56 protein-coding genes and 2 pseudogenes (1 of these 58 only partly in view) are annotated in these 54,759 nt (G+C 69.4%); 42 read left to right on the plus strand and 16 right to left on the minus strand.

All coding sequences use genetic code 11. The annotated features are described in order from the left end of the window. Nucleotides 1-636: 636 nt before the first annotated feature. Nucleotides 637-840: a hypothetical protein gene (locus ACI2L1_RS00005; protein ID WP_404737005.1), complete on the minus strand. Its 204-nt coding sequence runs from the start codon at nt 838-840 to the stop codon at nt 637-639. A 154-nt stretch (nt 841-994) separates the two neighbouring features. Here ACI2L1_RS00005 and ACI2L1_RS00010 point away from each other — a divergent pair, with 154 nt between their 5' ends. The 3 genes from ACI2L1_RS00010 (at nt 995) to ACI2L1_RS00020 (ending at nt 2,846) form a co-directional block, all read left to right on the plus strand. Beyond that, the gene (locus tag ACI2L1_RS00010) at nt 995-1,792 is read left to right on the plus strand and encodes a hypothetical protein (protein ID WP_404737006.1); all 798 of its coding nucleotides are present in this window, start codon (nt 995-997) and stop codon (nt 1,790-1,792) included. 380 nt (nt 1,793-2,172) lie between these two features. Next, complete coding sequence (locus tag ACI2L1_RS00015) at nt 2,173-2,436, plus strand: CopG family transcriptional regulator (protein WP_404737007.1); 264 nt, start codon at nt 2,173-2,175, stop codon at nt 2,434-2,436. After that, nucleotides 2,433-2,846: a type II toxin-antitoxin system VapC family toxin gene (locus ACI2L1_RS00020; protein WP_404737008.1), complete on the plus strand. Its 414-nt coding sequence runs from the start codon at nt 2,433-2,435 to the stop codon at nt 2,844-2,846. The genes ACI2L1_RS00015 and ACI2L1_RS00020 overlap by 4 nt, the downstream gene beginning before the upstream one ends. A gap of 67 nt (nt 2,847-2,913) precedes the next feature. Here the strand turns inward: ACI2L1_RS00020 and ACI2L1_RS00025 are convergent, their stop codons facing one another. Both ACI2L1_RS00025 and ACI2L1_RS00030 read right to left on the minus strand, forming a co-directional pair. Next, nucleotides 2,914-3,342, minus strand: a complete 429-nt coding sequence (locus ACI2L1_RS00025) for a hypothetical protein (RefSeq protein ID WP_404737009.1) — start codon at nt 3,340-3,342, stop codon at nt 2,914-2,916. A 64-nt stretch (nt 3,343-3,406) separates the two neighbouring features. Then, complete coding sequence (locus tag ACI2L1_RS00030; protein WP_404737010.1) at nt 3,407-4,375, minus strand: tyrosine-type recombinase/integrase; 969 nt, start codon at nt 4,373-4,375, stop codon at nt 3,407-3,409. Between the two features lie 102 nt (nt 4,376-4,477). On the opposite strand from ACI2L1_RS00030, the gene ACI2L1_RS00035 reads away from it, so the two are divergent. From ACI2L1_RS00035 to ACI2L1_RS00045, 3 genes and pseudogenes are all read left to right on the plus strand, one after another. After that, nucleotides 4,478-4,621 carry a hypothetical protein gene (locus tag ACI2L1_RS00035; protein ID WP_404737011.1) on the plus strand — a complete coding sequence of 48 codons (144 nt, stop codon included), beginning with the start codon at nt 4,478-4,480 and terminating at the stop codon, nt 4,619-4,621. 386 nt (nt 4,622-5,007) lie between these two features. Continuing rightward, nucleotides 5,008-5,421 (plus strand): hypothetical protein, encoded by a 414-nt coding sequence (locus ACI2L1_RS00040; RefSeq protein WP_404737012.1) that lies wholly within the window; start codon nt 5,008-5,010, stop codon nt 5,419-5,421. 1,455 nt (nt 5,422-6,876) lie between these two features. Next, nucleotides 6,877-7,887, plus strand: a pseudogene (locus tag ACI2L1_RS00045) (IS1380 family transposase); the annotation flags it as partial. 99 nt (nt 7,888-7,986) lie between these two features. Here ACI2L1_RS00045 and ACI2L1_RS00050 read toward each other — a convergent pair. The 4 genes from ACI2L1_RS00050 to ACI2L1_RS00065 all read right to left on the minus strand — a co-directional run bounded on the left by ACI2L1_RS00050 (nt 7,987) and on the right by ACI2L1_RS00065 (nt 11,320). Beyond that, nucleotides 7,987-8,886, minus strand: a complete 900-nt coding sequence (locus ACI2L1_RS00050; RefSeq protein WP_404737013.1) for a S1 family peptidase — start codon at nt 8,884-8,886, stop codon at nt 7,987-7,989. 561 nt (nt 8,887-9,447) lie between these two features. Next, complete coding sequence (locus tag ACI2L1_RS00055) at nt 9,448-9,549, minus strand: hypothetical protein (protein WP_404737014.1); 102 nt, start codon at nt 9,547-9,549, stop codon at nt 9,448-9,450. 12 nt (nt 9,550-9,561) lie between these two features. Then, nucleotides 9,562-10,176, minus strand: coding sequence for a hypothetical protein (locus ACI2L1_RS00060; RefSeq protein WP_404737015.1), 615 nt, complete (start codon nt 10,174-10,176; stop codon nt 9,562-9,564). A gap of 709 nt (nt 10,177-10,885) precedes the next feature. After that, nucleotides 10,886-11,320, minus strand: coding sequence for a DUF5959 family protein (locus ACI2L1_RS00065; protein WP_404737016.1), 435 nt, complete (start codon nt 11,318-11,320; stop codon nt 10,886-10,888). Between the two features lie 243 nt (nt 11,321-11,563). Here ACI2L1_RS00065 and ACI2L1_RS00070 point away from each other — a divergent pair, with 243 nt between their 5' ends. Beyond that, nucleotides 11,564-12,169, plus strand: a complete 606-nt coding sequence (locus ACI2L1_RS00070) for a dihydrofolate reductase family protein (RefSeq protein ID WP_404737017.1) — start codon at nt 11,564-11,566, stop codon at nt 12,167-12,169. An 815-nt stretch (nt 12,170-12,984) separates the two neighbouring features. After that, entirely contained in the window at nt 12,985-13,341 is a 357-nt protein-coding gene (locus ACI2L1_RS00075; RefSeq protein ID WP_404737018.1) for a hypothetical protein, read from the plus strand. Between the two features lie 146 nt (nt 13,342-13,487). Here the strand turns inward: ACI2L1_RS00075 and ACI2L1_RS00080 are convergent, their stop codons facing one another. Continuing rightward, on the minus strand, nt 13,488-13,796 hold the full coding sequence (locus tag ACI2L1_RS00080; protein ID WP_404737019.1) for a hypothetical protein: 309 nt from the start codon (nt 13,794-13,796) through the stop codon (nt 13,488-13,490). Between the two features lie 84 nt (nt 13,797-13,880). Between ACI2L1_RS00080 and ACI2L1_RS00085 the strand changes: the two are divergent. Continuing rightward, nucleotides 13,881-13,982 (plus strand): annotated as a pseudogene (locus ACI2L1_RS00085) (glyoxalase); the annotation flags it as partial. A 689-nt stretch (nt 13,983-14,671) separates the two neighbouring features. Here ACI2L1_RS00085 and ACI2L1_RS00090 read toward each other — a convergent pair. After that, on the minus strand, nt 14,672-15,445 hold the full coding sequence (locus ACI2L1_RS00090) for a VOC family protein (protein ID WP_404737020.1): 774 nt from the start codon (nt 15,443-15,445) through the stop codon (nt 14,672-14,674). A 300-nt stretch (nt 15,446-15,745) separates the two neighbouring features. Here ACI2L1_RS00090 and ACI2L1_RS00095 point away from each other — a divergent pair, with 300 nt between their 5' ends. Both ACI2L1_RS00095 and ACI2L1_RS00100 read left to right on the plus strand, forming a co-directional pair. Beyond that, nucleotides 15,746-16,588, plus strand: coding sequence for a hypothetical protein (locus tag ACI2L1_RS00095; protein WP_404737021.1), 843 nt, complete (start codon nt 15,746-15,748; stop codon nt 16,586-16,588). 225 nt (nt 16,589-16,813) lie between these two features. Continuing rightward, nucleotides 16,814-17,239 carry a hypothetical protein gene (locus ACI2L1_RS00100; protein WP_404737022.1) on the plus strand — a complete coding sequence of 142 codons (426 nt, stop codon included), beginning with the start codon at nt 16,814-16,816 and terminating at the stop codon, nt 17,237-17,239. A gap of 2 nt (nt 17,240-17,241) precedes the next feature. Here the strand turns inward: ACI2L1_RS00100 and ACI2L1_RS00105 are convergent, their stop codons facing one another. Then, nucleotides 17,242-17,922 carry a type III effector protein gene (locus ACI2L1_RS00105; protein WP_404737023.1) on the minus strand — a complete coding sequence of 227 codons (681 nt, stop codon included), beginning with the start codon at nt 17,920-17,922 and terminating at the stop codon, nt 17,242-17,244. Nucleotides 17,923-18,065: 143 nt separating this feature from the next. Here ACI2L1_RS00105 and ACI2L1_RS00110 point away from each other — a divergent pair, with 143 nt between their 5' ends. The 3 genes from ACI2L1_RS00110 to ACI2L1_RS00120 all read left to right on the plus strand — a co-directional run bounded on the left by ACI2L1_RS00110 (nt 18,066) and on the right by ACI2L1_RS00120 (nt 19,507). Beyond that, on the plus strand, nt 18,066-18,500 hold the full coding sequence (locus ACI2L1_RS00110; RefSeq protein WP_404737024.1) for an Hsp20/alpha crystallin family protein: 435 nt from the start codon (nt 18,066-18,068) through the stop codon (nt 18,498-18,500). A 91-nt stretch (nt 18,501-18,591) separates the two neighbouring features. Continuing rightward, the gene (locus ACI2L1_RS00115) at nt 18,592-19,026 is read left to right on the plus strand and encodes a DUF2267 domain-containing protein (RefSeq protein ID WP_404737025.1); all 435 of its coding nucleotides are present in this window, start codon (nt 18,592-18,594) and stop codon (nt 19,024-19,026) included. An 85-nt stretch (nt 19,027-19,111) separates the two neighbouring features. After that, nucleotides 19,112-19,507, plus strand: coding sequence for a DUF2267 domain-containing protein (locus ACI2L1_RS00120; protein WP_404737026.1), 396 nt, complete (start codon nt 19,112-19,114; stop codon nt 19,505-19,507). 81 nt (nt 19,508-19,588) lie between these two features. Here ACI2L1_RS00120 and ACI2L1_RS00125 read toward each other — a convergent pair whose 3' ends face one another. Further along, a complete protein-coding gene (locus tag ACI2L1_RS00125) occupies nt 19,589-21,367 on the minus strand; it encodes a PucR family transcriptional regulator (protein WP_404737027.1) in 1,779 nt (592 codons plus the stop codon). Between the two features lie 227 nt (nt 21,368-21,594). Here ACI2L1_RS00125 and ACI2L1_RS00130 point away from each other — a divergent pair, with 227 nt between their 5' ends. The 16 genes from ACI2L1_RS00130 to ACI2L1_RS00205 all read left to right on the plus strand — a co-directional run bounded on the left by ACI2L1_RS00130 (nt 21,595) and on the right by ACI2L1_RS00205 (nt 38,046). Further along, on the plus strand, nt 21,595-22,122 hold the full coding sequence (locus ACI2L1_RS00130; RefSeq protein WP_404737028.1) for a general stress protein: 528 nt from the start codon (nt 21,595-21,597) through the stop codon (nt 22,120-22,122). An 84-nt stretch (nt 22,123-22,206) separates the two neighbouring features. After that, nucleotides 22,207-24,123: a molecular chaperone DnaK gene (gene dnaK / locus ACI2L1_RS00135; protein WP_404737029.1), complete on the plus strand. Its 1,917-nt coding sequence runs from the start codon at nt 22,207-22,209 to the stop codon at nt 24,121-24,123. Nucleotides 24,124-24,133: 10 nt separating this feature from the next. Beyond that, a complete protein-coding gene (gene grpE / locus ACI2L1_RS00140; RefSeq protein ID WP_404737030.1) occupies nt 24,134-24,712 on the plus strand; it encodes a nucleotide exchange factor GrpE in 579 nt (192 codons plus the stop codon). Between the two features lie 6 nt (nt 24,713-24,718). Beyond that, nucleotides 24,719-25,672, plus strand: a complete 954-nt coding sequence (locus ACI2L1_RS00145) for a DnaJ C-terminal domain-containing protein (protein ID WP_404737031.1) — start codon at nt 24,719-24,721, stop codon at nt 25,670-25,672. Continuing rightward, entirely contained in the window at nt 25,669-26,043 is a 375-nt protein-coding gene (locus ACI2L1_RS00150; RefSeq protein ID WP_404737032.1) for a chaperone modulator CbpM, read from the plus strand. Before ACI2L1_RS00145 ends, ACI2L1_RS00150 begins: the two co-directional genes overlap by 4 nt. Continuing rightward, a complete protein-coding gene (clpB, locus tag ACI2L1_RS00155) occupies nt 26,034-28,673 on the plus strand; it encodes an ATP-dependent chaperone ClpB (RefSeq protein ID WP_404737033.1) in 2,640 nt (879 codons plus the stop codon). The genes ACI2L1_RS00150 and clpB overlap by 10 nt, the downstream gene beginning before the upstream one ends. Continuing rightward, a complete protein-coding gene (gene trxA / locus ACI2L1_RS00160) occupies nt 28,670-29,128 on the plus strand; it encodes a thioredoxin (RefSeq protein ID WP_404737034.1) in 459 nt (152 codons plus the stop codon). Before clpB ends, trxA begins: the two co-directional genes overlap by 4 nt. A 5-nt stretch (nt 29,129-29,133) precedes the next feature. Next, nucleotides 29,134-29,397, plus strand: coding sequence for a UBP-type zinc finger domain-containing protein (locus tag ACI2L1_RS00165; RefSeq protein WP_404737035.1), 264 nt, complete (start codon nt 29,134-29,136; stop codon nt 29,395-29,397). Further along, nucleotides 29,397-31,178: an FAD-dependent oxidoreductase gene (locus ACI2L1_RS00170; protein WP_404737036.1), complete on the plus strand. Its 1,782-nt coding sequence runs from the start codon at nt 29,397-29,399 to the stop codon at nt 31,176-31,178. Before ACI2L1_RS00165 ends, ACI2L1_RS00170 begins: the two co-directional genes overlap by 1 nt. A 46-nt stretch (nt 31,179-31,224) precedes the next feature. After that, entirely contained in the window at nt 31,225-31,713 is a 489-nt protein-coding gene (locus tag ACI2L1_RS00175) for an Hsp20/alpha crystallin family protein (RefSeq protein WP_404737037.1), read from the plus strand. A 413-nt stretch (nt 31,714-32,126) separates the two neighbouring features. Then, nucleotides 32,127-32,519, plus strand: a complete 393-nt coding sequence (locus ACI2L1_RS00180; protein ID WP_404737038.1) for a DUF2267 domain-containing protein — start codon at nt 32,127-32,129, stop codon at nt 32,517-32,519. Between the two features lie 718 nt (nt 32,520-33,237). Continuing rightward, on the plus strand, nt 33,238-34,419 hold the full coding sequence (locus ACI2L1_RS00185) for an acetate/propionate family kinase (protein ID WP_404737039.1): 1,182 nt from the start codon (nt 33,238-33,240) through the stop codon (nt 34,417-34,419). A 424-nt stretch (nt 34,420-34,843) separates the two neighbouring features. Further along, entirely contained in the window at nt 34,844-35,932 is a 1,089-nt protein-coding gene (locus ACI2L1_RS00190; RefSeq protein WP_404737040.1) for a hypothetical protein, read from the plus strand. Between the two features lie 304 nt (nt 35,933-36,236). Next, entirely contained in the window at nt 36,237-36,362 is a 126-nt protein-coding gene (locus tag ACI2L1_RS00195) for a hypothetical protein (protein WP_404737041.1), read from the plus strand. A gap of 61 nt (nt 36,363-36,423) precedes the next feature. Then, nucleotides 36,424-37,503: an acyltransferase family protein gene (locus tag ACI2L1_RS00200; protein ID WP_404737042.1), complete on the plus strand. Its 1,080-nt coding sequence runs from the start codon at nt 36,424-36,426 to the stop codon at nt 37,501-37,503. A 42-nt stretch (nt 37,504-37,545) separates the two neighbouring features. Continuing rightward, a complete protein-coding gene (locus tag ACI2L1_RS00205) occupies nt 37,546-38,046 on the plus strand; it encodes a peptidylprolyl isomerase (RefSeq protein ID WP_404737043.1) in 501 nt (166 codons plus the stop codon). A 63-nt stretch (nt 38,047-38,109) separates the two neighbouring features. Here ACI2L1_RS00205 and ACI2L1_RS00210 read toward each other — a convergent pair whose 3' ends face one another. Beyond that, nucleotides 38,110-39,141: a Ku protein gene (locus tag ACI2L1_RS00210; RefSeq protein ID WP_404737044.1), complete on the minus strand. Its 1,032-nt coding sequence runs from the start codon at nt 39,139-39,141 to the stop codon at nt 38,110-38,112. A 53-nt stretch (nt 39,142-39,194) separates the two neighbouring features. Here ACI2L1_RS00210 and ligD point away from each other — a divergent pair, with 53 nt between their 5' ends. Beyond that, nucleotides 39,195-40,076: a non-homologous end-joining DNA ligase gene (ligD, locus tag ACI2L1_RS00215; protein WP_404737045.1), complete on the plus strand. Its 882-nt coding sequence runs from the start codon at nt 39,195-39,197 to the stop codon at nt 40,074-40,076. Nucleotides 40,077-40,447: 371 nt separating this feature from the next. On the opposite strand, the gene ACI2L1_RS00220 is transcribed toward ligD, so the two are convergent. After that, entirely contained in the window at nt 40,448-41,251 is an 804-nt protein-coding gene (locus tag ACI2L1_RS00220) for a nuclease-related domain-containing protein (protein ID WP_404737046.1), read from the minus strand. Between the two features lie 110 nt (nt 41,252-41,361). Between ACI2L1_RS00220 and ACI2L1_RS00225 the strand changes: the two genes are divergently transcribed. The 7 genes from ACI2L1_RS00225 to ACI2L1_RS00255 all read left to right on the plus strand — a co-directional run bounded on the left by ACI2L1_RS00225 (nt 41,362) and on the right by ACI2L1_RS00255 (nt 48,128). Then, a complete protein-coding gene (locus tag ACI2L1_RS00225) occupies nt 41,362-41,868 on the plus strand; it encodes a dual specificity protein phosphatase family protein (RefSeq protein ID WP_404737047.1) in 507 nt (168 codons plus the stop codon). A 95-nt stretch (nt 41,869-41,963) separates the two neighbouring features. Continuing rightward, nucleotides 41,964-42,677, plus strand: coding sequence for a hypothetical protein (locus tag ACI2L1_RS00230; protein ID WP_404737048.1), 714 nt, complete (start codon nt 41,964-41,966; stop codon nt 42,675-42,677). Beyond that, nucleotides 42,674-43,909: an ATP-binding protein gene (locus ACI2L1_RS00235; RefSeq protein WP_404737049.1), complete on the plus strand. Its 1,236-nt coding sequence runs from the start codon at nt 42,674-42,676 to the stop codon at nt 43,907-43,909. The genes ACI2L1_RS00230 and ACI2L1_RS00235 overlap by 4 nt, the downstream gene beginning before the upstream one ends. 176 nt (nt 43,910-44,085) lie before the next feature. Next, nucleotides 44,086-44,679 (plus strand): SH3 domain-containing protein, encoded by a 594-nt coding sequence (locus ACI2L1_RS00240; RefSeq protein ID WP_404737050.1) that lies wholly within the window; start codon nt 44,086-44,088, stop codon nt 44,677-44,679. 52 nt (nt 44,680-44,731) lie between these two features. Next, nucleotides 44,732-46,093, plus strand: a complete 1,362-nt coding sequence (locus ACI2L1_RS00245) for an FtsW/RodA/SpoVE family cell cycle protein (RefSeq protein WP_404737051.1) — start codon at nt 44,732-44,734, stop codon at nt 46,091-46,093. 17 nt (nt 46,094-46,110) lie between these two features. Then, entirely contained in the window at nt 46,111-47,574 is a 1,464-nt protein-coding gene (locus ACI2L1_RS00250) for a penicillin-binding transpeptidase domain-containing protein (RefSeq protein ID WP_404737052.1), read from the plus strand. Between the two features lie 44 nt (nt 47,575-47,618). Then, nucleotides 47,619-48,128, plus strand: coding sequence for a DUF3291 domain-containing protein (locus ACI2L1_RS00255; protein ID WP_404737053.1), 510 nt, complete (start codon nt 47,619-47,621; stop codon nt 48,126-48,128). A 13-nt stretch (nt 48,129-48,141) separates the two neighbouring features. On the opposite strand, the gene ACI2L1_RS00260 is transcribed toward ACI2L1_RS00255, so the two are convergent. Both ACI2L1_RS00260 and ACI2L1_RS00265 read right to left on the minus strand, forming a co-directional pair. Beyond that, entirely contained in the window at nt 48,142-49,029 is an 888-nt protein-coding gene (locus tag ACI2L1_RS00260) for a hypothetical protein (protein WP_404737054.1), read from the minus strand. Between the two features lie 9 nt (nt 49,030-49,038). Beyond that, nucleotides 49,039-50,151, minus strand: coding sequence for a ferritin-like domain-containing protein (locus tag ACI2L1_RS00265; RefSeq protein WP_404737055.1), 1,113 nt, complete (start codon nt 50,149-50,151; stop codon nt 49,039-49,041). Nucleotides 50,152-50,241: 90 nt separating this feature from the next. Here ACI2L1_RS00265 and ACI2L1_RS00270 point away from each other — a divergent pair, with 90 nt between their 5' ends. The 4 genes from ACI2L1_RS00270 (at nt 50,242) to ACI2L1_RS00285 (ending at nt 53,560) form a co-directional block, all read left to right on the plus strand. Continuing rightward, nucleotides 50,242-51,180 (plus strand): diiron oxygenase, encoded by a 939-nt coding sequence (locus ACI2L1_RS00270; protein WP_404737056.1) that lies wholly within the window; start codon nt 50,242-50,244, stop codon nt 51,178-51,180. Nucleotides 51,181-51,347: 167 nt separating this feature from the next. Next, nucleotides 51,348-51,995, plus strand: coding sequence for a TetR/AcrR family transcriptional regulator (locus tag ACI2L1_RS00275; RefSeq protein WP_404737057.1), 648 nt, complete (start codon nt 51,348-51,350; stop codon nt 51,993-51,995). After that, complete coding sequence (locus ACI2L1_RS00280) at nt 51,988-52,299, plus strand: hypothetical protein (protein WP_404737058.1); 312 nt, start codon at nt 51,988-51,990, stop codon at nt 52,297-52,299. Before ACI2L1_RS00275 ends, ACI2L1_RS00280 begins: the two co-directional genes overlap by 8 nt. Before the next feature lie 103 nt (nt 52,300-52,402). After that, nucleotides 52,403-53,560 (plus strand): NlpC/P60 family protein, encoded by a 1,158-nt coding sequence (locus ACI2L1_RS00285; RefSeq protein WP_404737059.1) that lies wholly within the window; start codon nt 52,403-52,405, stop codon nt 53,558-53,560. On the opposite strand, the gene ACI2L1_RS00290 is transcribed toward ACI2L1_RS00285, so the two are convergent. Continuing rightward, on the minus strand, nt 53,509-54,759 hold the 3' portion of the coding sequence (locus ACI2L1_RS00290) for a styrene monooxygenase/indole monooxygenase family protein (RefSeq protein ID WP_404737060.1). Its footprint extends 3 nt past the window's final position; 1,251 of the gene's 1,254 nt are visible here — the last part of the coding sequence; the start codon falls outside the window, past its right edge; the stop codon is at nt 53,509-53,511. The genes ACI2L1_RS00285 and ACI2L1_RS00290 overlap by 52 nt on opposite strands.

Consider the following 54,759-nt stretch of genomic DNA (forward strand, 5'->3'; position numbering starts at 1 on the left):
CGCCTCACCGGCGAGACCACGATCTCCTGGCGCGACCCGACACCACCGGATGAAACCCGCATCTCGGGATGAAACAACGGGAGAAAACGACCTCTCAGGCGTTGGCACGGGCTTTTCGACGGGGGCGCTGGTCGTGGTGTCCGGGGTTCCCGTCGGCTCGTCGTCAGTGGTGGTGCCGTTTCCGCCACAGGCGCTGAGGCTGGCCAGCGCGGCGAGGCAAGCCGCGGCGAGTGTGATGCGTACGCGAGTGTGCATGATCCCCCAGGGTTCGTGCGTCGGCGAGGGGCTGGCCTGCGTGATCTGCAGGATTCATGAGGCGCATGTGTCGCCTATGTGGCGAAATATTCGATTCTCACAGTAGCCCGCTGCCCGGTCGCTGCGTGCACAGTGGGTACTCATCGGCCGCATCCTCTTCGCGGCGCTCTTCCTGGCCTCGGCCGCCAGCCGCTTCCCCCGGACACAGTTCATGGGCCCCGGTACGCCGCCAGGGGCGTGCCCGTCGCTAGCGGCCTGGGGCTGCGGACCCGCTATCCGGCATCAAGGTTTCACAGCGGTTCGTGGGTCTGCTCATCCTCCGGGGCCGTCAGAGGCTGAAGAAGCCGGCATCGGCTGAGACGGTCGTCAGGCCGTGGTGTTCTAGTCGTACCGTCCGCTGCCGCGCCACTCGATCAGCTCGGCGTCGTCGACGGCGGCGTCCTCGGCGGGCAGGCCCGCCTGGTGCAGGAAGTCCAGCACGTCAAACAGGCTGTATGCGGTGCCCATGCGCTCGCCGTGGATCGTCACCCGTCGCCCGCCGTCCGACGCGGGTGGCAGCACCACCACGGGAGGACGCCCGCCCATGGGACCGCCACGGCAGACCGTGCGAGGACGCTGGGCCCCGGGCTCCCCAAGTCCGCCGCATTCGACAAGGGTTCCCCGCAAGCCGCATCGTCGAGCAGTCACTGCCACATGCCACGATGGCGCGTCACGTGAGGAGACCGGGGGGACGTTTGAGATGAGGTACGACCAGAGCCGGGCGGACAAGCTCGATGAGACGATGCTCGAACTACTGCTGCCGGAAAACGCAGTGGAGTCACTGGGGCAGTGGCTGGCCGACCCGGAGCGCGGCCGGCGGTACGCGAACGGAAGTGGCCCTCACACCATCCCGTACACGCCATCCACGTGGACAGCCGTAGCGCCCTGGCCCACCACCTTCGCCGACCGGGTGACGGCCGATTCAGCCTGGGTGAGCCGGGCCGAGGTCGTGGCCGCGGTCCAGGCCGCGGAGCAGTCCGAGGGCTGGGCAGAGGCGTTCGTGGCCACGCAGGTGTGGGGCTACGGTGTCACGGGCTACGGCCCCTACCGCACCCGCCAGGTACTCGCCCAGCCCAGCGCTGAGGCCGTCTTCACCGAGGCGGTGTCCCTGCTCGTCGATGAGGGCGCGGTCGCAGCCTACGAGGTGCTGAACACTCTCGATGGCCTCGGGCCGGCGTTCCTCACCAAATTCCTCTACTTCGCGGGCCTGGCGCTGCCAGAGGTAAAGGACCCGCGTCCCCTGATCCTCGACAGTGTGCTCGCCAGTGTCCTGCGCCGGCACGCCACGATGGTCGGACGTGCGGTTGGCTACGAGTGGTCCGAGGCGATTGCCAAGTGGGTCTGGCGCGACAGCGGCTGGACCTCCCACCGTTACGACGTCTACCTCCGGTGGATGTACGCAGCCAACGATCGACTCACGGCCGCGTCGATTGACTGGCCCGCATCCCCAGACGTCCTCGAGCTGGCCCTCTTCAGCGCCGCCTGGGACCCGGCATAGCCCTATTGCCGAAAGTCCACCTTCGGGTGCCCCCTTGGTTGAGGTGCTTGTCCAACGGCCGCGAGGGTGAAACAGACCGTGCCAGATCCAGGAAACCTGGGCCCAGGGTGGTTCTGCTGAGCACCACCGCGTCGTCGAACCCCACACACGATGCGCTCGGCGCGGCTGCCCCGTGCGTCGGGTGTGTCGCAGTCACTATGGCGTGGGTTCATGCACCGCGTGACGGCCCCGCGTGCACAGCCGTCGGCGCACCGTTTTGCCATGGCTCCGGTTCATCGATAACTCCACTAGCCAACGTCACCGGTGACAGGCTCCCAACCATCCTCCCCATGGGCCCGCAGGAGACGCCCATCGGGAGGATTGACAGTAGGATGAGTAGCATGAGTGAGCCTACCGGCAAGTACTCGATCACCATGCCGCGCGACATCGCCGAAGCCGCCAAGGCCCGCAGCGGGCCCTCCGGCCTGTCCGCCTACGTCGCCGCCGCCGTCGCCCGCCAGATCGAACGCGACAACCTCAATGAGCTCATTGCCGTGGCCGAGGCCGAGCACGGCAACGTCACGGACGAGGAGATCCAGGCGCTGCGCGACCAGCTCCACCAGGCCCGCCAGGAGCAAACGCAGGGCGGGGCGGACGCAGCGTGACCCGCTCCCCCGCCGTTCCCGGTGGCACGCTGGTTCTAGACAGCGAGGGGCTGGCGAAGGCCGTGCTGCGTGATCGGACGGTCACCGGCTGGCTCGCTCTGGCCCGCGCTGACGATCTCCGGGTGATCACCTCCGCAGCAACCCTGGTCGAGGTGGTTCACCCGCGGATCAACCGCCCGGCTCTGGAGTGGACGCTGTCCCGCCTCGTCGTCGAACCGGTCACCGAGCCGATCGCCCGGCACGCCGCAGCCCTGCTCACCGACGCCGGTCTGCACGGCCACAAGTACGCCATCGACGCCATGCTCGGCGCCACTGCCCTCGCCGCCCCGGGCCCCGTCACGGTCCTCACCTCGGATCCCGAGGACCTCATGGCGTTGTGCGGCCGACGGATCACCGTGATCAAAGTCTGACCCGGCGCCCTCCTCGCCCGAGCGGCGCGGCCGGCGCTCACGTTTATCGTCAACCCAGTCAGCGGAGCTACGACGCGGACTCCGCGACGGCTGGAGAGGATCGGGCGCTCAAACGACCAGACCGGAACGCGTGCAGCCCAGTCCCCGCGCGACCGCGCGCCATGGAGAAAGCACCTTCACGCGTGACCCGCTCCGGGCCCGGGCCGTCGGAGAACAACGGGCCGCTCGTCAGATCACCGATCAACCGGCCCAGCAGCGATGCCGTCAGCTCACTCACCGGAACCCACTCCGGCGTGTCCGGCCTCACCGGCTCCCGCACTCGCACCCGCCGTCTCGGGAGGTCCACGTCCTCGATCTCCGCCCGTAGCCAATCCGCCACCCGTCCCTTGCCGTCCCACAGCGACGACCACAACGCACGGTGGGCCAACGAGATCCCCTCGTCGGCAACCAGTTCCTCCAACCGCTCCCGGCTCACCTTCCCAACTTCCACCGTCATGCCCCCACTCTCCCCACTGCCGAGTCCACCTGATCCAGCCCCCACAGCCGCGATGCCGAAGTCCTCATGCCACGTCCGGTTCTGGTGGCTGGTCGTAGGCGCTCAGGAGTCCTTCGATGCGCTGGTTGTTGATGGACTGCCGGTCATAGAGGCACTTCGCGTACCGGGACAGGAGCACCTCGACGCTGTTACCGGCGCGCTGGGCGACCTCGGCCGGGTCCGCGCCCGCGCACAGCCACGTCGACAGGGCCGAGTGCCGCAGGTCGTACGGGCGCTTCGCGAGCGGGGTGTTGGTGAGCGCGGGTTGCAGGGCGAGGTCGCGGGCTTCGTGCCAGACCCGGTGGTAGGTGGTGTAGCTGATTACCCGGCCCTGTTCGGTGAAGAACAGCCGTCCATCGTCGGCCGTGCCGAACGTGGCAACATGCTCCCTCCACATCGCCACCAGGTATGGCGGCAACGGCACCACTCGCGTATCTCCCGGCGGGCGGTTCTTCAGCCCACGCTCGTCGTGGAACTCGCCGGTGTCGGTCCACCGTTTGCCCGCCTGCGGCCGAGTCGTGTGCAAGATCAACCGCCCCCAGCCGGTCCGGGGCAAGCGGCAGTCCGGCAGCGCCACCGCGACCGCCTCCTCCGGGCGCAGGCCCGCGTAGTACATGCCGGCGAAGAACCCGACCAGCCGACGGCCACGAGCCCTCCGGTAACCGCCCACATAGGAGACAGCGCTCAGCAACTCCCGTGCCTGGTACGGGTTGGCCACCACCCGCGGATCCACCGCGATGGCCGGCTTCGGCACCCCACACGAGATCTTCGCCAGCGGATGACTGCCCAACTCGCGCCGCTCCACGGCGTAGCGGAGCGCGTGCACCAGCACCTTGCGCTTGCGCCGCATCGTCCCCACCGCCGCCTCACCCCCGTCGATCCTGCGGCGGAACGACTCCAGCACATCACGCGCCAGAACCGGATCGTGCAGGTCGACCAGAGGCCGGGACGCCTTCGCCACCCACTGCAGCACCAGCCGGTCCTGCGCCGGCATCTCCCCCTGCCCCGACCCGGGCACGACAAAGCCCAGTGCCGCAGGGCACGGCGCAGTAGCTGCTCCCTCGGCCTTCCCGGAAGGTCCCAGAGCATCGCCACGGTGACGGCGGTCAGTGCCTCGCTGACCTCGTCCCGGGTCTTTGCCGCCCTGCCGGGCCAGTGGGCCTGCGCGTACAGGGTCGCGAAGGCGTACCAGCTCAGGTTGGACGGTCCGCGGGGGCCGTTCATGGGGCTGGCGTCCTGAGCCAGGCCCGCGCGGATGGCCCTCACCAGCTCTGCCCCGAACTCGCCCGCCAGATCCGCGACCGCGCTGCCTTGGCCCTCGCGTCCCTCACCATGCGGTTGCGCCGAGGATTGGTCCGCCGTCTGTCCGGGATCCGGCGTGGCACCGTTTCGATGTTCGTCTGGGTCCATGCCCGCCTCCTTTTGATCAGCGAGGCATGGCTGCCCGGAATATCCACTCGAGCATCCACCAGCGCGGGTGCACTCAGGCCGCACAAGGCTGACGGGTGGAGATCGTCAGATGTTCGGGACGGCATCTGATTGCGGGAGATGCGCTGATTCCGGGCAACAACGTGATAGAGCCCGTCAGGCTGGCGGAAGGGAACTGATCGCTGCCACCGAAGGCCGATGATCAGTATGTTCGCCTTACCGGAAGGGAGGCGCACGACGTCACGGGGAATGCGGGGGCTTGACACGCTGGCGACAACGGCCGCTGGTGCGCTCTCCGTCACGGCGGGCGTGCCGGTTGGCGGTATCGTCACGCGTCGCGCTCAGGATCGCCACTGGATACGCGATCTGCAACTCGTGGCCTTTCAGGAACTGTTCAGCCACTATACCAAGTTCACCATGGAGATCAGACGAGCGCGTGCCGACCGGCGCGCATGGGATTACGACTCGGGCGACTGGAGCGCGACCTTGATGCGCATGAGGCTGATTGCTCCCACGGAAGTCGCGATGGAGATCGACGTTTTCGGCACCGCCATCAATTCCTTATGGACCAGGTGGCACGAAGGGAACGCACCCCATTGCACCAACCGCTAAGTTCCGAGGAGTTCGAGCAAGCCAGAAAAGCCCCCGCCCAGGCACATGTGAGGTGTGAGGCCCGTCAATGCCATACGCCATTCCCTGAGCGGAATCGGCGGTAAGGCATGCCCCAGACTCCGCCACGTGTTCCGACACGGCGGACCAAGGCGGCACCAAAACGCGGGCCAAGGAAGATCCACCACCACTGACCGCGACGAGGAAAATCACCAAGCACCCCAGGGGCCAGCCAGAGCAGCAACACCGGGGCGAACCACTTGTCGCCGCTATGGCCCGTACCACGCGATCCCCGGTTACCGAAACCGGGAATCACACGCACAATCGGAGATCCACCGCCACTCCCTGACCGCCATACCGAAAGGCCGCACCCCGCACCAATCCTGCAACTTCACACGACAGCCGTCTGCATTCACGAGCAGGTGCGGCCGGTCCTTGCATACGCTTCCGGGGCCGAGCCGACTTACCTGTGGTCCGCACGCCCAGGGCCACGAGGCAAAAGGGCTCACAGCCACCACTGCGCACCACAGCCTCGGAATGTACTGACCGGCCCGAGCCGGCCTTCGCCCGCCAGATTGCAGCCGTCGCAATCCGCCCGGCGTCCGACTCCGCATACTCGCTGCCGGAGCCCGCTAGAGTCCCGCCCTCCGGCCAACGCCACTCACCATGCAGGGCAGGCCGCCACGTCGGCTCGCGCACAGCGTCGGCGATGGGATCTTGGTCGAGCCCTCGCCGGAGCCGGAACCTCGGCATGGGCACCCGCTCCAGCCCATCAGGACGACAAGCCCGCGGGGCAAGATCGCCGACCAGCCGTTCACCCCCGGCCACCGCGCGGGAGCGCCCTGAGCGAGCCAGGCGCACAACCGGCTCGCTCCTCTTACCCACGGCACTCCAGACCGCCCCGCTGTTCGATTGAGGGGCGCACCATATACCCCTACGCTCGACCGAGGAAGTCGTGATCTACACCACGAGGCATGGATCGACCGCCGCAGGGAATGATCGGAACAAGACGAGCAAACAGGGCATTTCATTTCCGCGGGACATGCGCGGGACAGCAAGCCTGACAACCCGTCAGATAGGCGCCTGACCTGTGCAAACAGCTGGGAAGCCCACGTCCTCCGGAGCCGTGTGCGCAGGTTCGAATCCTGCCGGGGGCACTCGCCTAGGGACAGCAAGAATTATGCGCTGACCAGGGTGGATGCCGACACGAGAGAGCGGGACCCAGTCTCACTGGGTCCCGCTCTTTGTCGTTGTTGCGCGCTGATCGCGATAGACCTGCGATAGAGGTACTCCTGATGCAGCTGATGACACATCGCGTCGCGCACAACACCGCTAGCCTCGCGCTTTCATGAAGCCCGGTGTCCGACGGGTGGTTGGGCAAACGAAAAATGCCTCTGACCAGCAAGAATGAGGATTGTCGAGGTCCTTGTTCCTGCCATCGTCGGAGGATTTTCCCAGGTGAAGAAGCGTCGCGGGTCCTACCCTCGTGTCCGCGTCGGGGGCGGTGGCCGGACAGTGGTCTCGCAGGCGGGAGGCATCCTGCTGGTGGAGACGGTCCGCAAGACCGGGCTGGATCAGGCGATATCGACGGCTCTGACACCGTGGCGCAGGCCGCGGGCGGTGCACGATCCGGGGAAGATCCTGCTGGATGTGGCCCTCGCGGTCGCGCTCGGCGGGGACTGCCTGGCAGACGTGGGCATGCTGCGGGCCGGCCGTGTTCGGTGCGGTGGCCTCCGATCCCACCGTCTCCCGCCTCGTCGATGCTCTCGCGTCAGCCGGGCCAAAGGCCCTGGCGGCGATCCGGCCCGCGCGGGCGCAAGTCCGCGAACGGGTCTGGACGTTGGCCGGGGCAGCGGCTCCGGACATGGGCTGTCGGGTGATCGTGGACATCGACGGGGTGCCGGTACTGGCGCACTCCGATAAGCAGGACGCCGCCGCGACCTGGAAGAAGACGTTCGAGCACCACCCTTTGATGGGCTTCGTCGACCACGGAAGCGGTGGCAGCGGGGAGCCGGTGGCCGGCCTGCTGCGACCCGGGAACGCGGGCAGCAACGCCGCCACCGATCACACAGAGACCGCCGAACTCGCCCTGCCCAGCTGCCGAAGAAGTACCGACGCGGACGCCAGACACTGATCCGTACCGATTCCGGCGGTGGCACCCACGAGTGCGTGGCCTGGCTCGCGAAGCGCGGCCGGTGGTTGTCCTACTCGGTCGGGATGACCATCACCGACGCCGTCCACCACGCCGTTCTGCGGGTCCCCGCCACGGCCTGGACGGTGGCCGTCGAGTCAGGCGTGGAAATCCGCGACGGCGCCTGGGTCGCCGAGATCGACGGTGACAAGCTCAAGGGCTGGCCGAAGGGCATGCGGCTGATCGTCGTCCGCAAGGAACGGCCGCATCCCGGCGCCCAGTTGCGGTTCACCGACGCCGACGGACTGCGGCTCACCTGCTTCGCCACCAACACCACGGTGGGCTTCTTCACCTGGAAAGTGCCACCGACGGTGGCGAGAACAAGGTCCTCAGCAATCCTCATTCTCACTGGTCAGAGGCGCATTCTGCCTTCTTGCTCACCGGCCGGACAGTCCGCTGGCACCACCCTGATGTGCATTCACATATTCCAACAGCTTCTTTTGCGGCCAGATCCGATTAGCGTAGTATCCGCCCGTCTTAAATGTGCCTTCGAAGATGCCAAACTGCACCAGCCTACCTGTTGAGTCGCTAGCCAAGATCGGGCCACCACTGTCTCCGTGCGCAGGATGCCCAGTAACATTGGAGAGTTTCATCATGCCTCGCAGGGGAGGCAACGAAATCGCTGTGTCTTGCACCCTCAAAGTGGCTTCACGTAGTTCCGCGGACCAGGTCCCAGTTCCTCTCGCAGTATCGTTGATCTGCCCCCATCCGAGCACTTTTGCGGTCTTCCCTGTTGACCACAAGTTCTTACTCGAATTGCTTCCAAGGGCTACCGGAGGGATGTCCAAGATCGGACTGTCGAGGCGTACTAGGAGCGTTGAGCCCAGGCCTAGCGTCAGGTCCGCGTCGTCCTGAAGCCTCTCCTCGACGATCCTTCGCGTCTCGCCGTGATCGCGATCCTTATTCAGCATGCCAAATGTGATCGTCCCCGGACCACTGCAGTGACCTGCGGTCAGAGCAAGATCGGGCGCCACCAGCGACGCAGTACATCCCATTCCGTTGTCTGCTGTCAGCCGTCCAACGAAGCCGTAAGGGTTCGGGGTCGGTGCCGGGTCGCCGAACCAGCCGCCCGGAACCGGAGTGCCGCCCACGATTGCTTGCGCCGGAATTTCCCCTGCCGCCGAAAGCCCCAGTGCCAAGTGGTTACAGCGACAACCCGTCCCCCCCTCCGCAATGCGGAACGTGCTACAAAACGGCCCAGTTTCACAGATTCCCCCTATGGTCACAGCCTGGCTCGTCCATGTTCCACAGTCGTCAAGCGTCGACCGACGAGTCATGACTATATCTTCCAGGCTGAAAATGCGCCTTCAAATTCTCGAGGGAGCTTGAGATTGAAGCTTCATGAGCAGATTGACGCAAGTTCGATTCGGTCCATACCCGATCGAGACCGCTATTTTTCATTCTCCAGAGCGGAATGCATCATTCAGTGCTATGACTCGGCACCTTCAGTACGCTGAAGCATGCATTTACGTCGTAACGTTCCGCAGCGTTAGGTGACCCCCATATCAGGAGTAACTCGTGGCTCAGGTCAGCTACTCCCGAGCGAGTCGGCATACGCTTTTTCTCATGCGCCATAATCCGCGACGTGGCGCCCAGGGTCGTGGGCTCACTAACCTCGATCTTTCGTGATGGCTCGTCAGTTCAACTGGCGGGCTGTTTCGGTCTGTTGGGCGGGTCGCAGGCAGGCTGATGGCCCGGCTGTCGCGTCGGGTGTGCGCCGGGTTCCACGGTTCCGGTGGGGTGGTTCAGGTTCGAGGGGCTGCTTGATGTGACTGGTCAGTCGGGGTTCGGGAGGGCGTCGGTGATGACATCGGTCCAGGGCCAGTGGCGGGCGCATCTCAGATGCCGGCATCGGCCGGGTTCTTCTTCGGGTCCGTGATCGTGACGGCGTTGCCGACGTTGTCGTACTCGTAACTGATCTCGTCACCGCCGGCGTTCACCAACGACGTCAGCTAGTTGATCGGGTCGTAGTGGTTGGTCGTGACGTAGTCGGTGGTGTCGGACGTGGTCAGCGTGCCCTTGGGCTCCGTCGTCGTGGTGAGGTTGCCGACCTTGTCGTACGTGTAGACCGACGTCCGCTCGTCCGACGTGGAGGTGTCCTTGGGCGCGGTCGCCGAGGTGATCTGGTCCGCGTCGTCGTACCCCGCTGTGGACACTGCCCCGTTAGGCGCCGTCGCCCTGGTGACGTTGTCGTTGGCGTCGTACTCCGGGGCCGGGATCGTGATGTACACACCCGCCGCCTGGTTCTTGGGCACCGTCTTGGCCGTCGGACGGCCGTAGGTGTCGTACGTCCGCGTGCTCGTCCTGCCCAGCGCATCGGTCACGGACCTGACCAGGCCGCGCTCGTCGTACACGTACGACGAGGACTTGTTCAGCGCGTCGGTGATCGTCGCCGGGTAGCCGGTCGGGCCGAAGTCACCATCCGCCGTCTGCTCGGTGACCTTGAAGGCATTGAAGACGAGCCCACCGCCCTGGGAGCGAGTGGAGACATGGCGTGACGACCCAGCAGCTCTCGATCGCGCTTGACAAGTTGAACGAAACGACTGACGAGCGACAGCCTCAAGCACGCACGGCACACACGGGGACGTCTTGGCGTATCAAACCGTGATCGGCCTGCACTTGGTGCTCATTCGCGAACAGCGTGCGCTGCCGGGATTCCGTCCCCGGTTCGACGACCTCTTCTTCCTGGCGCAGAGGCGGGGGCCTTCCCCTGCGGCCGACAGGCGCTGCGGGTGCACCGCCGCCAGGAGACGTGGCGCAAACAGTCACGCGAGATCGTCTACGCCGTCACCAGCCTGGATGTCCACCAGGCCACCCCGCCTGACCTGGCCGGATACGGCGGACACTGGGCAGTGGAAAACACCAGCCACCATGTGAGGGACCGGACCTTCGCCGGGGACGCCTTCACCGTCCACACCGGCACCGCACCACGGGCCATGGCATCACTTCGGAACCTGGCGATCGGACGCCTGCGACTGCTCGGCGGGACGAACATCGCCAAGACCACCCGGGCGATCCGGGACCCACCCGAACACGCCGCATGGATCACGGGCATCACCGACAGCCCGCACCCTTCGGGAACTAGAAGCCGCCCTGCGTACGTTTCGGCCCCGGCACCGTTTCCGGTCTTCACCGCCTTGGCCAGCCGGATCGTAGGTGAAGTCCATGGTCGAGGTGAGGTACGCGGTGTGACCGTCGGCGTTCGTCATCTTCGCGACGTCCTGCGCCCTTGTTGCCGGTCGGGCGTAGCTGTGCCGGGTGCCGGTCGGCCAGGGTTCAGTGGTCCTCGGTCGAAGGACAAGTCTTCCAGGCCTGTTCCAGGCGGTCGTAGGCGTCGTCGAACCAGGAGTCGGCCAGTGGCACCGTCACGGTCACCGTCGTCAGAGTCGTCACGTTGTCCCTGACAGTGACGCGGAGGCGCTCTTCGGTCTCGTCACGTTCGATGGACAGGGCAGGGCCCCGTGCAGCGTCACGCCAGGTGATGGACTGGCCGGCGTCGAGCGCGTCGAGGCATTCCTGCCACTCGGTCAAGTCGGAAGGAAACAACCAGGCATTGAGGGTTCCGCTGACAAACGGCGTGTCGATCACGAACTCGCTCGTAAGAATATCGGTTGTGCGCCCCCCTCGCCGGGGCTCCTTCCCCGTGATCCGAAGGACGACACTGTTGCCTGCGCCGGCCAGGCGGATCAGGTCGATCGATCCCTGACTCATCGTTGCCCTTCCCGAGGCTTTCGCAGTGCCCGGACTCTAGCGCGGGCAGGTGGGCGGCAGGCCGGGGCGCCAGTTGGCAGTCCCCGGCCTGCCACCGCTTCACGCGGTCACAGTCGCTTCACCTCGGGGCCTTTACGGATACACGCCGCTCGGCACGAAGGTTCTCGTTACTCCACAGCGCGGCCGATGAGTTTGTGGCTCCCGGCCGGTCCAAGCTCGTGACACCTAGGAAAGGACACCGCCATGTCGGAGCTTCTCGTCGACTTCATCACCTCCCTCGACGGCTACGCGTCGGGAGAGGGATGGCCCGGGTTCTGGGGCCTCGAGGGCCCGGAGTACCTCGCTTGGCTCGGCGAGCAGCCCGAGGCCACGTACCTGATGGGAGCGAACACCTACCGCCTGATGTCGGGCTTCGCGGCAGGCGAGGTCCCAAGTGGCCAAGACGAGTTCAGGCCCGAAGAAGAGGCGTCCGTCGACGAGCTCACGCAAGCGTCCAAGGTGGTGTTCTCCTCCTCACTCAAGGAGCCCCTGACGTGGGGCAACTCCACGCTGGTCCGTGACGACGCCGTCGAGGCGGTCCGCGCCATGAAGTCGGGTGGCTCGGGGCTCCTCAGCACGATCGGCAGCCTCAGCCTGTGCCGCTCCCTGCTACGAGCCGGACTCGTCGACCGCTTCCGGGTCGTGATGTTCCCGGTGATCACCGGAGCCACGGGCCAAGAACGCATCTACGACGGCTATCCGGACGTTGCCCTCGAGATGATCGAGCACCGCACCTTCGACGGCCGCATCCAACTGGTCGAGTACAAGCCCCGCGTGCTCGAGCACCCGCCGCTCGGCGTCCCTGCGTGACGTCGCCCCGTCCGCCGGTCTGGACAGCCGCCAGGCCGGCGTCGGCGGGCGCGGAGCAAGGCCTGATAGGGGGCGAACGGCCAACGTCAGGACGCCCGCTCCATCGTCGCTGTGCGGCGGGAGTTGACGCCGCAGCAGAACAGGCACGGAGCCAGTGATCATGTTGGTGTCGAGGCCAGCTGATCACGAAGAGGTCCCGTGCCTGCCCGCTCGTCTTCGCCCATCCTTGCCGTCCTGACCGAACTGGGTCCGCTCGTCGAGCGCGGCATCGGGCGTCTGCGCGCCCATCTCGAGCGCGTCACTGACCCTGGCCGCGCCGCGTCCGTTGGTATCCCCTGGTCAGCATGCTGCTGATCTGCTCGTGCGCGGTGGTCTCCGGCGCGCGGTGCTGGAGCCCGGGGAAGCCCGCTCCGCGCCCGACTGCCCGGCCCGGCTCGGAGTCCTGTCGGCGTCCGGCGCCGCGGCGGCATCCGCGTGTACGAAGTGCCGACCGAAGATCGCCCGCAGCCGGTCCGCATCCTCCTGATGGCCGTCGGCTCGCCCGGCCATTAGGCCAAACCCTATTTCAGGAGCAAGTAGCGCGTCACCGAAGAGAAACGGCACGGTTGTCATTCGGGAAAGGTGCAGATTACGTGCCCAAGTTCGGGATATCTCGGGGGTCGTGTAACACGGCGACGGCTGCAAGCCGCTGACTTATACGAGCCCGCGCGACGACCCGTGCGCGTGACGCCGCAGGAAACTCTCCTGGGAAAGACAGCCCAGAAGCCTGATGGCAGTACGTCGGCCTGCACAGTGATGCGCCAGATTGGATTCCCGTGAGCAACACCGACCCGACGCCCGGACACCACGCCTACGACCAGCCCTCGGGGCACCCACACCGTTACGAGCGGAGCCAGTCCACTGCTCGACGGACAGCCCTGACTGTCCACACGATCGCAGACATCGCCGCCGGTTTCCTGGGGCTGTGGATCCTGCTCCACCTGCTCGGAGCCAACGAAGCCAATGTCTTCGTCGAGTTCGTGCACGGAACGGCCGACTGGCTGGCCTGGTGGTCACAGGACATTTTCACGATGGACACGGAAAGCCTTCGCGTTGTCCTCAATTATGGTCTGCCGGCCGTGATTTATCTGCTGGTCGGTCACGGGATCGCTGCACGGCTCGGCCGCGCATAAACACAATCCCTGAGCAGCACAGGAGACCTGCCGGCGCGCGCGACGTGGGTGAACCCCGATTGCCCTGGCGGTCACCAAGATTTCGGGGTCCAATCCGGCGGGCCCGAAGTACGACACCAAGAAGGGCCAGCCCTGTGACACCCGACTCAACTGGAAACGATCATCTGCCGGTTTACGAGAATCTGGTACGTGAGTGCGGTGACGTCGTAGCGGAAACTCGTGCGGTGGCCGAACAGGCGCTGCATCAGGCGACGCAAGCACTGAGCAGGTACGACCGGGTTCAGCAGGAGCCCGGCCCGCAGTAAGGAGCCCCGTCCGGCCAGGCGTCCGGCATGCCGGCCGGTCCGCAGGCCCAGCAGGTGTCGGCCGGTCCGCAGGTCCAGGTGCAGCACCTGGCCTTGGGCGATGTCGCCAAGCCCTGTCAGGGCCGCCACGGCCGTCGGCAACTCACCCACGTCAGCGAATCCGGTGACGCCCTCCGGCCAGGGTCTGCCGGAAAGTGCGTGCATCGGCGGGCGTGCCGCAGTTCTCCTGGGGAGTCCCAGATCGTGCACCCCTTGCAGGACGAGGAGTGGGGTGTGCGGCGGTTCTTCGTCCGCGACCCAAACGGACGGGTGATCAATGTGCTGAGCCACCGCTGACACCGGCCTCGCGCTGCTGGTGAAGGCGTTGGTCACAGCCACTCGTTGAGGACTGCGACCAGCGCCGTCGCCGTGTGGCGGAGGGCGAGTTCGCATGCCGTCCCGGTTCAGGAGCCAAAGGCCGTGAACGACGGCGGCGACTTGACGGCACTCAACCGACGGGTCCACGGCATAGAGGTGTTGACGCCCACGGTCCAGCCACCGGCAGCACGGCATGGTTGCGACAATTCACTACGCTGGGTGGCGGCGGACGAGCCAGGAGTTCCCATACCGAACGGATCTGCCTGGTCCGGGGCATGCTCGGTTGTCCGACTCTCCACTGTTCGGGACACCGCAGTGGGTCCGACGCGAACGCGCACTGTGATCCCAGGAATCGGCAGTGAGGCCGGGATTCTGTGCGCAGAGGCAGACTGATCACGGGGGGGAACCAGCCTGCCCCTGCGGCGGCGCACGCATACCTTCCCCCGGAGGATGGGCGCCACGACCCCGCCCGGGGTCACTCCTCTCCCAGCGTGCCGTGCGTTGGGAGTGTCACGGGTGGTCGGAGATGGTTGCAGGCTCAACACCTTCGTGAATGCGGGCACGTACTGAGGCCACAAGTCGGTCACGAACGACACACACAGCGCACCACTGCCGGACAGGGCCTCCCCCGTCGTGCCGGCTGCCGACGCCGGTGTGACTGACGGCGGTCAGCCCTGGCGCGGGTGCGGCTTGAGTACGGCGAACACCGCCTGACCCGGGTCGGCCAGCCAGGCGATGCGCCCGACGTCCGGCACGTCCGCGGCAGGCATGAGCACCGCCCCGCCGTTTCCCTGCACCGCGGCGACGGTGGCGTCCGCGTCGGCCACGGCGAAGTACGGCACCCAGCGCGCCTCCTCCTGCTCACCCTGGAGCGGAGCCACGCCGCCGAAGGACCCTTCCTGCTGATCGCCGTCCTTGATGCTGAGGACCCAGTACGTCATGCCGGGCGCCTGCATCTCCTGGGAGCGCCAGCCGAACAGCCCGTTGTAGAAGCGGATCGCCGCCTCCGGGTCGCCGACGTGCAGCTCCACCCACACCAGCGTGTTGTCCTCGGACGCCATCCCCAGACCGTTCTCGGACTGCAACACGGCGAACTGCGCGCCTTGAGGATCGGTGAACTGAGCCAGCAGGCCCTCGCCCACGCTCATGGGCTCAACGCGCACGCGGCCACCGCCGGCGACTACGGCACGGGCGGTGGCCTCGATGTCATCGCTTTTGAAGTACGTCGTCCAGGCCGACCTCGCCCCCTCCTCAGTCAGCGGCCCGAGCGCGGCGACGGTCTTCCCGTCCTTCTGGAAGAGCCCGTAACCCCCCGCCTCAGGCCCGGCGGACACGAACTGCCACCCGAAGACGGCGCCGTAGAAGGCGGCGGCCGCGTCCGTTTCCGGGCTGCCGAGGTCCAGCCAGAGAGGTGACCCGGTGCGGAAATCAGTGCCAAGCATGCGTTTCCTCCTACCAGTCCAGTGCGAAGACCCCGCCACCATGACGCCCCGGTGCACAGGACTTGGGCCAGCGGTCCCGATGGCCCGCAGGTTTCACCCGGGCTGGGCAAGAACAGGCCGGACGGGGGCGTGAGGACTCACGCAAGGGGGCCCGGAGAATCTACGCAGGAGCGCCACACCGGCTGCACACAGCCTTTCGAAAGCCTCGTTAGCGTGACTGACCGCTCGATCCCACATGCGAACGTGACCAGGCCGTGGCCCCGGTGGGCCGACGGCGCAAGCAAGCCAGGAAGACCGCAAATGGACTACTGCTCCTCGTGTCGTCGACATCTCAACGGCGCCCTGGTGTGTCCCGGGTGCGGCGCCTACGCCCCGGACATCGCTCCGGCCGCCGCCGACACTCTCACCCCGGCCCCGGGCGCCGCCTCACCGATGACCGGCGACGTGTCCGGCACCACGAATGCCGGCGAGTCCAAGGCCCCCGGCATCTGGGACGACGGCCCCCTGCGTGGCGAAGCAGAGCTCGAGGTCGGAAGCGCGGCCCCGTCCTCCGACGTCGAGGGCCTGCCGCGCGCGCGGCAGGGACGGGCGGCACGGCGTCGCCGGCTGGCTCGCTGGAAGAAGAGCAAGCGTCGGGCCGTGGTCGCGACCGCCGTCGCACTCGTGGGAGGCGGTCTGACCATCGCCTCGATGGACCGGCACTCCACCGACCGGGCGCAGGCGGCCACCGCGCCGGAGGACCGGAGCATGACTACGGCGGAGAAGCAGACGCCTGAGCGCACTCATCCGGCGTCGACACCGCCCACCACTCACCGGTCGTCACACACCACTGCCAAGGCGCCGCCGCCGGCGACCAACGGCCCGCGGCAGCAGTCCCTCGCCGCCTCACCCCGCACGGCTCCGCCGGTCGCCCGGCCGGACGCCGCCGATCGTCCCCGTGTGGCTGCGACGTCGGCCTCGCAGCCGCAGACCACCGCCCCGTCCTCGGGCGACACCACCTCGGACCGCACCGGTACGGCGGCGGAGCAGCCCTCGGCGCCCGCAGCCTCCGACGGCACGAGCTCCAACACGCCCCAGACCAAGCCCGCACCGGCATCGACGTCACCGACGGAGGTCTGCCTGCTCGTGGTGTGTCTGGGCTGACTGTGCTCAGCACCCGGCCATGGCGGGCTCGGTGAAAGCAGCACCGAGCGCGGGAGCCGTACGGCGGTCCTTGAGCATGGGACCCGGCCGGTGGAGGGGAGAGGAGGCGGCCCCGTGAGCCCCCGCTATGAAGTCGTGCTGCGTCGAACCGGCCGATAGTGGGCCGTCGATGTCCCCAGCCTCGCCCTGCACACCCAGTGCCGCACCCTGGAGGGGGCGGAGGACGTGGCGCGCGGCCTCGTCGCCGAAGCCGTCGATGCCCCACCGGGCGCGATCGTCCTGGACATGATGGTGCCCGAACTGGCGCCGACGCTCGGCTCGATAGCAGAAGCGCGGCCCCGTCGTGCGGCAGCGCTCGCCGCCGAACAGCAGGCGATCACCGTCGCCGTCCACGAGCTCGTGGCCAACCTGCGTCTGAGCCAGGGTGACGCCGGCCGCCTGCTCGGCATGTCTGCGAGCGCGGTGGCCCCCTTCACACCACCGCGCGGCTCAGTGACCACCGCCAAGGTCGCGTCCCGCGACGGGGTGTGGGGATGCGGAGTTCGCGACTCCGCAATCGCCGCGATGAGCATCGCCGTCCGGACGGAGTTGTCCGGGCCGGGGTCGCTGTCCAGATGGGGAGACGGTGCATGCGGCCGACAGCGCTACTAAGGTCAGGCCCGATGCCGGCTCTGGTTGCCTCTGGGTCGGCGGAGCCGGTCGGTCTGGTGGGTGACGTCGTCGACGCGCGTGGCGAGGTCGGGGTGGCCGGAAGCCAGATACGCGTGCGTGGCCGTCAGGGGGCTGATGAGGGCGGCTACGTCGTTGTCGGCCAGGGCGGCGGTGAGTTCGGCGAGTGAGGGGTGGGCGGCTGTGGGGAGGTCGGTGAGCGCGGTGATCTGGCCGGCGAGCTGACGCAGGTCCCCGGCGTTGGCGCGGGCCCAGGCGGTGACCGTGCGGTCGGCGGCGCGGCTGTCGCGGGTGGCCCGTACCCGCTGCTCGCCCGTCGACCCTGGACTTCCGGGACGTACGCGCAGGTAGCGGCGCTCGGCCGCCTGGCGGCTGGAGACGCCGAGGGGGCGGGCGAGGTCGGCCCAGCTGGCCCCCGCCTCCCGGGCCGCCTCGATCAGGCCCGGTTCCCAGTCGGCGAGTTGATCGCGCACCTCGCGGAGCAGCAGGAGTGCGGCGAGTGCCTCCTGTGAGCCGGCCTGTTCGGGCTCGGGGCGCTCCTCGCCGCCCGCGACCTGAGCGGTGCGCAGGGTGTCGTGGATCGTGTTCAGCGCCGCGGCGGCAGCCAGGAAGGACGGTGGGGTGAGGCCGCGGGCGCGTGGGGTGGGCTGATCGTCAACGGTCATGGGTTCTCCTTCTCCCGCCGATACCTTCGTCGTCGTATCGATGACTTCCTAGTTGTCATCGCTTGGATGACATGTTACAACGATGGCAGATGAGCGCATTGGCAGCACAAAGTGCCTGACCTGAACGCTGGAGGTGTTTCACGATGTTGATGCGCACCGACCCCTTCCGTGAGTTCGACCGGCTCACCCAGCAGCTCCTGAACACGACCGGCACCTGGTCGCGGCCGTCGGCGATGCCGATGGACGCCTACCGGGAGGGCGAGGAGTACGTGCTCGCCTTCGACCTGCCCGGCGTCTCCGCGGACACGATCGACATCGACGTCGAGCGGAACATGCTGACCGTCAAGGCCGAGCGACGGCCCGTCTCCAAGGCCGACGACGTGCAGATGGAGCTGTCCGAGCGGCCTCTGGGTGCCTTCTCCCGCCAGGTCGTACTGGCCGACACTCTGGACACCGAGCACATCAAGGCGGACTACGACGCGGGCGTGCTGACCCTGCGTGTCCCGATCGCCGAGCGCGCCAAGCCCCGCAAGATCGCCATCGGTGGCGGCTCCGCGCGCAAGGAGATCAGCGGCTGAGTCCCCTCCCAGCCGCGCCGGAGGACGGGGCGGCCTCCCCCGCACCGCCCCGTCCTCCACTCGCCGCCGCACACGCACAGGAGCAGCAACGATGACCATGCGATGGGAAGCTTTCCTGGACCAGGTCAAGGAACGCGGAGACTACGCGACCACCGAGGAAGCCGCGCGGGTGGCCCGCACGGTGCTGGCGTTGCTGGGCGCGCACCTGGTGGGCGAGGTGCGGGCGGAACTGGCCGCCCGGCTGCCAGACGATCTGGCCCTCGTCCTGCTCAATCCGCTCCAGGCGCACGAGCCACTCTCCCCGGAGCGGTTCGTGCGGGCCACCGCGGCATGGATCGAGGGAGCCACGGAGCAGACCGCGGCCTGGGACGTGAGCGCCGTGCTCAGCGTCGCCGCGGATGCGGCGGGTGACGAGCTCACCGGCCGCATCCTGCTCCAGCTCCCGGTGGGCTACGACCTGCTGTTCGGCCACCCGCAGCGCGTCCGGCCCGCGGGCGGCGACACCCCTTTCCCCGACCCCGGGTGACACCGGTGTCACGACCACTTCAGACGAGAAAGGCAACCGCGTCACCATGATTTCCCAGCAGCAGCCGTGCCGGTCCATCGCGGGCATGACGTTCGAGCAGATGCTGGAGAGAGTGCGCTACGAAGGCGCATATGCCACCCGCGCACAGGCCGAGGAGGCCGTACGCGGCGTGCTGGCCGCCTTCGGGCGCCAGGTCACGGGGGATGAGCGCGTGGAGCTCGCGGCCAGGCTGCCGCACGAGGCCGCCGTCACCTTCACCTCCGAGATCCCCGCCACCGAACCCTTCACCGGCTGGGGTTTCGTCAAGGATCTGGCCGCCCGCACCGGCGGCTCGCCGGCCACCACCCGCTGGGACGCCGGGACCGTCCTACGCGTCGTGGCCCAGCTCGCCGGCGAAGATCTCCTCAGCCGCGTCCTCGCCCAACTCCCCTCCGGCTACGCCCTGCTGTTCGGGCGTGCCGAACTCACCCCGGCAGCCTGACTGAGGGAGGCCGCGCATCAGCCCTGCATGGCGGCCTCCGTCTCAAGCACCGATTCAGGACGGATACGGGGGAAGCTGCCGTCATCCTCGCCCGCCCAGCATGATCTTCCACACCCGCGTCGCCACCTGGAGGCTGAGCCGGGTGTCCACGTCCGCGAGGTCGCGGTCGCCGATCTCGCGGATGCGCTGGAGCCGGTAGCGCAGGGTGCTGCGGTGGACGGTCAGCGCGGTGGCGGTCTCGTCGTAGTTGCCCCCGCAGTCGAAGTACTGCGAGAGCGTCTCCACCAGCTGCGTGCCGTGCTCTGTGTCGTAGTCGATGAGCCTGCCGAGCCATTCCCGAACGAACACCTCGAGTTCGCGGCGGTCGCTCCCGGGTCCGAGGATCCGGTACAGGCCGAGGTCGTCGAAGAACGTCGCCCCGTCCCGCTCGCGCGATTGCCGGCGCACCTCCAGCGCACGCAGCGCCTCCTGATAGCCGGGCGGAATGCTTGCGGGAGACTCGCAGCGGCGGCTCACCCCGATCGCCCCGGCGCGGGTCCCGAGCTCGCGGGCCAGCGCCGCGTGCAGGGCGTCGCCGTTCGGTTTCACCTCGGTCAGCAGCACCACGCGGCCGCCGCGACGCGTCGCCAGGGCCCGAACCCCCACCGCCGCCGCCGCTCGTTCGACGGCCTGGGTGAAGGCGTCGTCCGCTGCCCTGCCCGGCCAGTTCACCACGATGACGTGGTGCGCCTGGTGCAGGTCGTGCCCGACCGCCTCGGATCTGGCGTAGGCGCTTGCCTCGTCCGTACCTTCCAGCAGGTCGTCGACCAGTTGGCGGCGCAACCGCAGCTCTGCTTCGGCGAGATTGTGCAGATGGGTCAGCTCCAGGGCGAGCGACCGCACGGCGTGCTCCAGGGCGAACAGGGTGCGCGCGTCCGCCGTCCCGTCCGGGTCGACGACGGCGAGCAGGCCGAGGACCTCGCCGCGGGGACGGGCCAGAGCGATCAGCCGGTCCTTGACTCTGACCGGCCCGGGGCCGATGGCAGCCTGCCGCAGCATCTCCTGTTGACGCTCCGCCGGTGGTGCCGGGTAGGAGTCGGGCCGGCCCGGACCGGCCCAGGAGCGGAGGTTTCCGAACCGGTCCTCTGCCACTACCGGCAGACCCGTGAGGTCGTGCAGGGCGTGGGTGATGGCGTCCTCGCCGCCGCCCTGGGCAGCGACGTCGGCGAGGGTCTCGTGCACGATCCGCTGTTGGTGCAGCTCGGACCGCAGGGAGTCAAGCTGCTGACTCGTGGTGGCGCGCTCACCCCGCAGCCGGTCCAGTTCCCGGGCATTGTCGTGCTCCCGGTGCTGCGCGGCCGCAAGAGACAGGGCCGCAGCGGTGAGCCGCATCAGCCTGGTGATCAGGAGTTGGTCCTGCTCCCCGGGCCGCAGCCGGGAGGAGACCACGAGGTAGCCGAGCAGGCGGCCGAACCCGCGCAGGCCGAACGCCCAGCCCCAGAGCTGCTTGGGGAAGGCGACCGGACCGTCGGCCTCGGCCAGCTCCCGCACCTGCCGGTCGACCGCCTCGCCTCCCTCGGACTCACGCGCGGACACCCGGGACACCCGGACAATCCCGTCGCCGGTCACCAAGTAGCCCGCCTCCAAGCGGTACGGACCGAGGGCGCCGACGTGGGCCATGGCCATACGGAGGATCTCGCTGCCGTCCGTGCTGCGGAACAGGGGATCGGACAGCGCCAGCAGCCCGTGCGGATCCGACTCCCCCGGCAGCTCGTGGGGCTCGTGCCGCTCGCTCTCCGAGCGGAGCGCACCGCCGGTCGAAGGGTCCGACTCCCGTCGGGAGGGGTGACGGACAGACGCCTGTTTCCTACGGCCGGCCATGAGATCACTCCGTTCTCACCGGCGCCGGAGAAGCGGTCGAGCGAGGCCTGCGTACCCCGCCGAGGCTAGTCCATCCGGCGGGGGCTCGCCTCAGCTCTCTCGTCCTCCCAGGACGACAGGACGGGCCGCGTTTCGACCTGCCGGGCGCAGGCACGACGCCCTTCCACGTCGCCACTCTGGGCCTGTGGGCATCGCTGGGTGAACCGGTCGCAGAAGGGACTGACCCCATGAACGAGCAGACCCGCAGGACCGTCGTCTCCCACCCGTCCTATCAGGAAGCCGAGCGCGCCGTCGACCATCTCTCCGACCAGGGGTTCCCGGTGGAGAGGGTGGCCATCGTCGGCCAGGACGTGCAGCTCGTCGAACAGGTGATTGGACGCATGGGGTACGGCGAGGCCGCGCTGCACGGCGCGGCGAGCGGCGCCCTGCCCGGCGCGCTCATCGGCTGGATCTTCGGGCTGCTGAACTGGCTGGACCCGGTCGTCTCCGGCCTCGTCCTCGCCCTGTACGGGCTGATCTTCGGTGCGGTCGTGGGCGCCGTGTTCGGGCTGCTGCTGCACGCGGCGCAGGGCGGCCGCCGGGACTTCGCCTCCGTCCGCTCCCTGCAGCCCAGCCGCTACGACGTCGTGGCGGACGAGGAGGTCGCCGACGAGGCGGTCCGGCTGCTCGCCGGGCTGGACGGCACGACAGCCGCCGACCGCAAGACCGAGCCGTGGAAGAGAGGTCGTCCACAGAGCGGATCCGCCACCACCTGAACGAGCACGGACAACCGGGCCAATGAACCGTGTGGCGAACGACGCCGACGGAGGCCGGCCCGCGCCGCGGAAGGAGTTCCCCTCATGGCCAAGGCAGTCGGAATCGACCTGGGCACCACGAACTCGGTGATCGCCGTCTGGGAGGGCGGTGAGCCCTCGGTCGTGCCCAACAGCGAGGGCAACCGCACGACTCCGTCCGTGGTGGCCTTCACCGACACCGGTGAGCGCCTGGTGGGTCAGCTGGCCCGGCGCCAGGCGATCCTCAACCCCAAGGGCACCATCTACTCGGCCAAACGGTTCATCGGCCGACGCTTCGACGAGATCTCCGAGGAGGCCAAGGCGGTCGGATACGACGTCGTCGAGGGCGACGGCGGCGCCGCCCGCTTCAACGTGCGCGACAAGCTCTACGCGCCGGAGGAGATCAGCGCCCAGGTGCTGCGCAAACTGGCCGACGACGCCTCCAAGCAACTGGGGGAAAAGGTCACGGAGGCGGTCATCACGGTGCCCGCCTACTTCAACGACGCCCAGCGCACCGCCACCAGGGACGCCGGACGGATCGCCGGTCTGGAAGTGCTGCGGATCATCAACGAGCCGACCGCGGCCGCCCTCGCGTACGGCATGGACAAGAAGGAGCACGAGACGGTGCTCGTCTTCGACCTGGGCGGCGGCACCTTCGACGTGAGCATCCTGGACGTCGGGGACGGCGTGGTCGAGGTGCGGTCCACCGCCGGTGACAGCCATCTGGGCGGCGACGACTTCGACCGCCGTCTGGTGGACCACCTCGCGGACGGCTTCCAGAAGGACAACGGCATCGACCTGCGCAAGGACCCGCAGGCGCTGCAACGTCTGTTCGAGGCGGCCGAGAAGGCCAAGACCGAGCTCAGTTCGGTGACCCAGACGCAGGTCAGCCTGCCGTTCATCACCGCCGACGCGTCCGGGCCCAAGCATCTGACCACCACGATCATGCGGTCCACGTTCGAGCAGATCACCGGCGACCTGGTCGAGCGCTGCCTGGGCCCGGTGGAGCAGGCCATGGGCGACGCGAAGGTCGGCGAGAACGACATCGACGAGGTCATCCTCGTCGGCGGTTCCACGCGCATCCCCGCCGTCCAGGCGCTGGTGCGGCGATTGACCGGCGGCAAGGACCCGAACATGAGCGTCAATCCCGACGAGGTCGTGGCCATGGGTGCCGCGATCCAGGCGGGGGTCCTCAAGGGCGAGGTCAAGGACGTCCTGCTGCTGGACGTGACCCCGCTGTCGCTCGGAGTCGAGACGCGTGGCGGCGTCATGACGAAGATCATCGAGCGGAACACCACCATCCCGGTGCGCCGTACCGAGACCTTCAGTACGGCCGCGGACAACCAGCCGGCCGTCGATGTCGTCGTTCTCCAGGGCGAGCGCGAACTGGCCGCCGACAACCGGGTCCTGGGTCGCTTCCAGCTCACCGACATCCGCCAGGCCCCGCGCGGCGAGCCGCAGATCGAGGTCACCTTCGACATCGACGCGAACGGCATCCTCAACGTCACCGCCCGGGACCGGGACACCGGCAAGGAGCAGGGCATCACCATCAGCGAGAGCTCCAACCTCGACCGCAGCGAGGTCGAGCGCATGGTCCAGGAGGCCGAGCGCAACCAGAACCAGGACCAGGCGCTGCGCGAGGCGGTCGACGCCCGCAACGAACTGGACGCGATCGCCTACCAGGTCGAGAAGCGACTGGGCGAGCTGGGTGATTCCGCCCCCGCGCACGAGAAGGCCCGTGCCGAGATGCTGGTGACCGAGGCCCGCGAGGCCGTCAAGAACGAGGCCGGCGTGGACAAGGTCCGGCCTCTGGCCTCCGAACTCCAGCAGGTCTTCGCGGGACTGGCGGCGCACCAGGCCGGAGCCGCCGCGGGCGGCCCGTCGGGCGCGGCATCATCGGACGGTTCCGGGCAGGGCAACGCCGAGCCGGGCGGCGCCGGTGGTGACGACGACGTGATCGACGCCGAGTTCGACAAGGGTTGAGGTGCCCGCCATGCCGATTCACCCCCAGGTTCCAGACCCGCCGCCGGAAGGCGCCGTACAGCCGCCGCGCGGCGACCTTCCCCCGCCCGGTCCGCCGTCCGAGGAGACCGCACCGGGCCCGGACGCGGCCACCGGTCCCGCCGCACCCGACGACGAGTACGCGGAGGCGCTGAAGGACCTGGAGGACCGCTGGCGCCGCGCCCTGGCCGACCTGGACAACCTGCGCAAACGCCATGCCAGGGAGCTGGAGCGGGAGCGCGCTGCCGAACGGGCGCGCACAGCCGCGGCGTTCCTTCAGGTCATCGACAACCTCGAACTCGCCCTGAGCCACGCGGCCGCAGAACCGGGAGCGATCGTCGAGGGCGTCCGGGCCGTGCGTGACCAGGCCGTGGACGTCCTCGAACGCCTCGGCTACCCACGCGACGCCGAGACAGGTGTGGCCTTCGACCCCACCCGCCACGAGGTCGTCGGTGTCGTCCAGGAGCCCGGTGTGGAACCGAACACCGTGGTCCAGGTCGTCCGCCCCGGCTATGGGGAGGCCGACCGGCAGCTGCGGCCCGCCGCCGTGACCGTGGCGAAGCGGGAGTGAGCGGCGATGGCACGCGACTTCTACGAGGCGCTCGGCGTCTCTCGCAACGCCGACCGGGACGAGATCCAGCGGGCCTACCGCACCCTGGCCCGCAAATACCACCCCGACGTCAACAAGGACCCCGGTGCGGAGGACCGGTTCAAGGAGATAAACGAGGCGTTCAGCGTGCTGTCCGACCCGGAGCAGCGGGCCCGCTACGACCGGTTCGGCGAGGACTTCCGGAAGGTCCCCGAGGACTGGGAGGAGCGGGTCGGTGCCGGTGCGGGAGGCGGCGGCTTCCGCTGGTCCTCCGGGACGGGTGGTCCGCGCGTCCGGTACGGCAGCACCGGCTTCGGCGACGAAGGCGTCGAGGGTGCCGAAGGCGTCGATTTCGAGGACCTGTTCGGCTCACTCTTCGGCGGTGCCGGGCGGATGCGCGTCCCAGGAGCCGACCAGGAGGCCGAACTGCCGCTCACCGTCGAGGAGGCGTACCGCGGCGGCCGCCGGTCCGTCACCCTCGCCGGGCCTTCCGGGCAGCGGCGCTACGACGTCGACGTGCCGCCCGGGACCACGGACGGGCAGCGTATCCGGCTCGCGGGCGAGGGCGGCCGCGGCAGTGGCGACGCCCCCGCAGGAGACCTGTATCTGCGGGTGCGGATCCAGCCGCACCCCCGGTTCCGCCTCGACGGCCGGGACGTCCACGTCCAGCTTCCGGTCACCCCCTGGGAGGCCGCGCTGGGCGCGACCGTGCCCGTGCCGACCCCGAGTGGCGCCACGGCGAAGGTGACCGTGCCCGCGGGGTCCTCCAGCGGCCGACGGCTGCGGCTGCGCGGCGAGGGCATGCCGGGCCAGCGCGGCGTGAACGGCGACCTGTACGCCGAGCTCCGCGTCATGGTGCCACCGCAACTCGGTGACCGGGAGCGCGAGTTGTTCGAGGAACTCGCCGCCGTCTCCTCGTACGACCCCAGGAGGACCCGATGAGCGACCGACCGGCAAGGACACACCGGCCGCCGGAGCGGACGGCGCCGGTGGCAGCACGCGTGCAGTACGCGATCGTGCCCGTGCCCAGGCTCTCCCTGGACACCGTGGCCCGTCGCTCGGGCCTGCATCCCGATCTGGTCCGCCGGTTCGTGGCCCTCGGGCTGGTGGACGCCGACCACGACGCCTCCGGACAGCTGACGTTCGCCGCCACGGCACCGGCCGACCTGGCCCGCGTCCAGCGACTGCGTAGCGGGCTGTGCCTCAACTACGCGTCCCTCGGGCTGGTGCTGGACCTGCTGGACCGCATCAGTCTGCTCGAAGCCGCCCTGCGCCGCACCGGCACGAGGAGTGATCTACCGCCATGGACATGAACCGCCTGACCCAGAGGTCCCAGGAAGCGCTGCAGGAGGCGCAGACCGCCGCCATCGGCATGGGGCAGACCGAGGTCGACGGCGAACACCTGCTGCTCGCCCTCCTCGACCAGGAGGACGGCCTGGTCCCGCGGCTGGTGCAGCAGGCGGGCACCGAGCCGAAGGTACTGCGCGCCGCCGTACGCGAAGAGCTGTCCCGCCGGCCCAGGGTGACCGGTCCCGGAGCGGTCCCCGGGCAGGTCTTCGTCACCCAGCGTCTGTCCCGCCTGCTGGATGCCGCCGAGCGGGAGGCCAAACGCCTCAAGGACGAGTACGTGTCCGTCGAGCACCTGCTGCTCGCGCTGGCCGAGGAGGGTTCCGCGACCGCCGCGGGGCGCCTGCTCAAGGAGCACGGTGTGACCCGTGACTCCTTCCTGGGCGCTCTGACCCAGATACGCGGCAACCAGCGCGTCACCTCCGCCAACCCCGAAGTGGCGTACGAGGCCCTGGAGAAGTACGGCCGCGACCTGGTCGCCGAGGCCCGGCAGGGCAAGCTCGACCCGGTCATCGGGCGGGACTCCGAGATCCGCCGCGTCACCCAGATCCTCAGCCGCAAGTCCAAGAACAACCCCGTCCTCATCGGCGACCCCGGTGTCGGCAAGACCGCCATCGTCGAGGGCCTCGCCCAGCGCATCGTGCGCGGCGACGTACCCGAAGGACTGCGCGACAAGACGGTGTTCGCCCTCGACATGGGATCGCTGGTGGCCGGCGCCAAGTACCGCGGCGAGTTCGAGGAACGCCTCAAGGCCGTACTGAGCGAGGTCAAGGCCGCCGAGGGACGCATCCTGCTCTTCGTCGACGAACTGCACACCGTCGTCGGCGCGGGCGCCGCCGAGGGCGCCATGGACGCCGGCAACATGCTCAAGCCCATGCTGGCGCGCGGCGAACTGCACATGATCGGCGCGACCACGCTGGACGAGTACCGGCAGCACATCGAGAAGGACGCCGCGCTGGAACGCCGCTTCCAGCAGGTGCTGGTCGACGAGCCGAGCGTGGAGGACACCATCTCGATCCTGCGCGGTCTGCGCGAGCGCCTGGAGGTCTTCCACGGCGTCAAGATCCAGGACACGGCGCTGGTCGCGGCGGCGACCCTGTCGCACCGCTACATCACCGACCGCTTCCTGCCCGACAAGGCCATCGACCTCGTCGACGAGGCGTGCGCCCGGCTGCGTACCGAGATCGACTCCATGCCCGCCGAACTCGACGAGATCACCCGCCGGGTGACCCGCCTGGAGATCGAGGAGGCGGCCCTGTCCAAGGAGACCGACCCGGCCAGCAGGACCCGCCTGGAGGAACTGCGCAAGGAACTGGCCGACCTGCGGGCCGAGGCCGACGCCAAGCACGCCCAGTGGGAGGCCGAACGGCAGGCGATCCGCCGCGTGCAGGACCTGCGCCAGGAACTGGAACAGGTCCGCATCGAGGCGGACGAGGCCGAGCGCGCCTACGACCTCAACCGCGCCGCAGAACTCCGCTACGGCCGCCTGCGGGACCTGGAGCGCCGGCTGGCCGCCGAAGAGGAGCAACTGACCGCCAAACAGGGCCAGAACCGGCTGCTGCGGGAAGTCGTCACCGAGGACGAGATCGCCGAGATCGTGGCCGCCTGGACCGGCATCCCCGTCGCCCGCCTCCAGGAGGGCGAGCGGGAGAAGCTGCTGCGCCTGGACGAGATCCTGCGGGAGCGGGTCATCGGCCAGGACGAGGCGGTCAAACTGGTGGCCGACGCCATCATCCGGGCCCGTTCCGGCATCCGCGACCCCCGCCGGCCCATCGGATCCTTCATCTTCCTCGGCCCCACCGGCGTCGGAAAGACCGAACTGGCCAAGACCCTCGCCCGGTCCCTGTTCGACTCCGAGGACAACATGGTCCGCCTCGACATGAGCGAGTACCAGGAGCGTCACACCGTCAGCCGTCTGATGGGGGCGCCCCCCGGATACGTCGGCTACGAGGAGGGCGGTCAGCTCACCGAGGCCGTGCGCCGCAAGCCGTACTCCGTGGTGCTGTTCGACGAGATCGAGAAGGCGCACACCGATGTCTTCAACACCCTCCTGCAGATCCTCGACGACGGCCGCATCACGGACGCCCAGGGCCGCACCGTCGACTTCCGCAACACCGTGATCATCATGACCTCCAACATCGGCTCGCAGCACCTCCTCGACGGCGCCACCGCCGAGGGCGAGATCAAACCGGACGCCAGGGCCATGGTGATGGGCGAACTGCGCGGCCATTTCCGTCCGGAGTTCCTCAACCGTGTCGACGACATCGTGCTGTTCAAGCCGCTGGGCGAGACCCAGATCGAGCGGATCGTGGAGCTGCAGTTCGAAGAACTGCGCAGCAGGCTCGCCGAGCGCCGTATCACCGTCGAACTCACCGACGCAGCCCGGGAGTTCATCGCCCACCAGGGCTACGACCCGGTCTACGGGGCGCGCCCGCTGCGCCGCTACATCTCCCATGAGGTCGAAACGCTCGTCGGCAGGGCCCTGTTGCGCGGCGACGTCCAGGACGGCGCCAACGTCCGGGTGGACGCCCAGCAGCACGAACTCGTCGTCACCTACGACCGGCCCGAGGGCGGCGAGGAGGCGAGGGCGGCATGAGCACCCTGCACGCGACGACCGTCACCTGCCCGCACTGCGGCCGCGGCAACCGGGTGCCCGCTGCCGCCGAAGGCCGGCCCAAGTGCGGCAACTGCAAGCAGCCACTGCCCTGGGTCGTGGACGCGGGCGACGACGACTTCGCCGAGGTCGTCGAGGAAGCCACCGTCCCCGTCGTGGTCGACCTGTGGGCGACCTGGTGCGGCCCCTGCCGCATGGTCAGCCCGGCACTGGAGAAGGTCGCCGGCGACCTCGCCGGCCGGATCAAGCTGGCCAAGGTCGACATCGACAAGAACCCCCGGCTTTCGCAGCGGTTCGAGGTCCAGGCCGTACCGACACTGCTGGTCCTCGACCGGGGGGAGACCGTCGCCCGGCAGGCGGGAGCCGCGCCCGCACCCGCCCTGCGCCAGTGGGTCGAACAGTCCCTCACAGGCCGGCAACCGGCCCCGGGAGGATGATCCCGATGACCGTACGTACCGACCCCCACCTCGCCCTGGTACGCCCCGTCAGGCCGCGCACCCTCGACGGATGCGAGGAATGCCTGCGGCTCGGCTCCCCGTGGGTCCACCTCAGGCTCTGCCTGACCTGTGGGCACGTCGGCTGCTGCGATTCCTCACCGCATCGGCACGCGCGCCTTCACGCCGCTGCCGACGGCCACCCGATCGTGGCGTCGATGGAACCCGGCGAGGAATGGCGGTGGTGCTTCGTCCACGAGGCGTTCGTCTGATGTCCGGCAACGACGCGCGGCCGCGCGAAGACCCGGCCCCGGCAGAGCCGGAGGAAGTCGTGCCCTTCGAGACCCCGGACGTCTACGGCGCCTACCCGCGGCTGTCGGACGACCAGATGGCCCACCTGGCAGAACACGGCGACCGGCGTCGCGTGCACCCGGGCGACGTGCTGATCCGGGAGGGCGAGCGCTGCGAGACGTTCTTCGTCGTCCTCGGCGGCTCCGTCGCGATCGTCGAGGGCTACGGCACACCCGACGAACATGTGCTCCGCGTCCACGGCCCCGGCCGCTTCCTCGGCGAACTCGGCCTGCTGCACGGGCAGGTGGCCTTCTACACCGCAGTCGCCAGGGAAGCGGGAGAAGCCCTCGTCCTCCCCGTGGACCAGCTGCGCCGCCTGGTCACCCGGGACCCCGTCCTGGGCGACCTCGTGCTGCGCGCCTGCCTGGGCCGCCGCGCCCTGCTCGTGGGGCAGGGCGCCGGATTCCGCATCATCGGTTCGCGCTACTCCCCCGACACCCGGCGGCTGCGGGAGTTCGCCGCCCGGAACCGGCTGCCCCATCGCTGGGTCGACCTGGAGACGGACGAGGAGGCCGAGGCGCTGCTCCGCCGCTTCGGCGTTCCGCCGGACGAAACCCCCCTGGTCATCTGGCGCGACACCACCCTGCTGCGCAATCCCAGCAACGCCGAACTCGCCCGGCTGATCGGTCTGCCCCAGCTGCCGGCGTCGAACGACCGCAGCGACCTGCTCGTCGTCGGCTCCGGGCCGGCCGGCCTCGCGGCAGCGGTGCACGCCGCCTCAGAGGGCCTGGACACCACCGTCGTGGAGGCGATCGCCACCGGCGGCCAGGCGGGGACGTCGTCCCGCATCGACAACTGCTTCGGCTTCCCCTCCGGCATCTCCGGCGCCGAACTCACCGAACGCGGAGTGCTCCAGGCCAGCAAGTTCGGCGCCAGGATCAGCGTCCCCGCGGAGGCCACCCGGCTCGAACCGCGCGACGGCCACTACGCCGTGGCCTTCGCCGACGGCAGCGAGATCACCGCCCGCACCGTCGTCCTGGCCACCGGCGCCCGCTACCGCAGGCTCACCGTCCCCGGCATCGAACACCTGGAAGGGACGAGCGTCCACTACTCGGCCACGGTGTACGAGGCCCAGCAGTGCCGCACCGACCCCGTCGCCGTGGTCGGCGGTGGCAACTCCGCGGGCCAGGCCGCGCTCTTCCTCGCCGGGTACGCGCCCAAGGTCCACCTGCTGGTGCGCGGGGCCGACCTCGGCTCCCACATGTCCCGCTATCTGATCGACCAGATCGAACGACATCCGCGGGTGGAGGCGCTGTTGCACACCGAGGTCACCGCAGTCACCGGCGCACAGGTCCTGGAGATGGTCGACGTGGCGGACAGCCGTACGGGGCAGCAGCGCCGTCTCGCCGTCCGGGCCCTGTTCGTCTTCACCGGCGCGGACCCCAACACGGACTGGCTGTCCGGCGCCCTCGCGCTCGACGACCGTGGCTTCGTACTCACCGGAGCCGAGGCCCAGGCCTGCTCGGTCCCCGGGGTGTGGGACGGCCAGGACCGCGACTGCCTGACCCTGGAGACCAGCCTGCCCGGCGTCTTCGCAGCCGGCGACGTCCGCGGTGGCTCGGTGAAACGGGTCGCATCGGCGGTCGGTGAGGGCGCGATGGCCGTCCACTTCGTACACCGGCACCTGGGGCACACCCCTACGCCCGGCAGCACCGGCGACTCTCCCCGAACCCGCCCCAAGGAGTCCGCATGGCTCTCATGACCCATGACGGGCGATGAGATCACACCAGGAACAGGAGGCAATGGCGATGACGACCCCCGTTCGACGCCACCCCGGCGGCCGACTCCAGGAGCGGCCCGTCGGCTGGGCACGCAACCCCCTGGCTGAGTTCGACGAGCTGCTCAACAGCATGAGCGGACTGCTCGAATCGACGGTGGGCAGCGCGGCTCCCGTGACCGCGTGGACCCCGTCCGCGGACGTCACGGAATCCGATGACGCCTTCCATGTCGAGATCGAACTCCCCGGCGTCAAGGCCAAGGACATCAACATCGAGGCCAACGGCCAGGAGCTGGTGGTCACCGGAGAGATCAAGGAGAAGGAACGCAAGGGCGTTCTGCGCCGCAGCACGCGCCGCACCGGCTCGTTCGAGTACCGACTGCAGCTGCCCGGAGAAGTGGACACCGACAAGATCACAGCCGAGATGAAGGATGGCGTACTCACCGTCGCCGTCCCCAAGGCCGAGGTCGCCAAGCCGCGCCACATCGAGATCAACGAACGCGGCGGGAGCAGCGGCTGAGGCTTCCCGGACCCGACCGGTGCCGGGCAAGTGTCCGGCACCGCGGCGGAGCGATACCGCGGGCGCCCCGAGGTTGGCATCCGTTTACGAAGGTGAGGCCGTGAACGACAGCGCACACCCCCTCAGTGCGCCGGATGCCCTGCGGCACGCTCCGTACCGGCCCTCTTCGCCCGCCTGGCGAAAGCGAGTTCGGACATCCTGCCGCGGGATGCGCAGGACCAGTCGCTGCCCGCGGAGATCCGGCGGGCGGCACCCAAGCGGAAGCGGCCGGTCAGCGACCGCGCGACCCGCCGCCGGGAACAGAAGCGCTCCGGGCCCCGAAGTCATGGCCCCGGCGCCCGCCCCGGCAGCCCCGACAGACCGTCCCCACAAAACCGGTTCCCTGGAGGGAACGGAGAGAAGCGGAGGCGACGATGAAATACGACGAGTTCCTCGCCCGGGTACGGGAACGCGGGGAGTACCCCGAGCAGGACGAAGCCGTCAAGGTCACCGGGGAGGTCCTGAGCGTGCTGGCGGGGCGGATCAGCCCCGGGGAGGTCGACGACCTCGCCTCGCAGCTCCCCGGGCCGCTCGGGCAGGTCCTGACCAGCGCCAAGCGGCAGCAGGCCGAAAGCTACGGAATCGAGGAGTTCTACCGCCGGGTTGCGGAGCGCACCGGCGCACGGCCCCGTACCGCCCTGTGGGATGCCAGCGCTGTGCTGACCACCGTCGCCGACGCCGTCTCCGGCGGCGAGCTCAACCAGGTCATCAGCCAACTCCCCTCCGGTTACGCCGTCCTGTTCGGCAAGGTCGACCTCTCCGACTGAGCCCCTTCACCCAGCTGTTGAGCGGCGTAAGGCAGTTGTGGAGCATGATGTGCCCATCCCTCGCACGGTTCACAGGCGCAGGAGGTTGCTGTATGCAGCAATCGTCCCGTCGTGGTCAGGATCCGCTGAAGTTCCAGGAACGCACACCAAGATGGTGGCGACCACCGCGAGCGCCGCCGTCTTCCAGCCCCACGGCAACACTTCTCGGTCGGCCACTGCGCGCCCGCGTCGTCCTCGCGCCCGAACTCGACGTCGCGCACGGTGCGGGGCTGAGCTGGGCACCAACGATCCGCACGGTGTCCGACGAGGTGCAGGCCGGCGGGCTGCCGGCCCGTCCGATGGTCGCCCGCCCGCACCCACCCCCGCGCTTCACCACAGGAAAGTTGGCGGCGCTCGCCAGGGTGAGCGTACGGCGATGCGGGCGAGGTGAGCGTGAGCGAAGTCGCCCATCGCCGGGGGTTCGGCCACCTGGGCCGCTTCTCGGCGCCTCCACCTCTTCGGCCGGACGCACAGCAGCGGCCGGCCCAGCACTACCCCGCCGGGCCGGCCGCCGTGCCGGCCCGGACCTTGGCCGTACCGAAAGCGCACCGCTGAGACAGGTCAAAGAGTCGTCTCCACGGAGCGGAGAACCCGTACCACCTGGGTCCGGAGGAGGCGGCCGGGGTACTCGGCCGGGAACGCCCCATGTGAATGGAGCACCGCGGAGAAGGAGGCGGCGATGAGCCCCGCCCGGTCTTCCCATCCTCCCCGCTGGAACGTCCTGGTCCTCGACGCCGGGTCCTCCAGTCTGCACATCACCCTCTTCTCGGCCGACGGCACCCGGATCGCGGGCAGGGACTCGTCCGGGCCGCCCGGTCCCGAGTCCGCCGGGAACCTGCGGGACTTCCTGGCCACCGTGCCCCCGCCCACCGCCGTGGGACACCGTCTCGTCCACGGCGGGCCGCGTCTGACACACCACACGGTGATCGACGGACGCGTCCGCCAACTGCTGGAAGACGTCAGGAACCTGGCGCCGCTGCACCTGCCGCCCGCTCTCGCCGTGGTGGACACGGCTCGCGAGCTGCTGCCGGACGTGCCCCACGTGGCGTGCTTCGACACCGCGTTCCACCGCGACCTGCCGGCCGCCGCCCGTGAGTACGCCGTGCCGGAGCGGTGGCGTACCGAGCTCGGCATACGTCGCTACGGCTTCCACGGGCTGTCCTATGCATGGTGCCTGGAACGGACCGCCGAGGTGCTGGACCGTCCTGCCGACGGTCTCCAGGCCGTGCTCGTCCATCTGGGCGGCGGCTGCTCCGCGTGCGCCGTTCGCGACGGCCGGAGCATGGACACCACCATGGGCCTCACCCCGCTGGAGGGCCTCGTGATGAGCCGCCGCAGCGGCAGCGTCGACCCCGGAGCCCTGCTGTGGCTGCAGCACCACCACGGCCTGACCGCTCTTGAGTTGGAGGAGGGTCTCCACCGGCGGTCCGGTCTTCTCGGGCTCTCCGGCACGTCCGGGGACACCCGGGACCTGGTGCGGGCGCGCGAGCGGGGGGACGCCGCCGCCGAGGCGGCGCTCGCCGTGTTCGTGCACAGTTGCCGGCGCGGCATCGCCGCCATGGCGGCCTCACTGGACCGCGTCGACGTGCTGGTCTTCACCGGCGAGATCGGCGAGGACCAGCCCGAGGTACGCGAGGAGGTGTGCGCGGGGCTCCGAGTCCTGGGCGTACGTGCCGGTCTGGCCGTTCCCCCGCTGGAGGAACTGTTCGAGGACGGCGTACGCAGGATCGACGGCCCGGGCGCGGGCGTGCCCGTGGTCGTCGCCGCGACCGGTGAGACACAGCAGATCGCCGTCGAGACCCGGCGCGTCCTCGAGTCGACGGACGTGTGGTCCGGGGGCGTCGGACAACTCGGCACGTGAGCACAGCAACGAGTTGCATTCCGTGAGTCGTTGCCCGGTGCGCGATCGGCCGAGTGGTCACTCGCTCTCAGCGTTCAAGTGAGTGGGTCCGACACTCTGCAAGCGATCAACAAGGAGAGATCCTGGCGCTGGTGGTCAAGCTGTGCGGCGGCGAGGAACCGTCGGCTCGCGCCCTCGGAGCCCAGGGTGCGGTCGAGTCCCGACCGCTCGATGTACGCGTCGCGAGCCCACCGAAATCCGTGCCGGTCGCCGGACTCATGCCGAAGAAGCGGTTGAAGGAGATCGGAGAACGGGTCGTCCCCGAAAGCCGGGCCGAGGAGCGTAGTGCGCTTCGGCGACCGGGGGTACCCGGCCTTCGACTGCCCGCCCTTGTTCGCACGTCAGGGCAGCCTCCGACCGCAGAGAGAACGGAGGCGAGGTACGGATGAGCGAAACCGACGAGGCTCGGCGACTGATCCTGGTCGCCGACCCCGGCCTGCCCTCGGACATCGTCCGGAGCGTGTGTCCCGAGCTGGCCGATCGGCTGGACCGGGAACTGGCCACGCGCATCACTTGGCACATCGACACGGTGACCATTCCGCTGGTGCCCGAGGAGCAGGCCGGCGTCGACGACATCGCCGACGTCATCGACGCCCAGCTTGAGGACAAGCACTGGGACATCGGCATCTTCCTCACCGACCTGCCCCGCCGCGCACGCCTCGACGCGGTCAGCGCCGAGATCGATGCCTCCCACCGGGTCGCCCTGGTCTCCCTTCCCGCGCTGGGCTTCCGGCGGCTCCGGCCACGGGTGAAGGCGGCGGTCGTGGGCGTCACCGGCCGCCTGCTGACCGAGGCGGCGGAGCCTCACGACAAGCTCGCGGGCAACGGCCACTGGGACGAGGCGCCGGGCCACGATGCCGGACCGGACCGCTGGATCGTCCCCGGTCTGCGCGGACACATCCGCCTGATCGGGGGCATGGTGCGAGCCAACCGTCCCTGGCAGCTGTTCACCAGTCTCTCCCGCGCGCTGGCAGGTGTCTTCGCCACCGCCGCCATCAGCTTCTTCAACAGCACCACCTGGCAGGTCGCCCTCAGAGCCGGCGTCTGGCAGCAGATTCTGATCACCGTGTTGTCCACGGTCGCTCTCACCGTCTGGATCATCGTGGACCACGGGCTCTGGGAGCGGCCCGGCGACCGCGTGCCCGGCCATCACAGCGCCCGGTATCCGTACAACCTGATCACGTTCATCACCATCGCGCTGGGTGTGATCTCGCTGTACGCGGTGCTCTATCTGACCCTGGCCGCCCTGTCCTTCCTCATCCTCGGCCCCACCGCGTTCGGCCGGATCGCAGGACAACCGACCGGCCCGGCCGACCACTTCTGGCTGGCCTGGTTCATCGCCTCCGTCGCGATCGTCGGCGGCGCGTTCGGAACCGGCCTCGAAGCGGACGAGGCCGTACGCAACGCCGCCTACGGCCGTCGGCACCGGGACCGACAGCGCCAGATGACCGAGGGACGATCCGCCCGACGATGACTCGCGCCGCACGGCAGCAACGGACCGGGCGATCAGACAGCACAGCCCGCGCATGTGAACCGCTCCGGGTCTGATGGAGTCACGGGCCTGTCCAGAGTCGGGCAGCGCCCCCTGCGGCCGGGTGCGGTGCAGGATCAACCGGGAGGAGACGGCGCCCAGCACATCCCGTGCCTCGTGCGGGCCGGCCACCACGCGGATCCACAGCGATGGCCGGCCTGGGCACCCGCCCTCTTCGCCGCCCTGTTTTCGTCCGGCGGTACGCGTACCGTCCGGCCCGAGCGGGCGCAGACGGCCTCGAACTCCGTTGCTCTTCGTCTCCACCGCCGAACTCCTGGTCCACCAGCTCGTCGCCGAACCCGACCCGGTCGATACCGCTCGACTGGAGAACGAGCTGGTCGCCATGCTCACGCGCTACCTGACGACCCCATAAGGGTCACCGTTCGCACGCGATCGCGAAGTTTGGGCCGGCCTCAGGTGGTGAGGCGCCCGGGATGCACGAGCGACTTCTCACAGCCGAACCTCAGGAAAGACCCGCGGTCGAGCGCCCCAAGGAGCGGGACGCCTTCTTCGACAATGCCAAGTACCTGGCGATCGTGCTGGTCGCGGTGGGGCATGCGTGGGAACCGTTGCGGGACGGGAGCCGGACGGTCTCTGCGCTGTATCTGCTGGTGTACGCCTTTCACATGCCGGCGTTCATCGTCGTGTCCGGGTACTTCTCGCGGAACTTCGACGCGAGCCCCGCGCGGTTGAGGCGACTGGTCACCGGGCTCGTCGTGCCGTACGTCGTGTTCGAGACGGCGTACACCTTCTTCACCCGGTGGACGGACCAGGTGCCGGACCGGCCGGTGAGCCTGCTGGATCCGCTCTATCTGACGTGGTTCCTGGTGGCGCTGTTCGTGTGGCGGCTGACCACTCCGCTGTGGCGGCGGATGCGTCATCCGGTACCGATCGCGCTCGCCGTGGCGATGCTCGCGACCCTCACGCCGTCCATCGGCGACGACCTCGACCTGCAGCGTGTCCTGCAGTTCCTGCCGTACTTCGTGCTGGGTCTGTCCCTGCGGCCGGAGCACTTCCGGCTGGTACGGCGGCGCGCGGCGCGGGTGGTGGCGGTGCCGGTGTTCGCCGCCGCGCTCGTGGCGGCTTACTGGGCCGTGCCCCGGATGAGCGGCGCCTGGTTCTATCACCGGGACAGCGCCCGGGAGCTGGGCGGGCCCGCCTGGTCGGGGCCGGTGATGACGCTGGTCGCTTTCGGGTGCTCGCTGGTCCTCGTCGGGTGCTTCTTCGCCCTGGTGCCGGGGCGCCGGACCTGGTTCACGGTGCTGGGCGCGGGGACCCTGTACGGCTATCTGCTGCACGGATTCCTCGTCCAGGGCGCCCGGTTCTGGAGCTGGTACGGGCCCGCCTGGGTCCACGGGCCGGCCGGGGTGGGCGTCGTCGCCCTCGTCGCCGGAGCCGTGGTGACCGTGCTGTGCACTCCGCCCGTCCGGCGCGCCCTGCGGTGCGTGGTGGAGCCGGACATGCGGTGGGCGTTTCGGAAGGACGCCGTCCCCGTTACCCGCACGGCCGTGTGACAAGATGCTTCGGTCATGCCCCACCAGAAAGGGACGATTCCCATGTCCAGGGTCGAGCTGACCACCAACTTCGGCCGTATCGTCCTCGAGCTGGCCGACGCCGAGGCACCCAAGACCGTCGAGAACTTCCTGACGTACGTCGGCAACGGGCACTACGACGGCACGATCTTCCACCGCGTGATCAACGATTTCATGGTCCAGGGTGGTGGCTTCACCCCGGACATGGTGCAGAAGCCCACGCTCGCGCCGGTCCAGAACGAGGCCGACAACGGTCTGAAGAACACCGCGTACACCGTGGCGATGGCGCGCACCAGCGACCCTCACTCGGCGACCGCCCAGTTCTTCGTCAACGTCTCGGACAACGAGTTCCTGAACTTCACGGCCAAGAGCCCGAACGGCTGGGGCTACACCGTGTTCGGCAAGGTCGTCGAGGGCCAGGACGTCGTCGACCAGATCAAGGGCGTGCGGACCGGCAGCAGCCGCGGTCACGGTGACGTGCCGACGCAGCCGGTGATCATCGAGTCCGCCAAGGTCGTCGGCTGAGTCGACTGACCAGAGGCACCCGAGACCGGCGGGGCCTGCGCAGTGCCGACAGCAGTGCGCAGGTCACGCGGTCCGTTTGCGGGCGGTCGTCTTCTTGGCCGTGCTCTTCTTGGCGGTGCTCTTCTTCGCGGCCGTGGTCTTCTTCGCCGACGCCGTCTTCTTCGTCCCCTGTGACGACTTCGCCGTGGTCTTCTTGGCGGCCGCCGTCTTCTTCGCCGTCGACTTCTTCCCGCCGGTCTGCTTCGGCGCCGCCCGCGCCGCCCGCGCCGACTTGCGCTGGGGCAGCCGTGTGACCTCCGCCGGTTCCTCGCCGCGGGACTCCTTCGCGTCCTGCACGCTCTTCTCCAGCGCGGCCATCAGGTCGAGGACCTTGCCGCCACGGGCCTGCTCGGGAGCCTCCGGCGGCGCCTCGCCCGCGGCCTTCGCGGCGACGACCTCCTCCAGGGCCTCGCGGTACTCGTCGTGGAGTTCGTCGAGGTCGATCTCGCCGAGGGTGTCCATCAGCGCATCGGCGAGGTCGAGTTCCTTGTCGCTGATCGTGACCTTGGTGTCGGGGGCGAGGCCCTCGGGGGCACGGACCTCGTCGGGCCACAGCAGCCCGTGCAGGGCGATGGCGTCCTCCACCACCCGGAGCATCCCGAGCCGCTCCCGCCCCCGCAGCGCGAACTTGGCGATGGCCACCTTGTTGCTGCGCTTGAGCGCTTCCCTCAGCAGGGTGTACGGCTTGGCCGCCGGGACGCCGCCGGCCTGGAGGTAGTAGGCGGCGTCCATCTGGAGCGGGTCGATCCGCTCGCCTGGGACGAAGGCCACGATCTCGATCGTCTTCGCCGTGGGGAGCGGCAGATGGGCCAGGTCCTCGTCGGTGATCGGGATGATCGTGCCGTCCGCGTCCTCGTAGCCCTTGGCGATCTCCGACTGGGTGACCTCGCGGTCCTCCAGTTCGCAGACCTTGCGGTAGCGGATGCGGCCGCCGTCCTCGGTGTGGATCTGGCGAAACGAGATCGAGTGGCTCTCGGTGGCGTTCACCAACTTGATCGGAATGCTGACCAGGCCGAACGAGATGGCGCCGTTCCATATGGATCGCACGTGCAGCACCCTTTCGGTGTTTTTACGCCGTTACTCCATATTTTGCGTGAGATTCTCATCGTATGACGCCGATCACAGTGGTGGAGGGGCGACGGCTCGCGCTCAGCAATCTGGAGAAGGTGCTGTATCCGGCCGGCGGTTTCACCAAGGGCGAGGTGCTGCACTACTACGCCACGACGGCCGACGTGCTGCTCCCCCATCTGCGTGACCGCGCCGTCTCCTTCCTGCGCTATCCGGACGGCCCCGAGGGCCAGGTGTTCTTCACCAAGAACGTTCCGCCGGGTACGCCCGACTGGGTCACCACCGCCGAGGTGCCGCGCTCCGAGGGGCCGGCCCGGATGGTGCTGGTGCAGGACCTCGCGAGCCTGATGTGGGCCGCGAACCTGGTCACCGAGTTCCACACCCACCAGTGGCTGATCGACGACCCCGACGAGGCCGACCGGCTGGTCTTCGACCTGGACCCCGGCGCGCCGGCGACGATCGTCGAGTGCTGCGAGGTGGCCCTCTGGCTGCGCGACCGACTGGCGGCGGACGGTATCGAGGCGTACCCGAAGACCGCCGGGTCGAAGGGGCTGCATCTGCTGGCGGCGGTTCGGGGGGCGTCGTCGGACCGGGTGTCGGAGTACGCCAAGCAGCTCGCCCTGGAGGCGGAGCGGGCGATGCCCCGGCTGGCCCTCCACCGGATGACCCGCAGTCTGCGGCCCGGAAAGGTCTTCGTCGACTGGAGCCAGAACGCCGCCCGCAAGACCACGGCCACCCCCTACACCCTGCGGGCCCGGAGCCGGCCGCTGGTGTCGGCACCGGTGACGTGGACGGAGGTCGAGGAGTGCGGCGTTCCGGACCAACTGGCCTTCGACGCGAAGGACATGGGACCGCGCATCCAGGACTACGGCGACCTGCTGGCTCCGCTCCTGCACGGTGACCGGGCGACACGGCTGCCGTGAGCCAGCCGGCCGGGCCAGGTCCGGTTGTCGGGCGGCTGCGGCCCGGTGGGGGCTGATCGCGCAGTTCCCCGCGCCCCTTAAAAGCAGCTGGGTGCACGCACCGCAAGCCGCGTACGGCGCGAAGGGGACGGGGTGGGGGGTGTCCGCCCGCAGCGGCCGGCGTCCGTTATCCAGCACATCTGAGCCAACAGCACCCGCCGGACCGAGGACGGACACCCCCCACCCCGTCCCCGACCCACCACACACCCGCACGCGCTACACAAACCCCCACCGGACCCGCACAGGCCGCCGCAGGCATATAAGGGGCGCGGGGAACTGCGCAAAACGCCCGCCCCCACCCACCCCGCACAGGCCGCCGCAGGCACCCCGCGTCAGACCTTCGCCCACGTATGCCGGTCCCGCGCCATCGCGTGCAGGGCCTCCACGTCCGCCGGCTTCAGCACCCCGCCCAGCCGGGCGAGGCCTTCGAGATCCGTGTCCCCGAGGACACGGACCTCGCGGGGCGGGAGGGTGACCGAGACGTTCGCGGGGGCGACGAGGGCCAGTACCGGGTGGACCTCGGCCGTCAGGGCGTAGGAGGCGCGGTCGGCGTCGGCGCGGACGCGGCGCAGCAGCGGCTGTGGGTCGCGGCGGCCGAACGCGACCATCGGGTCGGCGACCGTGACCCGCTGCTTGCGGGCGTACAGCGCGTGCACGGCGAACAGCCCGCCGGGGCCGATCACCAGATGGTGGACGCGGTCGCCGCCGGGCAGCGGGACGGAGTGCAGGGTGTGCCAGCCCGCGCCGTCCAGGCGGTCCAGGGCCTCGCCGACGATCTGCTCGGCCTCCAGCGCGCGGCGGCGGGGGTCGCGGCGCATCCGGTGCGCGGGCCCGGGGTCCCGGTCCAGGGCGATCTGGAGGGCCTCGCCGGGCCGGTTGGGCGCAAGGTCGTCGTCCGGGTGGAGGGAGAGCCGGGCCAGTTCGGCGGGCGTCGGCACCGGTGGCGGACCCACGGCCACCGGGCCGGTCAGGAACGGGCCGAGAACGGTGAGCACGTCCTCCCTGCGGTCCTCGCTCAACAGATTGATCCGGGCCGCCTCACGGTCGTACCAGGCGATGTTCCTGCCATCCGTGAGGCAGACGTACAGCCGCTCCTGACCATGGCGCCAGGTCGGTACGACGCGCAGTCCGCTCATGCACCATCACCCCACTGACCATGGGAACAGGCGGGGTGCTGCGCAGGCAAGAAGCCGGATACCTTTGGGGTGAGTTGCAGGGCTTGGCGCAGGGGCTTGGGGAGGCGCTGTTGCGGACCCGTAGGAAGCAACCCGATGTACCGGCTCCGGACCGGGCGTGGGACGAGATCGTGCCCGGGCTGTGGATGGGCGGGCATGAGTTCCAGGGCCTTTCCGGGCAACGGGAGTTCGTCGTCGTACGGGACGAGTTCGATGTCGTGCAGACGCTGTTGCGGCTGCCGGGACACGGTCCCGATCCCGGTGTCGAGCACCATGTGTGGCCGATTCCGGACGGCCCGCTGGACGGGACCCAGCTCGCGGGGGTGATACGCCTGGCGCGGGCCGCGAGCGAGGCACTGGACGAGGGCCGCAGGGTCCTCGTCCGCTGTTACCACGGCTACAACCGCTCGGGGCTGGTCGTGGCGCACGCCCTGGTCCGCCGGGGCCACGCGGCCGACGAGGCGATCCGGCTGATCCGGGACCGGCGCTCGCCGTGGGCGCTGCACAACGAGCTGTTCGTCGAGTACCTCCAGACCGGCCTCTCGACGGCCCGGCTGCTGGAGGAGCTGACCGAGTAGGTCTGCCTGGAGCTGCCGGAACACAAGAGCGACTTCCGTACGAATAATCTGTACGGGGCGGACGTACGCCCCCCGGTTCCGACCCCAGGAGCACAGTGCCCCCCGCCCGCCGCGCACGCCGTACGACCCGCGCCGTCGCCGCCGTCGCCCTGCTGCTGACGGCCACGGCGGGCTGCGGCGACGCGGGCGACCTGGTCGGCGCGGGCTCCACGCCGACCGCGATCAGCCCCGACCGGCTGTGGCCGCAGGTGACACCCGCCTCCAGCCCCGCTTTCACGATCGACGAGGTGGACACGGAGATCGTCAAGGGCGTCTCCGTACCCGGCGACGACATCCGCGCGGTGGACCCGGTCGCGGTCGTACGCGCCGAGATCAGGTCGAACCCCGGCGACTACTCCGCGGGCGGTTACGACCGCACCGCCCGGCTCATGGCCGAGTGCGCCAAGAGCGGCGCGGCCCGACAGGGATGCCCCGTCCTGCAGCCGTACTACCGCGACCTCACCGGCGACGGGCACGACGACCTGACGCTGGGCTTCCTCCAGCTGCCCGGCAACATCACCGCCGTACGCGTCTACACCGTCGAGAAGCACCGGCTCGTGCAGGTCATGCACTGGGAGGACGCGGTCAGCGGGGTCGAGCTCGCCGGACGGTCCGTCATCATCCGTTCGCCGTCCGAGGTGGCCGGATACGAGTACCGGCTCCAGTGGACCTGGGACCCGGAGCAGAAGGCGATGCTCCTCACCCACGACGAGATGCTCCGGTCGGGCAAGAGCACCCGTCTCCCCAGCGCCTCGGCGAGCTCGCGATGAGGCTCGTGCTCCCCCGGTGGTCCGGCACGCTCGCCGTGAAGGCCACCGTCTTCATCACCGTGATGTGCTGCGCCCTCGCCGCGCTGCTCGGTGTCCTCGTGCATGTCTCGGTGACCAACCAGACCGTCGGTGCGGCCCGTGACCTGGCGTTGAGCCGGCTGGAGGACGCGACCGAGGCGTACGAGGCCGGGGACACGCTGATGTGGGACGCCGGGGTGGATCCGCCGGACCTGCCCGGGTCGCTACGGGCGCTGGCGGTGGCCGGGGACCACGGCACGATGGTCGGCGAGCACCGCGGTCGCCCCACGATGTGGGCGGCGGGCCCGGTGGACGGGAACCGGGCGCTGGCCGTGGAGGTCGACTACTCGCAGGGCGCGCAAACGATCGAGGGGCTGGACCGGGCGATCCTGTGGTCGTCGGGGCTGGCGATCACGGCGACACTGCTGATGGGGGCGTTCGCGGTCACTCGGGTGACGACGCGGCTGCACACGACCGCTCGGGTGGCCCGGCGGATCAGCGCGGGCGACCTCGACGCACGGGTCGACGATCCCCGTACGAAGGATCCCTCGCGACCGCAGGACGAGGTGGCCGCGGTGGCCGGGGCGCTGGACTCCATGGCGGCGTCGCTGCAGGGGAAGCTGTTGAGCGAGCAGCGGTTCACGGCGGATGTGGCGCATGAGTTGCGGACGCCGTTGACGGGGCTGCACGCGGCGGCCGAGCTGTTGCCGCCGGGGCGGCCCACCGAGCTGGTGCGGGACCGGGTGGGGGCGTTGCGGACGCTGACGGAGGATCTGCTGGAGATCTCCCGGCTGGACACGGGGCGGGAGACCGTCGAGCTCGACACCGAGCGGCTTGCTGCGCTGGCTGAGCGGGTGGTGCGGGCGTCGGGGACGGACACCGAGGTCGTCGTGGTGCGGGATGTCGCCGTGGAGACGGATCGGCGGCGGCTGGAGCGGGTGCTGGGGAATCTGGTGGCCAACGCGCATCGGCATGGGCGCGGGCCGGTGTCTCTGACGGTCGACGGGACGGTGGTGACTGTTCGGGACCATGGGGAGGGGTTTCCGGGGTATCTCGTCGAGCATGGGCCGCAGCGGTTTCGTACGGAGGGCGGGGCTCGGGGGCATGGGCTGGGGCTCACCATTGCCGTGGGGCAGGCGGAGGTGCTGGGCGCTCGGCTTTCGTTCTCCAACGCGGCGGATGGTGGGGCGGTCGCGACGTTGGTGTTGCGGTAGTTGGTCGTCTTGCGGCCGGTGCGGGCTGGTCGCGCCCGCGCGGCGGAGCCGCATATTGATACAGCCCCGCGCCCCTTGGCAGCATCTCCTATGGCCCAGTTTGAAAGGCGGCCTCGGCACAGCCCTCCTAACGTAGCGAATAGTCAGGTTTGTACCCCGCTCACGGAGGTCTCCCCATGTCCCTGCGCTCTCGCTGCTCCATAGCCGTCGCCGTCGGCGCTCTCGCTGTCGCAACCCTCGCCACACCCGCCGTCGCCGACGAGGACTGGGGAGACTCCCATAGCGGATCGGGGAACCAGCAGGGCCAGGGCCAGGGTCAGGGCCAAGGCCAGAACCAGGGCCAGGGCCAGGGCCAGAGCCAGAGCCAGGGTCAGGGCCAAGGCCAGGGCCAGAGCCAGGGTCAAGGCCAGAGCCAGGGTCAAGGCCAGGGCCAGGGCCAGAGCCAGGGCCAGAGCCAGAGCCAGGGTCAGGGTCAAGGCCAGAGCCAGAACCAGGGTCAGGGCCAGAGCCAGAACCAGGGCCAGAGCCAGAACTCGCGGCTGTACAAGGGTGTCGTGACGGCGAGTTCGCTCGCACTGCGCAGCGCGCCCAACCGGGGCGGCCAGATCATCCGCTGGGCCGACCGGGGTGAGGTCGTCACGATCTTCTGCAAGACCAGAGGCGAGAACATCCAGGGCAACTCCAACTGGTACCTCCTCACGGACGGCACCTGGGCCTGGGGGTCGGCTCGGTACATCAGGGACATCGGGACCGCGCCACGCTGGTGCTGACATCCCGCGCCGGCTAGGCAGACATCCAGCCCTATTTGGGTAGGTTCCGGACATGACCAAGGCCGGAACCACCGTGGCCCCCGCGGACGCCCCCGCTCCCGCGGTACGCCTGCCCCGGCGCCGTGGCATCGAACTGGCCCTCATCGTCCTCGCCGTCCTGCTCTGCGTGTACGGCTACTGCGCTGTCGGCCTGGCCAAGAACGGCACCCTCCCGCCCGGCGCCGCCGGTTACGGCGCCGGGCTCGGCGTGCTCGCGCTCGTCGCGCACGGAGCGGTGCGTCTGAGGGCGCCGTGTGCCGATCCCCTCCTCCTGCCGATCGGCGTACTGCTCAACGGCCTCGGCCTCGTCCTGATCTACCGGCTCGACCTGGAGACACCCGGCGACCGCGCGGCCCCGGCCCAGCTGGTGTGGTCCACGGTCGGCGTGGCCCTGTTCATCGTGGTCGTACTGGCGCTGCGCGACCACCGTGTGCTCCAGCGGTACGCCTACGTGTGCGTGGCCGCCGCCCTGGCCCTGCTGATCCTTCCGATCCTCTTCCCCTCCGTGAACGGCGCCCGCATCTGGATCCGGATCGCCGGGTTCTCCATCCAGCCGGGCGAGTTCGCGAAGGTGCTCCTCGCGGTGTTCTTCGCCGCCTATCTGGCCGCCAACCGGAACGCGCTGGCATTCACGGGGCGGCGGTTCTGGGGACTGCAGCTGCCCACCGGGCGGGTCCTCGGCCCGCTCCTCGCCATCTGGCTGATCAGTGTCGGGGTGCTGGTCCTTGAGCGGGACCTCGGTACCTCACTGCTGTTCTTCGGCCTGTTCGTCGTCCTGCTCTACGTCGCCACCGGGCTCACCGGCTGGATCGCGCTGGGGCTGCTGCTGGCCGCGGTCGGTGCCTTCGCCGTGGGCTGGCTCGAACCGCACGTCCACGGCCGGGTGGAGGACTGGCTGCACCCGTTCGCGTCCATCCAGGCCGGCCAGGGACCCAACCAGCTCGCGCAGTCCCTGTTCGCCTTCGCGGCCGGCGGCATCCTCGGCACCGGGCTCGGCCTCGGCCACTCCATCCTGATCGGCTTCGCCGCCAAGTCGGACTTCATCCTGGCCACGGCAGGCGAGGAGCTGGGCCTGGCGGGCCTGTCCGCGATCTTCCTGCTGTACGGCCTGTTGGTGGAGCGCGGCTACCGGGCGGGCCTGGCCCTGCGCGACCCGTTCGGGCGGCTGCTCGCGGTCGGTCTCGCCTCGATCGTGGCGCTCCAGGTGTTCGTGATCGCGGGCGGGGTCGGCGGACTGATCCCGCTCACGGGCATGGCGATGCCGTTCCTCGCCCAGGGCGGCTCATCGGTCGTGACCAACTGGGCGATCGTGGCGCTGCTGATCCGGGTGAGCGACTCGGCCCGCGGCCAGTACGACCAGGAGGTGGCCGCGTGACGGCACAAGGACCCGGCATGACCCGTTACATCCGGCACGCCGCCTGTTTCTGCGCCCTGCTGCTGACGGCCCTGCTCGTCAACGCCACCCGCGTCCAGGTCCTCCAGGCCCGCGCCCACGACGAGAACCCGGCCAACCGCCGCGAGAACATCGCCCGTTACGGCCTGCGGCGCGGCGACATCCTGGTCGGCGGACTACCGGTCACCGGATCCCGGGACACCGGGGAGCAACTGCGCTACGAACGGACGTACACGGACGGGCCGTTGTACGCGCCGGTGACCGGTTTCGCCTCGCAGGAGTACGGCACGACCTTCCTGGAGCACGCCGAGGACGGGGTCCTGTCCGGCTCGGACCCGCTGCTGACGCCGTTCCCCCTGTGGAACGACTTCACGCGGCGGCGCAGTCCCGGCGGGGACGTCGTCACCACGCTCAACAGGGCCGCACAGAAGGCGGCTTACCAGGGGCTGGCCGGACGCAAGGGCGCGGTGGCGGCCGTGGAGCCGTCGACCGGGCGGGTCCTGGCACTGGTCTCCTCCCCGTCGTACGACCCGGCGATGCTGTCCGGGAACGACCCGAGTGTGGGCCGGTCCTGGGCGCGGCTCAACGACGACGTGGACAAGCCGATGCTCAACCGGGCGGTACGCCAGACCTATCCGCCGGGTTCGACGTTCAAGGTGGTCACCGCGGCGGCCGCGCTGGACGCGGGGGTGATCACGGACGTGGACGCGCCGACGGACTCACCGGCGCCGTACACCCTGCCGGGCACCCGGACCTCGCTCACCAACGAGTCGGACGGCTGCGAGGACCTCTCGCTGCGGGAGGCGTTCAGGTGGTCGTGCAACACGGTGTTCGCGAAGCTCGGGGTGAGGGTGGGGGTGGGTGACATGACGGCCACCGCGCACGCCTTCGGCTTCAACGACTACTCGCTGCGGATTCCCTTCTCGGTGGCCCGGTCCACCTTCGACCCGACCGTCGACAAGGCGCAGCTGGCCCTGTCGTCGATCGGGCAGTACAACACCCGCGCGACTCCCCTCCAGATGGCGATGGTCTCGGCGGCCGTCGCCAACGGCGGTCAGATCCGGACGCCGTACCTGGTGGAACGGACGACGACGGACGCCGGTGCCACCGTGGGGACCGCGGGCTCGCGTCCGGTGCGGCAGGCGATGCATCCGTCGACGGCCGTACGGCTGAAGGAGCTCATGGCCCAGGTGGTCACCGAGGGCACCGGCACCAATGCCGCCATCCCGGGCGCCGTGGTGGGCGGCAAGACCGGCACCGCGCAGCACGGAGTCGGCAACTCCGGGACGCCGTACGCCTGGTTCGTGTCCTGGGCGCAGGGCGAGCGGGACATGGAGCCGAGGGTCGCGGTGGCCGTGGTGGTGGAGGACGCGTCGGCGGAGCGGGGGGACATCACCGGAGGCGGGGTGGCGGCGCCGATCGCGCGGACGGTGATGGAGGCGGTACTCAACTCCAAGGAGTGAGACAGGGGTTGAGGCGAACGGGCGGCCGACCTAACGTTCGGTCCATGATGGAGACCACCGCGTACCAACTCGCCCAGGTGAACATCGGCCGACTCAGGGCCCGGCTGGACTCGGCCCAGTTGAAGGACTTCGTCGACAACCTCGATCCCGTGAACGCCGACGCGGACGCCGCCGACGGTTTCGTCTGGCGGCTGGAGGGCGAGTCGGGCGACGCGACGGATGTGGCCGTCTTCGGCGACGAGTGGCTGATCATCAACATGTCGGTGTGGCGTGACACCAACGCGTTGACGGCGTACATGTACCAGGGTCGGCACCGGGAGATGCTGGCCCGCCGCAGGGAGTTCTTCGAGCGGGTGCAGGAGGCGATGGTGGCCCTGTGGTGGGTCCCGGCGGGACACCGCCCCACGGTCGCCGAGGCGGAGTCCCGTCTGCTGCACCTGCGCACGAACGGGCCCACGCCGTACGCGTTCACACTGCGGACGCCGTACCCGCCGCAGGGAGCGGAGCCGGTCACGGCCCTGGAGATCCCGGACGACCTGGGCTGCCCCGCATAGTCGTCCGGCGCCGTCAGCCGATCGGCTTCCGCATCTCCGAGCGGATCTGGGCCGCCGTCGCCGCCGCCTTGTCCAGGTCGACCTCGGACGGATCCTGGGTCATCGTGGCACTCGCCAACTCGGCCACCGCGGCGCCCGTGTTGCCGTCGGCCCAGGCACAGATCGGGACCGTCACCTCCGTGCCGGACCGGCTCTGGGTGAGGACCTCGCAGGTGACGGTGGTTCCGTCGGCGCCGTCAGGGTGGAAGTCCTGCGCCGGTACGGCGATCTGGGCGGAGTCGCCCTTCGCCGCACCGTTCAGCAGGCTCTCCCGCGTCCGGTCGGGGTACTTGAACCGCCCGTACATGCCCGAGACCACCAGCGTGCCCTTGGTCTCGTCACCGCCCAGGCTGTACTGCGCGACGGCGGCCTTGAGGTCCTTGTAGCCCGAGGCACCTGCCGCCGCGTCCTCGATCGTCCGGGCGCCCTCGGAGTCGGAGAGGTCCTGGGCGAGTTCGTAGCGGCCGTCCAACAGCGTCTCGGGCAGGTCGAGGGTGTACTCGGCCTCCGGATAGCCGGCACCGCTCGCCTCCTGCACCCCGCGCATGACCGAGCCCGCCACGCCTAGCGCGACGAGCCCGCCCGCGATACCGAGGATCACCAAGAGCGGGCGCCTCTTCGAGGGCGGGGCGGCGGACGGCGGAACCCAGCCGTACGGCGGCTGTTGGGGGTACGGATTCCCGTACGGCGGCTGTTGCGGCTGCTGTTGCACGGGCGGTGGGCCGTACGGCTGCTGTTGACCGTAGGCCTGCTGCTGACCGTAGGCCTGGTGCTGACCGTACGGGCCGGGAGCGTAAGGACCCTGCGGAGGCTGCTGGTTGTAGGGGTTCTGCGGCCCGTACGGGCCTTGAGGCGTGGACACGTCAGTACGTTACTCCAGGTGAGCGGCCCCCGCCTCAATGGCCTCCGCCACCTCCGCCACCCGCTCCCGCTCCTCCGCCGCGAAGCGCTCCGCGTCCAGTTTCTCGGCGATCTCCTCGTCCTGGGCCATGAGGAGGTCGAGGTTGGAGTTGCCCATCCCGAAGACGCCCATGTCGACGTAGGCCTGCTGGAGGCGCTTGCCCCACAGGCCGATGTCCTTGACGCAGGGGACGATCCGGGAGAAGAGCAACTGGCGGAAGAGCGCGAGGAACTCGGACTGCTCGCTGTACTCCTCGGCCTCCGCCGTGGGGATGCCGAAGTTCTCCAGGACCTCGACCCCGCGCAGCCGGTCGCGCATCAGGTAGCAGCCCTCGATGACGAACTCCTCGCGTTCGCGCAGTTCGGCGTCGGAGAGCTGCTTGTAGTAGTCGCGCAGGGCCATCCGCCCGAAGGCCACATGGCGGGCCTCGTCCTGCATGACGTAGGCGAGTATCTGCTTCGGCAGGGGCTTGTCGGTGGTGTCGCGGATCATGCCGAACGCGGCCAGCGCGAGGCCCTCGATGAGGACCTGCATGCCGAGGTAGGGCATGTCCCAGCGGGAGTCCCTGAGCGTGTCGCCCAGCAGGGACTGGAGGTTGTCGTTGATCGGGTACAGCATCCCGATCTTCTCGTGGAGGAAACGGCCGTAGATCTCGGCGTGCCGGGCCTCGTCCATCACCTGGGTCGCCGAGTAGAGCTTGGCGTCGAGGTCGGGGACGGACTCCACGATCCGCGCTGCGCACACCATCGCGCCCTGCTCGCCGTGCAGGAACTGGCTGAACTGCCAGGAGGCGAGGTGCTTGCGGAGCTCGCCCTTGTCCTTCTCCGTGAACTTCGCCCAGTGCCTGGTGCCGTAGAGGGAGATGGACTCGTCGGGGGTGCCGAGGGGGTCGTACGGATCGACTTCGAGGCTCCAGTCGATGCGCTTCTGCCCGTCCCACTGCTTGTCCTTGCCCTTCTGGTAGAGGGCGAGCAGGCGTTCGCGGCCCTCGTCGTACTCCCAGCTGAAGCGGGCCTTGCCCGTCGCCGGTACCTGCCAGTGGGGGTCCCCGGGGTCGGTGGTGTACAGGTCGAATGTCGGCATGCTCCGCAGGCTGCCCCTTCGTAGACGCCGGGTCAACAAGTCGTGCGCAAGGGATTGACCGACTTGCTGACAAGCAGTCTCATAAGTGCCATGACGAGTCTGACAGAAGTCGACGCGCTCGAAGGGCTGCGTGACGCGCTCGGTCTGCTCAAGGACCGGGAGCAGGTGGCCCAGCGACTGCTCGACTCCTCCAGGAAGCACTCCTTCGACCCCGACGAGGAACTCGACTGGGACGCACCCTTCGACGAGGGCCTGTGGTTCTGGCCGCCGGAACTGGTGTCCTTGTACGACACCCCGATGTGGCGCCGGATGAGCGAGGAGCAGCGCCTGTCGCTCTCGCAGCACGAGGCCGCGGCCCTGGCCTCGCTGGGGATCTGGTTCGAGATCATCCTCATGCAGCTGCTGTGCCGTCATATCTACGACAAGGCGGCGACGAGCGCGCATGTGCGGTACGCGCTCACCGAGATCGAGGACGAGTGCCGGCACTCCAAGATGTTCGCGCGGCTGATCTCGCGGGGCGGGACGCCCTGGTACCCGGTGAGCCGGGCCCATCAGCAGCTGGGGCGGCTGTTCAAGACGATCTCCACGACGCCGGGTTCCTTCACGGCGACGCTGCTGGGTGAGGAGATCCTCGACTGGATGCAGCGGCTGACGTTCCCGGACGAGCGGGTGCAGCCGTTGATCCGGGGGGTGACGCGGATCCATGTGGTGGAGGAGGCGCGTCATGTGCGGTACGCCCGCGAGGAGCTGCGGCGCCAGATGGTCTCCGCTCCGCGGTGGTCGCAGGCGTTCACGCGGGTGACCTCGGGGGAGTTCGCGCGGGTGTTCTCCGTGGCCTTCGTGAATCCGGAGGTGTACACGAATGTGGGCCTTGACCGGCGGGAGGCGTTGGCACAGGTCCGCGCCAGCGGGCACCGGAGGGAGGTCATGCAGACCGGGGCCAAGAAGCTGACGGACTTCCTGGACGACATAGGGGTTCTTCGAGGTGTGGGGCGGCGATTGTGGCGGTCTTCGGGGCTGCTGGCTTGAGTTTCGGGTGACGGCCGGTGGGGGCTGGTCGCGCAGTTCCTCGCGCCCCTGGAGGTGTGGTTCAGTTGATCTGCTCAAGGGGCGCGGGACTGTTTCGATGTGCGGCTCCGCCGCGTGGGCGCGACCAGCCACGACCTACCCGCCGACGGCCGACTACCCTTCGAGGCATGACCCCATCCGCTCCCGCCTATCGCAGACTCGGCGTCGAGGAGCGACGCAGTCAGCTCCTCGAAGCCGCCCTCGGACTCTTCGCGCACCGCGCCCCCGAGGACGTCTCCTTCGACGACGTGGCGGAAGCGGCCGGAGTCTCCCGCCCCCTCGTCTACCGGTACTTCCCCGGCGGCAAGCAGCAGCTGTACGAGGCCGCCCTGCGTTCCGCCGCCGAAGAGCTCCAGAACTGCTTCGACGAGCCCCGGGAGGGCCCCCTCCTCACCCGGCTCTCCCGCGCCCTCGACCGCTACCTCGCCTTCGTCGACGAGCACGACGCCGGTTTCAGTGCCCTGCTCCAGGGCGGCAGCGTGGTCGAGACGTCCCGTACCACCGCCATCGTGGACGGCGTACGACGGGCCGCCGCCGAGCACATCCTCAACCACCTCGGCGTCAAAGAACCGGGCCTGCTGCTCCGTATGACCGTACGGATGTGGATCACGGCGGTGGAGGCGGCCTCCCTGATCTGGCTCGACGAGGGCAAGCAGCCCCCCATGGAGGAACTGCGCGACTGGCTGGTCGAGCAGTTCGTCGCCGTGCTCTCCGTGACCGCGAACCGCGACCCGCAGACCGCCGCGCTGGTCACAGCCCTCGCGGCGGATGGCTGAGACTGGTGCCGTGAAGAGCGAAGACACCCCCTTCGAGGGCGGCCCCATGGACGGCCGTGTGCTGCCCGTGCTGCTGGGACCTACGGGTCACCCACCGAAGACGTACCGCATCCCCGTACCGAACCCCGATGGGCCGCCGAGTGTGCTGGTGTACCGCCGGGTGCCGAGGGGGCACAGCAAGCTGGGGATCCAGAAGGGGTGGAAGTACGCGTACGAACCCGAGGGCAGGGCGGACAGCGGCCTGAAGTGGCCCTGGTCCAAGCCCGACAGGCGGGACGACACCGCGGTCGACACCGACGAGTGACGCGGTTGCGCCGAACCGCCCACACCCGGCGCGCGAAAACACCGGCGCCGCCTGATGCTCGCCGTGCGGACCAGAGGGGCTGATCCGCATGGGAGGTGATGACGTGTCAGGAAGGCTTCTGCGTCTGGTGTGTACGGCGGCGGTCGCGGCAGGTACGGCCCTCGCACCGCTGCCCGCGGCGGCCGTACCCGAGCCGGAGCCGCGTGAGCGTTCCGTGGCCGAGCTGCTGACGGATCTTCAGCGGCTGTACCGGGATGCCGAGGAGGCCACCGAGACCTACAACGCCACGGAGGAGAAGCTGAAGGAGAAGCGCGCCGAGGTGGCCCGCCTCGACGCCGAACTCTCCGAGGCCCGCCTCTCCCTGCACGACAGCCGGGGTGCGGCGGGGCGGCTGGCCCGGCAGCAGTACCAGAACGTCACGGACATCTCCCCGTACGTCCGCCTCCTGCTCGCCCGCGACCCCGATCACGCGCTCGACCAGGGCCGTGTGATCGGCCGGTTGGCGAGGGAGCGCGCCAAGACGATCGGTCGCATGACCGGCAACGAGCACCGCGCCGACGAACTCGCCCGCAAGGCCCGCAAGGCGCTCGACGACCAACTCACCCTCGCGGCCCGGCAGAAGAAGGCCCGGGACGGCGTACGGCAGCGGCTCGACGACGTGGAGGAACTCCTCACGTCCCTCACCGCCGAACAGCTCACCATGCTGGCCGAGTTCGAGGAGAAGGGGGTCGAGAAGGCGCAGGAGGAGCTGACGACGTCGGGTGCGCTCGGTGAGGACGAGCGGGAGCCGTCGCGGGAGGGCGTCAGGGCCCTGCGGTACGCCGAACGCCAACTCGGCAAGCCGTACGAATGGGGCGCGGAGGGCCCGAAGACGTACGACTGCTCGGGCCTGACCTCACAGGCCTGGGCCCACGCCGGCACCCCGATCCCGAGAACCAGTCAGGAGCAGTGGGCGCGGCTACCGAGGATCGAGTTGAAGGACCTGCGCCCGGGAGACCTGGTCCTCTACTTCCCGAAGGCCACCCATGTAGCGATCTACCTGGGCGAAGGCCGGGTGATCGAGGCCCCGAGAGCGGGCGAGAAGATCAAGGTGTCACCGATTGCGGTGCACCCTCTCCTCGGGGCCGTACGTCCGGATGAACGCGCCCCGGAAGGGCGGGCGGAACTGCGCGACCAGCGACGGACAACCCGCACCTTCAACGGCGACGATCAGCCGCCCGCCACCGAAGCCACATACGCCCCCGCCTTCTCCGGCTCATAGAAGAAGTTCTCGAAGTCCGCCGGGTCGTCGAAGCCGTTGGCGAACCGATCCGCCACCGGCTGCAACTGCCCTGCCGCACCGATGAGGTTGAGGATGTGCTCCGGCGGCGGCGCGAGCATCGCGTTCGTCCACTTGGTGACGTGCTGAGCCGTGCCCCAGTACCGCTCGAAGGTCCCCCGCATCCACTCCTCGTCGAACTCCTTGTCCTCCCGCTCAAGGATCGACGCGAGATACGAAGCCGCGCACTTGGACGCGGAGTTGGACCCCTGCCCGGTGATCGGGTCGTTGGCGACGACGACGTCGGCCACGCCCAGGACCAGTCCTCCACCGGGCAGGCGGCCTATCGGGTTGCGCACGGTGGGCGCATAGCGGCCGGACAGCACACCGCCCGCGTCGGTCAGTTCGACGCCCTTGGCCCGCGCGTACTCCCAGGGGAGGAACGTCTCCATGAGTTCCAGGGTCAGGGAGAGGTGCTCCCCCGGGTCCTTCACACCGCTGAAGGCGTCGAGCGGGCCGCCGGGTATGCCCTCCCAGAACAGGATGTCGGCGCGCCCGGAGGTCGTGAGCGTCGGCATGACGAAGAGTTCGCCGACGCCGGGGACGAGGTTGCAGCGGACGGCTTCCGTTCCCGGGTGCTCGGGGCGGGGGCCCAGACCGTGGACGTACGAGACGGCCAGGGCCCGCTGCGGCTCGCTGTACGGGGAGCGCTCCGGGTCCCTCGCGAACATGGACCCCAGCTCGCCCTTGCCCGCCGAGACCATCACGAGGTCGTACGTACGGGAGAAGTAGTCGAGGTCGCCGACGGCCGCGCCGTGGATGACGAGCTGGCCGCCGCGCTGCGCGAACGTCTCCATCCAGCCTGCCATCTTCACCCGCTGGTCGACCGACTGCGCGTACCCGTCGAGACGGCCCAGCCAGTCGATCGCGCGCTGCGAGGGGCCCGGGTCGAAGGAGCCGGGAGCCGCCACCGAGACGCCGAGTCCCTCGATCTTCGGGGCCTGGGACTCCCAGAAGTTCAGTCGGAGATCGCGCTCGTGCTGCAGTGCCGTGTGGAACATGCACTGCGTCGACATGACCCGGCCGGTGCGGATCTCGTCCGCGGTCCGGTTGGACATCAGGGTGACCTCGTACCCGTGCGACTGGAGGCCGAGGGCGAGCTGGAGTCCGGACTGGCCGGCTCCGACGACGAGTATCTTCCG

This window comes from Streptomyces sp. NPDC019531 (assembly GCF_044903305.1).
GTDB lineage: Bacteria > Actinomycetota > Actinomycetes > Streptomycetales > Streptomycetaceae > Streptomyces.

What these genes read in the sequence shown, in the direction of transcription:
- ACI2L1_RS00005 (WP_404737005.1), bottom strand. Translation starts at nt 840, where the DNA reads ATGGGCGGGCGTCCTCCCGTGGTGGTGCTGCCACCCGCGTCGGACGGC.
- ACI2L1_RS00010 (WP_404737006.1), top strand. Translation starts at nt 995, where the DNA reads ATGAGGTACGACCAGAGCCGGGCGGACAAGCTCGATGAGACGATGCTC.
- ACI2L1_RS00015 (WP_404737007.1), top strand. Translation starts at nt 2,173, where the DNA reads ATGAGTGAGCCTACCGGCAAGTACTCGATCACCATGCCGCGCGACATC.
- ACI2L1_RS00025 (WP_404737009.1), bottom strand. Translation starts at nt 3,342, where the DNA reads ATGACGGTGGAAGTTGGGAAGGTGAGCCGGGAGCGGTTGGAGGAACTG.
- ACI2L1_RS00030 (WP_404737010.1), bottom strand. Translation starts at nt 4,375, where the DNA reads ATGCCGGCGCAGGACCGGCTGGTGCTGCAGTGGGTGGCGAAGGCGTCC.
- ACI2L1_RS00040 (WP_404737012.1), top strand. Translation starts at nt 5,008, where the DNA reads ATGATCAGTATGTTCGCCTTACCGGAAGGGAGGCGCACGACGTCACGG.
- ACI2L1_RS00050 (WP_404737013.1), bottom strand. Translation starts at nt 8,886, where the DNA reads ATGACTCGTCGGTCGACGCTTGACGACTGTGGAACATGGACGAGCCAG.
- ACI2L1_RS00065 (WP_404737016.1), bottom strand. Translation starts at nt 11,320, where the DNA reads ATGAGTCAGGGATCGATCGACCTGATCCGCCTGGCCGGCGCAGGCAAC.
- ACI2L1_RS00070 (WP_404737017.1), top strand. Translation starts at nt 11,564, where the DNA reads ATGTCGGAGCTTCTCGTCGACTTCATCACCTCCCTCGACGGCTACGCG.
- ACI2L1_RS00090 (WP_404737020.1), bottom strand. Translation starts at nt 15,445, where the DNA reads ATGCTTGGCACTGATTTCCGCACCGGGTCACCTCTCTGGCTGGACCTC.
- ACI2L1_RS00095 (WP_404737021.1), top strand. Translation starts at nt 15,746, where the DNA reads ATGGACTACTGCTCCTCGTGTCGTCGACATCTCAACGGCGCCCTGGTG.
- ACI2L1_RS00105 (WP_404737023.1), bottom strand. Translation starts at nt 17,922, where the DNA reads ATGACCGTTGACGATCAGCCCACCCCACGCGCCCGCGGCCTCACCCCA.
- ACI2L1_RS00110 (WP_404737024.1), top strand. Translation starts at nt 18,066, where the DNA reads ATGTTGATGCGCACCGACCCCTTCCGTGAGTTCGACCGGCTCACCCAG.
- ACI2L1_RS00115 (WP_404737025.1), top strand. Translation starts at nt 18,592, where the DNA reads ATGACCATGCGATGGGAAGCTTTCCTGGACCAGGTCAAGGAACGCGGA.
- ACI2L1_RS00120 (WP_404737026.1), top strand. Translation starts at nt 19,112, where the DNA reads ATGACGTTCGAGCAGATGCTGGAGAGAGTGCGCTACGAAGGCGCATAT.
- ACI2L1_RS00125 (WP_404737027.1), bottom strand. Translation starts at nt 21,367, where the DNA reads ATGGCCGGCCGTAGGAAACAGGCGTCTGTCCGTCACCCCTCCCGACGG.
- ACI2L1_RS00130 (WP_404737028.1), top strand. Translation starts at nt 21,595, where the DNA reads ATGAACGAGCAGACCCGCAGGACCGTCGTCTCCCACCCGTCCTATCAG.
- dnaK (WP_404737029.1), top strand. Translation starts at nt 22,207, where the DNA reads ATGGCCAAGGCAGTCGGAATCGACCTGGGCACCACGAACTCGGTGATC.
- grpE (WP_404737030.1), top strand. Translation starts at nt 24,134, where the DNA reads ATGCCGATTCACCCCCAGGTTCCAGACCCGCCGCCGGAAGGCGCCGTA.
- ACI2L1_RS00145 (WP_404737031.1), top strand. Translation starts at nt 24,719, where the DNA reads ATGGCACGCGACTTCTACGAGGCGCTCGGCGTCTCTCGCAACGCCGAC.
- ACI2L1_RS00150 (WP_404737032.1), top strand. Translation starts at nt 25,669, where the DNA reads ATGAGCGACCGACCGGCAAGGACACACCGGCCGCCGGAGCGGACGGCG.
- clpB (WP_404737033.1), top strand. Translation starts at nt 26,034, where the DNA reads ATGGACATGAACCGCCTGACCCAGAGGTCCCAGGAAGCGCTGCAGGAG.
- trxA (WP_404737034.1), top strand. Translation starts at nt 28,670, where the DNA reads ATGAGCACCCTGCACGCGACGACCGTCACCTGCCCGCACTGCGGCCGC.
- ACI2L1_RS00165 (WP_404737035.1), top strand. Translation starts at nt 29,134, where the DNA reads ATGACCGTACGTACCGACCCCCACCTCGCCCTGGTACGCCCCGTCAGG.
- ACI2L1_RS00170 (WP_404737036.1), top strand. Translation starts at nt 29,397, where the DNA reads ATGTCCGGCAACGACGCGCGGCCGCGCGAAGACCCGGCCCCGGCAGAG.
- ACI2L1_RS00175 (WP_404737037.1), top strand. Translation starts at nt 31,225, where the DNA reads ATGACGACCCCCGTTCGACGCCACCCCGGCGGCCGACTCCAGGAGCGG.
- ACI2L1_RS00180 (WP_404737038.1), top strand. Translation starts at nt 32,127, where the DNA reads ATGAAATACGACGAGTTCCTCGCCCGGGTACGGGAACGCGGGGAGTAC.
- ACI2L1_RS00185 (WP_404737039.1), top strand. Translation starts at nt 33,238, where the DNA reads ATGAGCCCCGCCCGGTCTTCCCATCCTCCCCGCTGGAACGTCCTGGTC.
- ACI2L1_RS00190 (WP_404737040.1), top strand. Translation starts at nt 34,844, where the DNA reads ATGAGCGAAACCGACGAGGCTCGGCGACTGATCCTGGTCGCCGACCCC.
- ACI2L1_RS00200 (WP_404737042.1), top strand. Translation starts at nt 36,424, where the DNA reads ATGCACGAGCGACTTCTCACAGCCGAACCTCAGGAAAGACCCGCGGTC.
- ACI2L1_RS00205 (WP_404737043.1), top strand. Translation starts at nt 37,546, where the DNA reads ATGTCCAGGGTCGAGCTGACCACCAACTTCGGCCGTATCGTCCTCGAG.
- ligD (WP_404737045.1), top strand. Translation starts at nt 39,195, where the DNA reads ATGACGCCGATCACAGTGGTGGAGGGGCGACGGCTCGCGCTCAGCAAT.
- ACI2L1_RS00220 (WP_404737046.1), bottom strand. Translation starts at nt 41,251, where the DNA reads ATGAGCGGACTGCGCGTCGTACCGACCTGGCGCCATGGTCAGGAGCGG.
- ACI2L1_RS00235 (WP_404737049.1), top strand. Translation starts at nt 42,674, where the DNA reads ATGAGGCTCGTGCTCCCCCGGTGGTCCGGCACGCTCGCCGTGAAGGCC.
- ACI2L1_RS00240 (WP_404737050.1), top strand. Translation starts at nt 44,086, where the DNA reads ATGTCCCTGCGCTCTCGCTGCTCCATAGCCGTCGCCGTCGGCGCTCTC.
- ACI2L1_RS00245 (WP_404737051.1), top strand. Translation starts at nt 44,732, where the DNA reads ATGACCAAGGCCGGAACCACCGTGGCCCCCGCGGACGCCCCCGCTCCC.
- ACI2L1_RS00250 (WP_404737052.1), top strand. Translation starts at nt 46,111, where the DNA reads ATGACCCGTTACATCCGGCACGCCGCCTGTTTCTGCGCCCTGCTGCTG.
- ACI2L1_RS00255 (WP_404737053.1), top strand. Translation starts at nt 47,619, where the DNA reads ATGATGGAGACCACCGCGTACCAACTCGCCCAGGTGAACATCGGCCGA.
- ACI2L1_RS00265 (WP_404737055.1), bottom strand. Translation starts at nt 50,151, where the DNA reads ATGCCGACATTCGACCTGTACACCACCGACCCCGGGGACCCCCACTGG.
- ACI2L1_RS00270 (WP_404737056.1), top strand. Translation starts at nt 50,242, where the DNA reads ATGACGAGTCTGACAGAAGTCGACGCGCTCGAAGGGCTGCGTGACGCG.
- ACI2L1_RS00275 (WP_404737057.1), top strand. Translation starts at nt 51,348, where the DNA reads ATGACCCCATCCGCTCCCGCCTATCGCAGACTCGGCGTCGAGGAGCGA.
- ACI2L1_RS00280 (WP_404737058.1), top strand. Translation starts at nt 51,988, where the DNA reads ATGGCTGAGACTGGTGCCGTGAAGAGCGAAGACACCCCCTTCGAGGGC.